This is a genomic window from Roseivivax isoporae LMG 25204, assembly GCF_000521865.1.
GTDB classification, from domain to species: domain Bacteria; phylum Pseudomonadota; class Alphaproteobacteria; order Rhodobacterales; family Rhodobacteraceae; genus Roseivivax; species Roseivivax isoporae.
Genome location: NZ_JAME01000029.1, coordinates 1 through 54,919 on the forward strand (window position 1 = coordinate 1; position 54,919 = coordinate 54,919).

Annotated in this window: 58 protein-coding genes (1 of these 58 cut by a window edge); 33 read left to right on the forward strand and 25 right to left on the reverse strand. The window is 70.7% G+C overall.

Annotated features, from left to right (window positions below; genetic code table 11):
• From RISW2_RS25070 to RISW2_RS16780, 3 genes are all read left to right on the forward strand, one after another.
• Window positions 1-1,040: murein hydrolase activator EnvC family protein (locus RISW2_RS25070; protein WP_043773382.1), on the forward strand; the 1,040-nt coding region annotated here is incomplete at its 5' end.
• 7 nt (window positions 1,041-1,047) lie between these two features.
• Window positions 1,048-2,427 (forward strand): S41 family peptidase, encoded by a 1,380-nt coding sequence (locus RISW2_RS16775; protein WP_043773383.1) that lies wholly within the window; start codon window positions 1,048-1,050, stop codon window positions 2,425-2,427.
• Window positions 2,428-2,571: 144 nt separating this feature from the next.
• Window positions 2,572-3,054 (forward strand): RNA pyrophosphohydrolase, encoded by a 483-nt coding sequence (locus RISW2_RS16780; protein ID WP_043773455.1) that lies wholly within the window; start codon window positions 2,572-2,574, stop codon window positions 3,052-3,054.
• Window positions 3,055-3,060: 6 nt separating this feature from the next.
• On the opposite strand, the gene RISW2_RS16785 is transcribed toward RISW2_RS16780, so the two are convergent.
• The 7 genes from RISW2_RS16785 to dapD form a co-directional block, all read right to left on the reverse strand.
• Complete coding sequence (locus tag RISW2_RS16785) at window positions 3,061-4,410, reverse strand: lytic murein transglycosylase (protein ID WP_043773384.1); 1,350 nt, start codon at window positions 4,408-4,410, stop codon at window positions 3,061-3,063.
• 107 nt (window positions 4,411-4,517) lie between these two features.
• Window positions 4,518-6,830, reverse strand: coding sequence for a ribonuclease R (gene rnr, locus RISW2_RS16790; protein ID WP_043773385.1), 2,313 nt, complete (start codon window positions 6,828-6,830; stop codon window positions 4,518-4,520).
• Between the two features lie 59 nt (window positions 6,831-6,889).
• A complete protein-coding gene (gene dapE / locus RISW2_RS16795; protein ID WP_043773386.1) occupies window positions 6,890-8,032 on the reverse strand; it encodes a succinyl-diaminopimelate desuccinylase in 1,143 nt (380 codons plus the stop codon).
• Between the two features lie 69 nt (window positions 8,033-8,101).
• Window positions 8,102-8,431, reverse strand: coding sequence for a hypothetical protein (locus RISW2_RS16800; protein WP_043773387.1), 330 nt, complete (start codon window positions 8,429-8,431; stop codon window positions 8,102-8,104).
• 91 nt (window positions 8,432-8,522) lie between these two features.
• On the reverse strand, window positions 8,523-8,771 hold the full coding sequence (locus RISW2_RS16805) for a GlsB/YeaQ/YmgE family stress response membrane protein (protein WP_043773388.1): 249 nt from the start codon (window positions 8,769-8,771) through the stop codon (window positions 8,523-8,525).
• Between the two features lie 31 nt (window positions 8,772-8,802).
• Window positions 8,803-9,831 carry a sodium:calcium antiporter gene (locus RISW2_RS16810; RefSeq protein WP_043773389.1) on the reverse strand — a complete coding sequence of 343 codons (1,029 nt, stop codon included), beginning with the start codon at window positions 9,829-9,831 and terminating at the stop codon, window positions 8,803-8,805.
• A gap of 89 nt (window positions 9,832-9,920) precedes the next feature.
• Window positions 9,921-10,748 carry a 2,3,4,5-tetrahydropyridine-2,6-dicarboxylate N-succinyltransferase gene (gene dapD / locus RISW2_RS16815; protein ID WP_043773390.1) on the reverse strand — a complete coding sequence of 276 codons (828 nt, stop codon included), beginning with the start codon at window positions 10,746-10,748 and terminating at the stop codon, window positions 9,921-9,923.
• Between the two features lie 142 nt (window positions 10,749-10,890).
• Here dapD and RISW2_RS16820 point away from each other — a divergent pair, with 142 nt between their 5' ends.
• Window positions 10,891-11,727, forward strand: a complete 837-nt coding sequence (locus tag RISW2_RS16820) for an LOG family protein (protein WP_043773391.1) — start codon at window positions 10,891-10,893, stop codon at window positions 11,725-11,727.
• An 18-nt stretch (window positions 11,728-11,745) separates the two neighbouring features.
• On the opposite strand, the gene RISW2_RS16825 is transcribed toward RISW2_RS16820, so the two are convergent.
• Entirely contained in the window at window positions 11,746-13,641 is a 1,896-nt protein-coding gene (locus RISW2_RS16825; RefSeq protein ID WP_425277795.1) for a polysaccharide biosynthesis protein, read from the reverse strand.
• 380 nt (window positions 13,642-14,021) lie between these two features.
• Between RISW2_RS16825 and RISW2_RS16830 the strand changes: the two genes are divergently transcribed.
• Window positions 14,022-15,044: an aspartate-semialdehyde dehydrogenase gene (locus RISW2_RS16830; protein WP_043773392.1), complete on the forward strand. Its 1,023-nt coding sequence runs from the start codon at window positions 14,022-14,024 to the stop codon at window positions 15,042-15,044.
• Window positions 15,045-15,351: 307 nt separating this feature from the next.
• Complete coding sequence (locus RISW2_RS16835) at window positions 15,352-15,672, forward strand: hypothetical protein (RefSeq protein ID WP_043773393.1); 321 nt, start codon at window positions 15,352-15,354, stop codon at window positions 15,670-15,672.
• A gap of 17 nt (window positions 15,673-15,689) precedes the next feature.
• Here RISW2_RS16835 and RISW2_RS16840 read toward each other — a convergent pair whose 3' ends face one another.
• Window positions 15,690-16,340 (reverse strand): carbonic anhydrase, encoded by a 651-nt coding sequence (locus tag RISW2_RS16840; RefSeq protein ID WP_043773394.1) that lies wholly within the window; start codon window positions 16,338-16,340, stop codon window positions 15,690-15,692.
• Between the two features lie 144 nt (window positions 16,341-16,484).
• Here RISW2_RS16840 and RISW2_RS16845 point away from each other — a divergent pair, with 144 nt between their 5' ends.
• The 3 genes from RISW2_RS16845 to RISW2_RS16855 all read left to right on the forward strand — a co-directional run bounded on the left by RISW2_RS16845 (window position 16,485) and on the right by RISW2_RS16855 (window position 19,174).
• Entirely contained in the window at window positions 16,485-16,865 is a 381-nt protein-coding gene (locus tag RISW2_RS16845; RefSeq protein ID WP_043773395.1) for a hypothetical protein, read from the forward strand.
• Between the two features lie 78 nt (window positions 16,866-16,943).
• A complete protein-coding gene (locus RISW2_RS16850; RefSeq protein ID WP_043773396.1) occupies window positions 16,944-18,335 on the forward strand; it encodes a leucyl aminopeptidase family protein in 1,392 nt (463 codons plus the stop codon).
• Window positions 18,332-19,174: a C40 family peptidase gene (locus RISW2_RS16855; protein WP_043773397.1), complete on the forward strand. Its 843-nt coding sequence runs from the start codon at window positions 18,332-18,334 to the stop codon at window positions 19,172-19,174. Before RISW2_RS16850 ends, RISW2_RS16855 begins: the two co-directional genes overlap by 4 nt.
• Here the strand turns inward: RISW2_RS16855 and RISW2_RS16860 are convergent.
• From RISW2_RS16860 to RISW2_RS16875, 4 genes are all read right to left on the reverse strand, one after another.
• The gene (locus RISW2_RS16860) at window positions 19,155-19,496 is read right to left on the reverse strand and encodes a DUF2794 domain-containing protein (protein WP_043773398.1); all 342 of its coding nucleotides are present in this window, start codon (window positions 19,494-19,496) and stop codon (window positions 19,155-19,157) included. The genes RISW2_RS16855 and RISW2_RS16860 overlap by 20 nt on opposite strands.
• Window positions 19,497-19,568: 72 nt before the next feature.
• A complete protein-coding gene (locus tag RISW2_RS16865; RefSeq protein ID WP_043773458.1) occupies window positions 19,569-21,221 on the reverse strand; it encodes a Y-family DNA polymerase in 1,653 nt (550 codons plus the stop codon).
• 91 nt (window positions 21,222-21,312) lie between these two features.
• Window positions 21,313-22,257: an agmatinase gene (speB, locus tag RISW2_RS16870; protein WP_043773399.1), complete on the reverse strand. Its 945-nt coding sequence runs from the start codon at window positions 22,255-22,257 to the stop codon at window positions 21,313-21,315.
• Window positions 22,254-22,892 carry a TetR/AcrR family transcriptional regulator gene (locus RISW2_RS16875; protein ID WP_043773400.1) on the reverse strand — a complete coding sequence of 213 codons (639 nt, stop codon included), beginning with the start codon at window positions 22,890-22,892 and terminating at the stop codon, window positions 22,254-22,256. Before RISW2_RS16875 ends, speB begins: the two co-directional genes overlap by 4 nt.
• Before the next feature lie 99 nt (window positions 22,893-22,991).
• Here RISW2_RS16875 and RISW2_RS16880 point away from each other — a divergent pair, with 99 nt between their 5' ends.
• Genes RISW2_RS16880 through RISW2_RS16900 form a run of 5 tightly spaced genes read left to right on the forward strand, consistent with a single transcriptional unit; the run spans window position 22,992 to window position 27,412 of the window.
• On the forward strand, window positions 22,992-24,038 hold the full coding sequence (locus RISW2_RS16880; protein ID WP_043773401.1) for an extracellular solute-binding protein: 1,047 nt from the start codon (window positions 22,992-22,994) through the stop codon (window positions 24,036-24,038).
• A complete protein-coding gene (locus RISW2_RS16885; protein ID WP_043773402.1) occupies window positions 24,035-24,877 on the forward strand; it encodes an ABC transporter permease in 843 nt (280 codons plus the stop codon). Before RISW2_RS16880 ends, RISW2_RS16885 begins: the two co-directional genes overlap by 4 nt.
• Window positions 24,874-25,644, forward strand: coding sequence for an ABC transporter permease (locus RISW2_RS16890; RefSeq protein ID WP_043773403.1), 771 nt, complete (start codon window positions 24,874-24,876; stop codon window positions 25,642-25,644). The genes RISW2_RS16885 and RISW2_RS16890 overlap by 4 nt, the downstream gene beginning before the upstream one ends.
• Window positions 25,641-26,675, forward strand: coding sequence for an ABC transporter ATP-binding protein (locus RISW2_RS25920; RefSeq protein ID WP_043773404.1), 1,035 nt, complete (start codon window positions 25,641-25,643; stop codon window positions 26,673-26,675). The genes RISW2_RS16890 and RISW2_RS25920 overlap by 4 nt, the downstream gene beginning before the upstream one ends.
• Before the next feature lie 5 nt (window positions 26,676-26,680).
• Window positions 26,681-27,412, forward strand: a complete 732-nt coding sequence (locus RISW2_RS16900; protein WP_043773406.1) for an MBL fold metallo-hydrolase — start codon at window positions 26,681-26,683, stop codon at window positions 27,410-27,412.
• Between the two features lie 66 nt (window positions 27,413-27,478).
• Here the strand turns inward: RISW2_RS16900 and RISW2_RS16905 are convergent, their stop codons facing one another.
• Window positions 27,479-27,673: a hypothetical protein gene (locus RISW2_RS16905; protein WP_043773408.1), complete on the reverse strand. Its 195-nt coding sequence runs from the start codon at window positions 27,671-27,673 to the stop codon at window positions 27,479-27,481.
• A 147-nt stretch (window positions 27,674-27,820) separates the two neighbouring features.
• On the reverse strand, window positions 27,821-28,426 hold the full coding sequence (locus RISW2_RS16910; RefSeq protein ID WP_043773409.1) for a L,D-transpeptidase: 606 nt from the start codon (window positions 28,424-28,426) through the stop codon (window positions 27,821-27,823).
• Between the two features lie 165 nt (window positions 28,427-28,591).
• Between RISW2_RS16910 and dalA the strand changes: the two genes are divergently transcribed.
• Window positions 28,592-29,152 (forward strand): divisome-associated lipoprotein DalA, encoded by a 561-nt coding sequence (dalA, locus tag RISW2_RS16915; RefSeq protein ID WP_043773410.1) that lies wholly within the window; start codon window positions 28,592-28,594, stop codon window positions 29,150-29,152.
• A gap of 21 nt (window positions 29,153-29,173) precedes the next feature.
• Here dalA and RISW2_RS16920 read toward each other — a convergent pair whose 3' ends face one another.
• Window positions 29,174-30,187: an NAD-dependent epimerase/dehydratase family protein gene (locus RISW2_RS16920; RefSeq protein WP_043773412.1), complete on the reverse strand. Its 1,014-nt coding sequence runs from the start codon at window positions 30,185-30,187 to the stop codon at window positions 29,174-29,176.
• A 132-nt stretch (window positions 30,188-30,319) separates the two neighbouring features.
• Between RISW2_RS16920 and RISW2_RS16925 the strand changes: the two genes are divergently transcribed.
• The 4 genes from RISW2_RS16925 to RISW2_RS16940 all read left to right on the forward strand — a co-directional run bounded on the left by RISW2_RS16925 (window position 30,320) and on the right by RISW2_RS16940 (window position 34,713).
• A complete protein-coding gene (locus RISW2_RS16925) occupies window positions 30,320-31,741 on the forward strand; it encodes a homospermidine synthase (protein WP_043773413.1) in 1,422 nt (473 codons plus the stop codon).
• 79 nt (window positions 31,742-31,820) lie between these two features.
• Entirely contained in the window at window positions 31,821-32,906 is a 1,086-nt protein-coding gene (gene hisC, locus RISW2_RS16930) for a histidinol-phosphate transaminase (protein WP_043773415.1), read from the forward strand.
• Window positions 32,903-33,829, forward strand: a complete 927-nt coding sequence (locus RISW2_RS16935) for a prephenate/arogenate dehydrogenase family protein (protein WP_043773416.1) — start codon at window positions 32,903-32,905, stop codon at window positions 33,827-33,829. Before hisC ends, RISW2_RS16935 begins: the two co-directional genes overlap by 4 nt.
• Window positions 33,826-34,713: an extensin-like domain-containing protein gene (locus RISW2_RS16940; protein WP_244437614.1), complete on the forward strand. Its 888-nt coding sequence runs from the start codon at window positions 33,826-33,828 to the stop codon at window positions 34,711-34,713. The genes RISW2_RS16935 and RISW2_RS16940 overlap by 4 nt, the downstream gene beginning before the upstream one ends.
• A 46-nt stretch (window positions 34,714-34,759) precedes the next feature.
• Here the strand turns inward: RISW2_RS16940 and RISW2_RS16945 are convergent, their stop codons facing one another.
• From RISW2_RS16945 to RISW2_RS16955, 3 genes are all read right to left on the reverse strand, one after another.
• Window positions 34,760-35,683 carry a sterol desaturase family protein gene (locus tag RISW2_RS16945; protein WP_043773418.1) on the reverse strand — a complete coding sequence of 308 codons (924 nt, stop codon included), beginning with the start codon at window positions 35,681-35,683 and terminating at the stop codon, window positions 34,760-34,762.
• Complete coding sequence (locus RISW2_RS16950) at window positions 35,680-36,072, reverse strand: hypothetical protein (protein ID WP_043773420.1); 393 nt, start codon at window positions 36,070-36,072, stop codon at window positions 35,680-35,682. The genes RISW2_RS16945 and RISW2_RS16950 overlap by 4 nt, the downstream gene beginning before the upstream one ends.
• Before the next feature lie 87 nt (window positions 36,073-36,159).
• Window positions 36,160-36,717, reverse strand: coding sequence for a TlpA family protein disulfide reductase (locus RISW2_RS16955; protein WP_043773421.1), 558 nt, complete (start codon window positions 36,715-36,717; stop codon window positions 36,160-36,162).
• Between the two features lie 24 nt (window positions 36,718-36,741).
• Between RISW2_RS16955 and argH the strand changes: the two genes are divergently transcribed.
• The 11 genes from argH to RISW2_RS17010 all read left to right on the forward strand — a co-directional run bounded on the left by argH (window position 36,742) and on the right by RISW2_RS17010 (window position 47,478).
• Complete coding sequence (gene argH, locus RISW2_RS16960) at window positions 36,742-38,133, forward strand: argininosuccinate lyase (protein WP_043773422.1); 1,392 nt, start codon at window positions 36,742-36,744, stop codon at window positions 38,131-38,133.
• Window positions 38,134-38,138: 5 nt separating this feature from the next.
• Window positions 38,139-38,294: a hypothetical protein gene (locus tag RISW2_RS16965; protein ID WP_043773423.1), complete on the forward strand. Its 156-nt coding sequence runs from the start codon at window positions 38,139-38,141 to the stop codon at window positions 38,292-38,294.
• Window positions 38,291-38,503 (forward strand): hypothetical protein, encoded by a 213-nt coding sequence (locus RISW2_RS16970; protein ID WP_043773425.1) that lies wholly within the window; start codon window positions 38,291-38,293, stop codon window positions 38,501-38,503. The genes RISW2_RS16965 and RISW2_RS16970 overlap by 4 nt, the downstream gene beginning before the upstream one ends.
• Window positions 38,500-38,814 (forward strand): DUF2834 domain-containing protein, encoded by a 315-nt coding sequence (locus RISW2_RS16975; protein WP_043773427.1) that lies wholly within the window; start codon window positions 38,500-38,502, stop codon window positions 38,812-38,814. Before RISW2_RS16970 ends, RISW2_RS16975 begins: the two co-directional genes overlap by 4 nt.
• A gap of 136 nt (window positions 38,815-38,950) precedes the next feature.
• Complete coding sequence (lysA, locus tag RISW2_RS16980; RefSeq protein WP_043773429.1) at window positions 38,951-40,216, forward strand: diaminopimelate decarboxylase; 1,266 nt, start codon at window positions 38,951-38,953, stop codon at window positions 40,214-40,216.
• A gap of 36 nt (window positions 40,217-40,252) precedes the next feature.
• Window positions 40,253-42,862 (forward strand): TIGR02302 family protein, encoded by a 2,610-nt coding sequence (locus RISW2_RS16985; RefSeq protein WP_043773430.1) that lies wholly within the window; start codon window positions 40,253-40,255, stop codon window positions 42,860-42,862.
• Between the two features lie 205 nt (window positions 42,863-43,067).
• Window positions 43,068-44,099: a TRAP transporter substrate-binding protein gene (locus RISW2_RS16990; protein WP_043773431.1), complete on the forward strand. Its 1,032-nt coding sequence runs from the start codon at window positions 43,068-43,070 to the stop codon at window positions 44,097-44,099.
• A gap of 67 nt (window positions 44,100-44,166) precedes the next feature.
• Window positions 44,167-44,751 carry a TRAP transporter small permease gene (locus RISW2_RS16995; protein WP_043773432.1) on the forward strand — a complete coding sequence of 195 codons (585 nt, stop codon included), beginning with the start codon at window positions 44,167-44,169 and terminating at the stop codon, window positions 44,749-44,751.
• On the forward strand, window positions 44,748-46,061 hold the full coding sequence (locus RISW2_RS17000) for a TRAP transporter large permease (protein WP_043773433.1): 1,314 nt from the start codon (window positions 44,748-44,750) through the stop codon (window positions 46,059-46,061). Before RISW2_RS16995 ends, RISW2_RS17000 begins: the two co-directional genes overlap by 4 nt.
• A 96-nt stretch (window positions 46,062-46,157) precedes the next feature.
• Window positions 46,158-46,922 (forward strand): SDR family NAD(P)-dependent oxidoreductase, encoded by a 765-nt coding sequence (locus RISW2_RS17005; protein WP_043773434.1) that lies wholly within the window; start codon window positions 46,158-46,160, stop codon window positions 46,920-46,922.
• 76 nt (window positions 46,923-46,998) lie between these two features.
• Complete coding sequence (locus tag RISW2_RS17010) at window positions 46,999-47,478, forward strand: MarR family winged helix-turn-helix transcriptional regulator (protein ID WP_051492116.1); 480 nt, start codon at window positions 46,999-47,001, stop codon at window positions 47,476-47,478.
• Here RISW2_RS17010 and arfB read toward each other — a convergent pair.
• Window positions 47,475-47,894 (reverse strand): alternative ribosome rescue aminoacyl-tRNA hydrolase ArfB, encoded by a 420-nt coding sequence (gene arfB / locus RISW2_RS17015; RefSeq protein WP_043773436.1) that lies wholly within the window; start codon window positions 47,892-47,894, stop codon window positions 47,475-47,477. The genes RISW2_RS17010 and arfB overlap by 4 nt on opposite strands.
• Window positions 47,895-48,234: 340 nt before the next feature.
• Here arfB and RISW2_RS23605 point away from each other — a divergent pair, with 340 nt between their 5' ends.
• The gene (locus RISW2_RS23605; RefSeq protein ID WP_051492117.1) at window positions 48,235-49,179 is read left to right on the forward strand and encodes a Gfo/Idh/MocA family protein; all 945 of its coding nucleotides are present in this window, start codon (window positions 48,235-48,237) and stop codon (window positions 49,177-49,179) included.
• Here RISW2_RS23605 and RISW2_RS17025 read toward each other — a convergent pair.
• The 5 genes from RISW2_RS17025 to RISW2_RS17045 form a co-directional block, all read right to left on the reverse strand.
• Window positions 49,176-49,805, reverse strand: a complete 630-nt coding sequence (locus tag RISW2_RS17025; RefSeq protein WP_043773437.1) for a queuosine precursor transporter — start codon at window positions 49,803-49,805, stop codon at window positions 49,176-49,178. The genes RISW2_RS23605 and RISW2_RS17025 overlap by 4 nt on opposite strands.
• A gap of 98 nt (window positions 49,806-49,903) precedes the next feature.
• Entirely contained in the window at window positions 49,904-50,791 is an 888-nt protein-coding gene (locus RISW2_RS17030) for an esterase-like activity of phytase family protein (RefSeq protein WP_043773438.1), read from the reverse strand.
• Entirely contained in the window at window positions 50,764-51,699 is a 936-nt protein-coding gene (gene mepA, locus RISW2_RS17035; protein ID WP_043773440.1) for a penicillin-insensitive murein endopeptidase, read from the reverse strand. Before mepA ends, RISW2_RS17030 begins: the two co-directional genes overlap by 28 nt.
• Complete coding sequence (locus RISW2_RS17040) at window positions 51,669-53,030, reverse strand: MFS transporter (RefSeq protein WP_043773441.1); 1,362 nt, start codon at window positions 53,028-53,030, stop codon at window positions 51,669-51,671. Before RISW2_RS17040 ends, mepA begins: the two co-directional genes overlap by 31 nt.
• A gap of 118 nt (window positions 53,031-53,148) precedes the next feature.
• Window positions 53,149-53,685, reverse strand: coding sequence for an acyl-CoA thioesterase (locus RISW2_RS17045; RefSeq protein WP_043773444.1), 537 nt, complete (start codon window positions 53,683-53,685; stop codon window positions 53,149-53,151).
• 146 nt (window positions 53,686-53,831) lie between these two features.
• On the opposite strand from RISW2_RS17045, the gene RISW2_RS17050 reads away from it, so the two are divergent.
• Window positions 53,832-54,125 (forward strand): YggT family protein, encoded by a 294-nt coding sequence (locus tag RISW2_RS17050; protein ID WP_043773445.1) that lies wholly within the window; start codon window positions 53,832-53,834, stop codon window positions 54,123-54,125.
• A gap of 116 nt (window positions 54,126-54,241) precedes the next feature.
• On the forward strand, window positions 54,242-54,919 hold the 5' end (the start) of the coding sequence (gene recQ / locus RISW2_RS17055) for a DNA helicase RecQ (protein WP_043773446.1). The gene runs 1,383 nt beyond the window's last position; 678 of the gene's 2,061 nt are visible here — the first part of the coding sequence; the start codon lies at window positions 54,242-54,244; its stop codon lies off the right edge, out of view.

The window sequence follows — 54,919 nt, forward strand, 5'->3', positions numbered from 1 at the left end:
GGCTCGACGCGGCGGCCCGGCAGCTCGACGCGGCCGAGGCGGCGCGCGACCGGGTGGCGGCGCTGACCGCCACCATCCGCGCCTTCGAGGAGGGGCTCGCGGCGATGCGCGCGGGCCTGCGCGAGGCGGCGATCCGGGAGGCGCAGATCGACCGCGACCTCGCGGCCCGGGACGCCGAGCTGGGCGAGCTTCTCGGCGTGCTGCAGGCGCTTGGCCGGGCGGAGCCCGCGCAGCAGCTCCTGCATCCCGAGGGGCCGCTCGGCGCGGCGCGGGCGGGCATGCTGGTCGCGTCGGTGACGCCCGCGCTCGCGGGCGCCGCGGACCGGCTGCGCGCCGATCTCGAGGAGGTCGCGACCCTGCGCCGGCTGCAGCAGGACGCGGCGGGCACGCTGCAGGAGGGGCTCGCGCAGCTGCAGGAGGCGCGCGCGGGCCTGTCGCAGGCCATCGCCGACCGCGGACCGCTGCCGCGGAAGTTCACCGAGGACGCGGTGCGCACGGCGATCCTGATCGCGGCGTCCGAGACGCTCGAGGGGTTCGCGAGCGGGCTGTCGGAGATCGCGGCGAACGGCGTCGAGGGCGACCCGCTGCCGCGCGTGGACGACCGCAAGGGCGCGCTGCCGCTGCCGGTGGCGGGCGAGGTGCTGCGCCGGGCGGGCGAGACCGACGCGGCGGGCGTCACCCGGCCGGGCATCGTGGTCGCGACGCGCCCGCGCGCGCTGGTGTCGACGCCGGTGCCGGCGACGTTGCGCTATCGCGGGCCGCTCCTCGATTACGGGATCGTGGCGATCCTCGAGCCGCAGCCGGACCTGCTGGTCGTGCTCGCGGGGCTCGACGTGGTCTACGGCGAGACCGGCGAGGTCCTGCCGGAGGGCGCGCCGGTCGGGCTGATGCCGGGCGAGGGACCGGACGGCGACGGCGGCATCCTGTCACCTTCGAGTGAAAGGGGTTTAACTCGCCGGTCCGAAACGCTCTATATTGAGGTCAGAGAGGGCAATCGCCCCGTGGACCCGCTGACGTGGTTCGCAACCGACAAGGGATGAGATCAGCATGAACAAGTTCGTCATGGCCGCCCTCGGCGGCACGCTGGCCGGGGCGGTCGCGACCACCCAGTTCGTCGGCCCGCTTCTGGCGCAGGAAAGCGAGAAGACCGTGTCGATCTACGAGCAGCTCGACCTGTTCGGCGACATCTTCGAGCGCATCCGGGCCCAGTACGTCGAGGACGTGGAAGAGGACGAGCTGATCGAGGCGGCCATCAACGGCATGCTGACCTCGCTCGATCCGCATTCGAGCTACCTGTCGCCCGACGACGCGCAGGCGATGCGCGTGCAGACCCGCGGGGAATTCGGCGGGCTCGGGATCGAGGTCACGCAGGAAGAGGGCTTCGTCAAGGTCGTCTCGCCCATCGACGGCACGCCCGCGGCCGAGGCCGGGATCGAGGCCGGGGACTTCATCACCCATGTCGACGGCGAATCCGTGCTGGGCCTGACGCTCGACGAGGCGGTGGACCTGATGCGGGGGCCGGTCGGATCGGAGATCGTCATCACCGTGGTGCGCGAGGGCGAGGACGAGCCCTTCGACATCGAGATCGTGCGCGACACGATCACGCTCACCGCGGTGCGCGCGCGCACCCAGGGCGACTCGGTCGTGCTGCGGATTACCACGTTCAACGACCAGACCTATCCGAACCTCGAGGCGGGCCTGCAGGAGCAGGTCGAGGCCGCCGGCGGCATGGACAACGTCAACGGCATCGTGCTCGACCTGCGCAACAACCCGGGCGGCCTGCTGAACCAGGCGATCAAGGTCTCGGACGCGTTCCTCGATGCGGGCGAGATCGTGTCGACGCGGGGACGCAACCCGGCCGACGGCGACCGCTACAACGCGACCGAGGGCGACCTCGTCGAGGGCAAGCCGATCGTGGTGCTGATCAATGGCGGCTCGGCCTCGGCGTCCGAGATCGTGGCGGGTGCGCTGCAGGATCACCGCCGCGCGATCGTCGTGGGTACCAAGAGCTTCGGCAAGGGGTCGGTGCAGACGGTGATGCCGCTGCGCGGCGACGGCGCCATGCGGCTGACCACGGCGCGCTACTACACGCCCTCGGGCCGGTCGATCCAGGCGCTGGGCGTGTCGCCCGACATCATCGTGGCGCAGCCCTCGCGCGACCCGGTGGACGAGGAGGCCCAGGAGAACGCCTCGGGTCTGCCGACCCGGTCCGAGGCCGACCTGCGCGGCGCTCTGAACAACGATTCGCTGTCCGAGGACGAGCTGCGCCAGATCGAGGAGGACCGCCAGCGGGCCGAGGATGCCGCGGCGCTGCGCGAGGAGGATTACCAGCTCGCCTACGCCATCGACATCCTGAAGGGCCTGTCGGCGCTCGGCCCCGAGGCCATGTCGGCGCTGCAGAAGGCCGAGGTCCAGACCGAGGACTAGACGCCGGCGCGACCGGCGCGAGACCAGGCGCCCCGTCCGGGACATTCCCGGGCGGGGCGTCCGTCGTTCCGGGGGGCTGGATCCGCGGCGCGCCAGCGGCTAGGCCCCGCGGCAGGTCCAGCCGAGCGGAGCGCCCCCATGACCCTGACCCCCAACGAGATCGCGAACCTGCCCTACCGCCCCTGCGTCGGCGTGATGCTGGCCAATCCCGCGGGCGAGGTGTTCGTCGGGCAGCGGCGGGACAGCGACGTGCCGGCCTGGCAGATGCCGCAGGGCGGGATCGATCCGGGCGAGGGACCGCGCGCCGCGGCGCTGCGCGAACTCGTGGAGGAGACCGGCGTGGGCGCGCACCTCGTCACCGTCGAAGCGGAGACGCCGGGATGGGTGCGCTACGACCTGCCACCCGAGCTGGTCGGCAAGGTGTGGAAGGGGCGCTTTCGCGGGCAGGAGCAGAAATGGTTCCTGCTGCGCTTTCACGGCAGCGATGCGGACATCGTCATCGAGACCGAGCATCCCGAATTCTCGGAATGGCGCTGGCTGCCGGCGGACGAGCTCGTCTCGAACATCGTGCCGTTCAAGCGCACGGTCTACGAGGAGGTGGTCGCGGCCTTCCGCGACCGCCTCTGAGCCGCGTCAGCGCAGCCGGTCGAGCACGCTGAGCGAGGCGTAGCCGTCAGGTTTCAGCCCCGCGGCGCGCTGGAAGCCGCGCAGCGCCGCGAGCGTGTTGGGCCCGATCCGGCCGTCGACCCCGCCGGTGTCGTAGCCTGCCGCGGTCAGGCGGCGCTGCAGCTCCTGCCGCTCGTCGAAGGTCAGCGCGCGCTCGTCCGCAGGCCAGCCGCCCCGGAAGGGGCCCGAGCCGCGCAGGCGGTCCGACAGGTGGCCCACCCCGATCACATAGGCATCGGCGGCGTTATAGCGCTCGATCGCGCGGAAGTTCCGCGAGATCAGGAACGCCACGCCGTCCGCGCCGGCGGGCAGCAGCAGCGATGCCGACCCGAAATCGCGCACCGGCGCCCCGTCCACGCCGCGCACCCCGAGCCGCGCCCAGTCCGACGGCATCTTCTCGATCGAGCGGTCGGCGAGGCTGTAGTCGAAATCCGCGGGCAGCTGCACCTCGACGCCCCAGGGCATGCCGAGGGTCCAGCCATGCTCGGCGAGGTAGTGCGCCGTCGACGCCAGCGCGTCGGTCGGGTCGTCCGACCAGATGTCGCGCCGGCCGTCGCCGGTGAAGTCGACCGCGAGCGCCTCGTAGGAGGTCGGGATGAACTGCGTGTGGCCCATGGCGCCGGCCCAGCTGCCGGTCATGGTCTCGGGGCCCGTGTCGCCGTTCTGCAGGATGCGCAGCGCCGCGATCAGCTGGTCCTCGAAGAACGCCGCGCGCCGGCCCTCGAAGGCGAGCGTGGCGAGCGAGCCCACGATGGGCTTCGTGCCGCGGAAGCTGCCATAGGCGCTTTCCATGCCCCAGATCGCCGCGACGACCTCCTTGTCGACGCCATAGGCCTCCTCGATCCGCTGCAGGACCGCACCATGCTCGGCGAGCGCCGCGCGGCCGTTGGCGATGCGCGTGTCGGACACGGCGCTGTCGAGGTATTGCCAGAGGGTCTTGGTGAACTCGGCCTGCGTCCGGTCGCGGGCGATCACGTCCGGGTCGTAGCGCGCGCCGGCGAAGGCCCGGTCGAAGGTGCCCGCGTCGATGCCCGCGGCGAGCGCGCGGGGCCGGAACTCGCGCACCCAGCCGGCAAAGCCCGCATGCTCCGCCCCGGCCTGCGGCGCCGCGGGGGTGGCGGCCGGCGTGGCTTCCGCCGGCCGGCGGGCGGGGCGCAGCGCCTCCTGCGGGGCCACGGTGGCCGCGGCGAGCGTCACCATCCGGACGCCGGCCGCGGGCCGTTCTGCGGGGCGCAGGGAGCGCTGGACGGGATCTGCGGACACCGCGCCGCAGATGAGCGAAAGGGCGGCCGCAAGGGCGGCTGGGCGCGCGTTCATCGGGATGTTCCTGCTGCTCGGGTTGTTTTCCCGAAGGATACACCAGAACGGCGGATTTCCAAAGCGCGGGCTCGGGCCGGGCGCCGGGCCGCCGACCGGCGGGGTGGTCAGCGCCGTGCGTCGCGGCGGCGCTTCACCTTGGCCTTGTCGTCCTTCTTCTTGGCGCGGACGAGCTTGCGGCGCGGAGGCGGGCCGCCGCCGGGCTTGCCGCCCGGGCGGCCGCGGGTGCCTCCGGGCTTGCCGCCCGGGCGCCGGCGCACGGGGCCGCGGGGCATGTCCGTCTCCTCGAGCGACAGGAGCTCGAGCCCGATGCCGCCGGTCACGGGCGCGGCCTCGACCAGACGCACGGTGACGCGCTGACCCGCGTGGATCAGCGTGCCGGTATCGGCCCCCATCAGCGTGCCGGCCTCGCGGTCGAAGTGGAAGAACTCGTTGCCGAGGCTCCGGATCGGCACCAGCCCGTCCGCGCCGGTCTCGTCGAGCTTGACGAAGACGCCGAACTTGGCGACCCCGCTGATCCGGCCGGTGAAGTCCGCCCCGATCCGGTCCGAGAGGAACGCGGCGAGGTAGCGGTCGGTGGTGTCGCGTTCGGCCACCATCGAGCGCCGCTCGGTTTCCGAGATGTGCGTCGCGGTCTGGTCGAGCCGGTCGAGCTCCTCCTCGGTCAGGCCGTCCTCGCCCCAGCCATGCGCCGAGACCAGCGCGCGGTGCACGATGAGGTCGGAATAGCGCCGGATCGGCGAGGTGAAATGCGCGTAATTGGCCAGCGCGAGACCGAAATGGCCGAAGTTCTTGGGGCTGTAATAGGCCTGCGTCATCGCGCGCAGCGTCGAGATGTTGATGAGCTCGGCCTCGTCGCGCCCCGCGGCCTGCGCCAGCAGCCGGTTCAGATGCGCGGTGGTCAGCACCTGTCCCTTGGCGAGGCTAAGGCCCGCGGCCTCGGCGGTGTCGCGCAGGGTCTCGAGCTTGTCCTCGGGCGGCTCCTCGTGGACGCGGAACAGCAGCGGGGTCTTGCGGCGGATCAGGGTCTCGGCGGCGGCGACGTTCGCCAGCACCATGAATTCCTCGATCATCCGGTGGGCGTCGAGCCGGTCGGTGAAGTTGACCGACAGGACCTTGCCCTCGGGCGAGAGGCGGATGCGCCGCTCGGGAAGGTCGAGGTCCAGCGGCTGGCGGCGTTCGCGCGCCGCGCGCAGGGCCGCGAAGGCCGCGTAGAGCGGGCGGATCACCTCGTCGAGCAGCGGTTCGGTGCGGTCGTCTGGCGCGCCGTCCATGGCGGCCTGCACCTGCTGGTAGGTCAGCGAGCGTGGCGATTTCATCAGCCCGCGGTGGAAGTCGTGGCGCAGCTTGTTGCCGGCCTCGTCGAGCACCATGCGCACCGCGATGCAGGCGCGCGGCACGCCCTCGTGCAGCGAGCAGAGGTCGCCCGACAGCCGGTCGGGCAGCATCGGCACCACGCGGTCGGGGAAGTAGCTGGAATTGCCGCGCTTGCGCGCCTCGCGGTCGAGCGCCGAGCCCGAGCGGACATAATGCGCCACGTCGGCGATCGCGACCCACAGGACGTGGCCGCCCGGGTTCTTCGGATCGTCGTCGGGTGCGGCGCAGACCGCGTCGTCGTGATCGCGCGCGTCCTCGGGGTCGATGGTGACGAGCGGCAGGTCGCGCAGGTCCTCGCGCCCCTTGAGGCCCGCGGGTTTCATCCGGTCGGCCTCGGCCAGGACGTCCTCGGGAAAGTCGTCCGGGATGCCGTGCTGGTGGATCGCGATCAGCGAGACCGCGCGCGGTTCGGACGGATCGCCGAGCCGCCCGGTGACGCGCGCCCTCGGCAGGCCCATGCGGCCCTTGGGTCCGGCCTGTTCTGCCTCGACCAGCTCGCCGTCGCGGGCGCCCGCGGTGGCGTCCGTGGCGACCATCCATTCGAGGTCCGCACCCTTGTCGATGGGCACGATGCGGCCGCCCTCGGTCCCCTTGCGGAAGATGCCGACGATGCGGCGGGGGCTTGCGCCGATGCGCCGGATCAGGCGCGCCTCGTAGTCGACGCCCTCGGTCGCCACCTCGGTCAGCCGCGCGAGGATGCGGTCGCCCTCGCCGAGCGCGGGGTCCGCGGCACGCGGGATCAGCAGCACGACGGGTTCCTTGCCCTCCCCGTGCCATTCGAGTGGCTGGGCATAGAGGTCGCCGTCGACCGAAGGCGCGCGCACCTGGAGGACCGAGACCGGAGGCAGCCGGTCGGGGTCGCGGTAGGTCTTCTTGCGCTTCTCGAGATGGCCCTCGGCCTCGAGCTCCTTCAGGAGGCGCTTGAGGTCGATGCGCTGTGCCCCCTTCACGCCGAAGGCCTTCGCGATGTCGCGCTTGGCGGTCTGGGTCGGGTTCTCGGAGATCCAGTCGAGGATCTGCGCCTTGGTCGGGATCTGGCTCATGGTTTCGCAGGTAGCACGCGGGCCGGGCGTCGTCATCCGGGAAGACGACGGGGCCCGGTTCAGGCGAAGTAGTCGCGCAGGATGCGGCCGTAGATCGCCTTGAGCGCGTGCACGTCGCCCACCGCCACGCGCTCGTCGACCGCGTGCATGGTGCGTCCCACGAGCCCGAACTCGACCACCGGGCAGTGGTCCTTTACGAAACGGGCGTCCGAGGTGCCGCCCGAGGTCGACAGGACCGGCGTCACGCCGCATTCGGCGGCGACCGCGGCCGACACGAGGTCGGTGAGCGGCCCGGGAGGGGTCAGGAAGCTTTCGCCCGACACGGTCACCGCGACCTCGGTGCGCGTGCCGAAGGCCGCGTCGGTCTCGGCCGCCTCGGTGCCGAGCCAGTCGGTCAGCGCGGCGCCGCTATGGGAGTCGTTGAAGCGGATGTTGAGCGTTGCGCGCGCCTCGGCCGGGATCACGTTGGTCGCGGGGTTGCCGGTGTCGATGGTGACGATGGCGAGCGTCGAGGGGTCGAAATGGTCGGTGCCGTGGTCGAGCGGGTGGCTGGCCAGCCGGTCGCAGAGCCGCACGAGCGCGTGCAGCGGGTTCACGGCGCGGTGCGGATAGGCGGAATGACCCTGCACGCCGCGCACCGTCAGCTGCGCATTGAGCGAGCCGCGGCGGCCGATCTTCATCATCTCGCCCATGCGGTCGGGGCAGGTCGGTTCGCCCACGAGGCAGACCGCCATGCGTTCGCCGCGCGTGTCCATCCAGTCGAGCAGCGCCCGCGTGCCGTCGACCGACGCGCCCTCCTCGTCGCCGGTGATGGCGAGGATCACCGCGCCGTCGGGCGGCGTCTCGGTCACGAAGTCCACGGCCGCGGCAACGAAGGCCGCGACGCCCGACTTCATGTCGGTGGTGCCGCGTCCCCAGACATGGCCGTCGCGTTCCTCGGCACCGAAAGGATCGGTCGACCACGACGCCGGATCGCCCACGGGCACGACATCGGTGTGCCCGTTGAAACCGAAGCTGCGCGCGTGCCCTTTCGCCCCCCAGCGGGCATAGAGGTTGTCGATGCCGCCCCGCGGCACCCGGTGGCACTCGAAGCCCGCGGCGGCGAGGGCCGCCTCCACGTGGCCGAGCGCACCCGCGTCGGCGGGCGTGACGGAGGGGCAGCGGACCAGGTCCTTGAGCAGGCTGACGGGATCGAGCGGCATGGGGCGTTTTCCTTCGCGCGGGCGGGCGCCGCCAGAGCTATCGCGAAGACGCGCTCTGCGCAAACACGCCTAGTCCTTGTCGAAGAAGGGGGTGACCTGCGCCACGATGACGGCGTTTTCGGCGAGCGCGCGGGCCATGAGCTCAGCCTCGTCCGCCTCGATCTCGTGGCCTTCGGCGAGGCGCTCGGCCTCGGTGCCGTAGCCGGTGACGTCGAGGGGGGCCATGTCGGCGGCCTTCAGGATCGCGACGGTCTCGCGTACTGCCTCGGCCTCGTCCACACCGGAGGCGTAGCACATGAGCGCCGCGCCGGTCGCGCCGTCGGGCAGGCCGTCGCCGGCCTTGCGGCCGACCTCGACCACGAGCGTGTAGACATCCTGTTTGCGCCGGTCCTTCGCCATGGGGGCGGCATGGGGCCACCCGCGGCGTTTGTCAACGCGTCGCGGGTGGCAGGGGGCCGCGTCGCGGCCCCCGCCCCGGTCGTGCGTGGCGCTAGCGCCGGATGGCGCGCCAGGCGCCGATGAGGATGCACGCGCCCGCGGCGCCCACGACGAGCTGGCCGATCCAGCCCCCGAGCGTCGACCCGGTCAGCGTGATGAGGATCCAGTTCAGCACCACCGCCCCGAGGATCCCGAGAATGATGTTCGTGAGCAGGCCGTGGTCCGCCTTCATGATCTTTTCGGCGATCCAGCCGGCGATCCCGCCCACGATGATTGCCGCAAGCCACCCTAATCCGGTCATGTCTGTCTCCTAGTTTGCCGGTTTGTGGAGGTCACGACGTCACCTCGACGGTGAGCGCCGTAAGATAGATGCCCATCATCAGCACGCTTTCGATGCCGATGCGCGCCGGCCCCTCGCGCTGGCGCAGGATCAGCCCGGCCAGGAGGACCGCCGTCATCAGGAGGCCGGTGCCGAGCCAGTAGATGTCGTTCGCCTCGATCGCGTGATAGATCGAGCCTTCGCGGTAGGCGGCGTCGCCCGCCACGAGGAAGAGCGTGTCGAAGGTGTTGCCGCCGATGATGCCGCCCACGGCGAGCTGCAGCGCGCCCCGGCGCACGGCGACAAGCGTGGTGACGAATTCCGGCAGCGAGGTCACGACCGCGGTGATGAGCGAGCCGACGAGGCTCGACGACAGGCCGAACCGGTCGATGAACTGCCCGCCGGCCTGCGCGATCACGAGCCCGCCCGCGCCCATGACGGCCACGAGCCCGACGAAGCGCAACGCGACGCCGCGCACCGGGCGGTCCGCCTCGTCCGGATCCTCGGGCGTGTCGCGGCGCGTGTCGGTCGTGCGCACGGGGCGCCACATCGGCTGTTCCTTGACGTCGCCCGCGAGGCGCACGCCGGCGATGTAGGCGAGGAAGAGGACGATCGAGACGGGGTGCACGCCGAGATAGGACACGTCGGGCCCGGCCACCGCGCAGAGCGGCAGGCTCAGCAGGATGATGAGAAGCACCGCCTGGAACAGGTTCGCGGGCTCCGCCGCCGAATGTTCGAGGTTCGCGCGCCGGTGCAGCAGGTCGGCGATGGCGAGGAACAGCGTCTGCGCGGCGATCCCGCCCACCGCGTTCGAGAAGGCGTAGCTCGCATCGCCCGAGAAGGCCGCGCTGACGGACACGACCACGCCCGAGAGCGAGGTCGCGGCGCCGAGGATGAGCCCGCCGGCCATGGCCTCGCCCATCCGGGTGCGGTCGGCGATGGCGTCGGCGAGGCCCGTCGCGCGGATCGACGCCGCGACGACAGCCGCGCCGGCGACCGCGAAGATGGCCAGAAGAAAGGGTAGTGGAAGGTTGTTCAGCATGTCCCGCGCCGCAAGAGGTCATCCTCCAACGACGCGGAACGCATTTGGTTTCACGCAAGTGTGCGCCGACCCCGTGAAAAGGCGGCTGATCAGTCGCGCAGAAGCTCGTTGATGCCCACCTTGGCACGGGTCTTCTCGTCCACGCGCTTGACGATCACGGCGCAGTAGAGGTTCACGCCGCCCGAGGACGGCATCGAGCCCGACACCACCACGGAATAGGGCGGCACCTCGCCATAGGTGACCTCGCCCGTGGCGCGGTCGACGATCTTGGTCGACTTGCCGATGTAGACGCCCATGCCGAGGACCGCGCCCTCGCGCACGATGCAGCCCTCGACCACCTCGGACCGCGCGCCGATGAAGCAGTTGTCCTCGATGATGGTGGGGTCGGCCTGCAGCGGCTCGAGCACGCCGCCGATGCCGACGCCGCCCGACAGGTGGACGTTCTTGCCGATCTGCGCGCAGGACCCGACGGTGGCCCAGGTGTCCACCATGGTGCCCTCGTCCACGTAGGCGCCGAGGTTCACGAAGGAGGGCATGAGCACCACGCCCTTGCCGATGAACGCCGAGTGACGGACGACGCAGTTCGGCACCGCGCGGAAGCCCGCTTCCTTCCAGTCCTTCTTCTTCCAGCCCTCGAACTTGCTGTCGACCTTGTCCCACCAGCCGCCGCCCTGCGGGCCGCCGGAATGCTTTTCCATGTCCTTGATGCGGAAGCCCAGCAGCACGGCCTTCTTGGCCCACTGGTTGACCTTCCAGGCGCCGTCCGCCTGCCGCTCGGCCACGCGGAGCGTGCCGCTGTCGAGCGCCGCGAGGGTCTCCTCGATGGCCTCGCGCGTGTCGCCCTTGGTGTCGGGCGTGATCGTGTCGCGCGCCTCCCAGGCGGCGTCGATGGCGGATTCCAGTTGCGCGATGTCCATGGGCGAGCTCCCTCCGGTGCTGTGTGCGGCGATGTCATAGCGCCGGGCCGGCCGCGAGGAAAGCCCGCTGGCGCGACCCGCCGTCGCTGGCGCGTCCGGCGGATCCGCGCTAGGCATGGGGCGATCCGATCCGAGGACCTCCATGAAAGACGACCGCAAGAGCCCCTTCCGCGATGCCGGCCGCGACCGCCGCACCGCGCGGGAGGTTCCCGATACGCCCCAGACCCGTTCGCCGTCCTACCGCCTGGCCTTTGCCGACGACGATTTCCTGTGCCGCCGCGAACTGCGTCCGGTGCGCCTGCAGCTCGAGCTCCTGAAGCCCGAGATGCTGCTCGACGAGCAGGGCATCACGTCGACCATCGTGCTGTTCGGCGGCGCCCGCATCCCGTCCGAGGCGATCCATGCCCGGACCGAGGCGCTGGGCAGCATGTCGCGCTACTACGAGGAGGCGCGCGCCTTCGCCATGCGCATGACCGAGAAGTCGCTCGAGACCGGGGGCTCCGAATACGTGATCGTCACCGGCGGCGGCCCGGGCGTGATGGAGGCCGGAAACCGCGGCGCGCAGGAGGCGGGCGGGCGGTCCATCGGGCTCAACATCGTGCTGCCGCACGAGCAGGCGCCCAACCCTTACGTGACGCCGGAGCTGGCCTTCAACTTCCACTACTTCGCGATCCGCAAGATGCATTTCCTGATGCGGGCGCGGGCGGTCTGCGTGTTCCCGGGCGGCTTCGGCACCATGGACGAGCTGTTCGAGACGCTGACGCTGATCCAGACGGGCCGCATGTGGCGGGTGCCGGTCCTGCTGTTCGGCAAGGAGTTCTGGGAGGGCGTGGTGAACTGGGAGGCGCTGGCCGAGGCCGGCACGATCAGCCGCGAGGACCTCGACCTCTTCCGCTACGTCGACAACGCCGAGGAGGCGACGGCGCTGATCGAGAACTGGACGCCCGAACCGCCGCGCGACGGCGTGCCGGGGCGCTGACCCGCGCCCCGAACCCGGTCAGGACAGGGCGGTGCCGCGCTCGGGCTGCACGGTCTCTTCCTTGGCGCGTTCGACCCAGCGCAGGATCACCTGCCGCGCCAGGTCCTCGTCCATCGTGGCGATGGCGCGCTTGAGGTCCTTCATGGCGTTCGCCATCTCGATCTCGGACAGGTAGCCTTCCTGCGCGCGCAGGATCTTGCTGTGCGGCGTGGTCAGCATGTCGGACGAGATCAGCAGTTCCTCGTGCAGCTTTTCGCCGGGGCGCAGGCCGGTGATGCGGATCTCGATGTCGCCGTCGGGATTCTCGGCGTCCTTCACCGTGTGGCCGGCACCCTCGATCATCTGGCGGGCGAGCTTCCGGATCGGGACGGGGTCGCCCATGTCGAGCACGAAGAGGTCGCCGCCCCGCGCGAAGGACCCCGCGAGCAGCACGAGGCGCGCCGCCTCGGAGATCGTCATGAAGTAGCGCGTGACGTTGGGATCGGTCAGGGTGACCGGTCCGCCGCGTTCGATCTGTTCCTCGAAGAGAGGGATCACCGATCCCGAGGACCCGAGCACGTTGCCGAAGCGCACCATCGAGAATCGCGTCTCGGTCGAGCGGGTGGCGAGGTCCTGGATCACGAGTTCTGCCAGCCGCTTCGACGCGCCCATCACGTTGGTCGGGCGCACGGCCTTGTCCGAGGAGACGAGGATGAACCGCTCGACGCCCGCGTCGCGCGCCGCGTCGCCCAGCACCTTGGTGCCGATGACGTTGTTGCGCAGGCCGTTCAGGACGTTGCACTCGACGAGCGGCACGTGCTTGTAGGCGGCCGCGTGCAGCACGACGTCAATGTCGTGATCGCCGATCACCCGGCGCACCAGCTGGTCGTCGAGGACGGAGCCCAGGATCGGCACGACGTTCATGGTGCCGCCGATCTCGCGCAGTTCCTTCTCGATCGTGTAGAGCGAGAGTTCAGAATGGTCGAGCAGCACCACGCAGTGCGGCCGGCAGGCGATCAGCTGGCGGCAGAGTTCCGACCCGATGGAGCCGCCCGCGCCGGTCACGAGGATGCGGCGGCCGGAATAGGCGTGGCTGACGCCGGGCAGCTCGGATTCGAGCCGGTTGCGGCCGAGGAGGTCGTCGAGTGCCACCGCGGCGGACCTGCGGCGCATGTCGCCGTGGCCCACGAGTTCGGCGAAGGACGGCAGCGCGTGCACCTCGCAGCCGATCTTGCGCAGGCCGTGCGCGATGCGCGCCTGCCGCGGCTGGCTGATCGAGGGCATGGCGAGCACGACGCGGTCGATGCGGTTCTCGGCAACGAGCGTCTTGATCTTGGAGGGCGCGTAGACGGGAAGGCCCGAGATGCGCAGGGTCTGCAGCGTCGGGTTGTCGTCTACGAAGGCCACGGGATGCGCGGCATAGTCGCTTTTCAGCGCCGCGACGAGCTGCTGGCCGGTATGGCCGGCGCCGTAGATAAGCACCCGGATGTGCTGGTGGCCGCGGCGGTAGATCTCGATCAGCCACTGCCGCAGCAGGATCCGCCAGCCGGCGCCGAAGACGAGGAAGAGGAACGCGAAGATCACGAAGACCGCGACCGGTAGCGGATGCCCGGCGGCGGCGTTCAGCAGTGCACCGCTCGCCCCGACCGCGACGGCGAAGATGCCGGTCAGGACGATGCCGCGCGTCTCGTAGGCGTTGAGCTTGATCTTGGGCAGGCCCATGGCGAGCGACACGCCGATGCCGACGAAGCACATGGCGACCGCGAGCGGTGCGAGCGCCGCGAGCGTGGGAATGTCGAGCCGTGTCTGGCCATTGAGGGCAAGCGCGAGGCCCACCGTCACGAACGACATCGCCGCGTCCATCAGCAGGAAGGCCAGTTCCTTCTGCTTGCGGCTCATGGCGGTCACGAGGCGGTAGAGCATGGCATCATCCATTGGGCGCAAGTCTTTGAAAAAGGTCATGGGCCTAAGCGTGATCGAGCGTGCTGAGCCGAATGGTACCCTGCCACCCAATTCATGAACATGAACGTTGCCAACCCAAAATTCCGCTGAGGGGCGCTCAACATATACGCCTTCGCCGTTTCTTTGGACAAGCGCGCCATGCTGCAATTGCAAAATGGCGGGGAGTGTTCGGCGGATTCCCGCCGAAATTGTGTGCATCCGCCGCGGATCCGTGCCGCGATTCGCGCCGCGCGACCGCGGGCATTCCTCCCTTTCCGATGCCGCGACGCTCATGTAAACGGCTCTGGACCGGGGCGGACCGCGCGCGGGACGTCGTTTCGCGCCGCCGCCCCCGCAGAACAAGGGAGCCGATCATGGGTTACAAGGTTGTCGTCGCGGGTGCCACCGGAAACGTGGGCCGCGAAATGCTGAACATCCTCGCCGAGCGCGAGTTTCCGGTCGACGAGATCGCGGTGCTCGCGTCGCGGCGGTCGCTGGGAACCGAGGTGAGCTACGGGGACCGCACGCTCAAGACGCAGGACCTCGACACGTTCGACTTCACCGGCTGGGACATGGCGCTGTTCGCGATCGGCTCGGATGCGACCAAGACCTATGCGCCCAAGGCCGCCGCGGCGGGCTGCGTCGTGATCGACAACTCGTCGCTCTATCGCTACGACCCGGACGTGCCGCTGGTGGTGCCCGAGGTGAACCCCGAAGCGGTCGAGGGTTACGCCAAGAAGAACATCATCGCGAACCCCAACTGCTCGACCGCGCAGATGGTCGTGGCGCTGAAGCCGCTGCATGACCGCGCCCGGATCAAGCGCGTCGTTGTGTCCACCTACCAGTCGGTGTCGGGCGCCGGGAAGGCGGGCATGGACGAGCTCTGGGACCAGACCAAGGCCGTCTACAACCCCACCGCTGACGTGAAGCCGTCGAAATTCCAGAAGCAGATCGCCTTCAACGTGATCCCGCATATCGACGTCTTCATGGAGGACGGATCCACCAAGGAAGAGTGGAAGATGGTGGCCGAGACGAAGAAGATCGTCGATCCCTCCATCCGGCTCACCGCGACCTGCGTGCGCGTGCCCGTCTTCGTCGGCCATGCCGAGGCGATCAACATCGAGTTCGAGGAATTCCTCGACGAGGACGAGGCACGCGACATCCTGCGCGAGGCCCCGGGCATCATGGTGATCGACAAGCGCGAGGACGGCGGCTACGTCACCCCGATCGAATGCGTGGGCGACTTCGCGACCTTCATCAGCCGCATCCGGCAGGATTCCACCATCGAGAACGGGCTGAACCTCTGGTGCGTGTCGGACAACCTGCGCAAGGGCGCGGCGCTCAACGCCGTGCAGATCGCCGAGACGCTGGGCAACCGGGTGCTCAAGAAGGGCTGATCGCGGGCGAATCGTCCAAGGAAATCCGGGAAGGCGCGTCGCCGCGGGCGGCGCGCCTTCTGCGTTCCTGCAGTTGGGGGTTGCACCGCGATACTGCCCGGCACGCAGCCCGCGTGGCGTCGTCCGCGCGCCGCCCGCAGGGCCCGGGGGATTGTGTCGCCGCGGCCACGAAATCCTGCGCCTGCGCGGCCTTTTTTCAAGGTCGGCGGATCCTGACTTTGAAAGGGTCCGGTCCGGACATATTCTGGGCGGATAGATTGCTAATGCATTGAATCAGGACATTTGAACGGTGCTCAGGGTGATCGGAATGGCACAACACACGAAACCGAACGATGCGGATGCGGGGCTGCCCCATCCGCTGGACCACGAAAGCCGCGCGCTGCTGGTGCGCTGCCTCGCGCCGATCCTGTCGGCGGCCAGCGACTGGGCGGGACTGTCCGCGCGGCTCGCCGCAAAGGGCTATCGGCTGCATTTCCGCGCCGGGCGGCTCGTGATCGTGGACACCATGTCCGAGCAGCCGGTCTGCACCGGCGCCGACATCGGCGTGCCGATGCAGACGCTGGTCGGGCGGCTCGGCCGTCCGGTGATCCGCGCCGGCCGCGACGGGACGTCGGGCAGCCTCGCCTGAGCCGGCGCGGTCCGGGGTCAGACCGGCACGAAGCGCCGCTCGACGGCGTCGAAATATTCGAGTTCCCCGGCGCCGATCTCGGTCCAGAGGCCATGCAGGCTCAGCGTGCGCGCCTCGACCGCGCTGCGCACGAACGGGAACGTCATCAGGTTCTCGAGGCTGACCAGCACCGCCTCCTTCTCGAGCGCACGCGCCTGGTCGGCCTCGGGCACGATGTCCTTCACGCGGGCATAGCCCGGACGCAGAAGGTCCATCCAGCGGCCGACGAAGCTCGATTGCTCCTCGAGTTCGGGCGCGCGGCCCGCGCACATGTCGAGGCAGCCCTGCACGCCCCCGCAGCGCGAATGGCCGAGCACGATCAGGTGCGACACCTCGAGCGCCGTCACCGCGTATTCGAGCGCCGCCGAGGTGCCGTGCTGCGCGCCGTCCGGCTGGTGCGGCGGCACCAGGTTCGCGATGTTGCGGTGGATGAAGAACTCGCCTGAATCCGCGCCGAAGATCGAGGTCACGTGCACGCGGCTGTCGCAGCAGGAGATCACCATCGACCGTGGACGCTGGCCCTCTGACGCGAGCCTGCGGTACCAGCTGCTGTTCTCGGCAAAGGTCGTTGCCTTCCATCCGTGGTAACGCTGGACCAGCAGGCTTGGCAGGGGCTTGGCGTGCTGCATTCTGGTCTCCGTGACTGGCTCGGGGGATCCGATACGACCGATTTGGGCCGATTTCGAGGGAAAAGGCATGTGCGCATCAACGTTTCGGGAAGCGTGATGCGCCAGTCTGCGTTCCGGGTGCGGGGTGCGTGGAGGGTATTCGGAATGGAGGTCGTGACGTTTCCGGCGCCGGATGAGGCCGTCCGTCTGGACGCCGAGCGGCTGCGCCGCCTCTGCCGGCGCGAGGACCCGCGCCACGCGGAGGAGATCGTGTGCCGCATGATGGAGGAGGTCGCGCTGCTCCTCGCCGAGATCGAGCGCCGCTGGCAGGACGAGGACTGGATGGGCATGCACCTGCGGCTCCTCGAACTGGACGCGCGGGCGGAAACGCTGGGCATGGTGGCCCTGTCGCGGACCGGCACGGCGGTCCGCACCTGCCTCGCGGGCGGCGACGCGGTTGCCTTGTCCGCCACGCTCGCGCGGCTGCTGCGGGTCGGGGAACGCTCGCTGATGGCGGTGTGGGATCGGCAGGACCTGATGCCCTGAGAGGGGCACGGGGGCTCCCCTTGCAGCCGGCGGCGCGGCGCGTAGGGTGGCCGCGACAGCCGGCACGAGGAGACCCCGATGACACCGACCTTTGCCGCGGCGGATGCCGAGGCGCTTCCGCTGCACGTGATCGAACAGGGCGGCGTGGACGCCTGGGCCGAGGCGCAGCCCGAGCCGGTCCGTGCCTGGGTCGCGGCGTCGGGGTTCACCGGGGCGCTGAACACCGCGCTCGCCATCCCGGGCGAGGGTGGCGCACCCGCCATGGCGCTCGCGGGCTACGGCACGCCCGCGCAGCGTGCGCGGACGCGGTTCGCACTGGCGGGCGCGCTGCCCGCACTGCCGCCGGGCACATGGCGCATCGCGTCGGGCCTGCCCGAGGCCGACGCCCCGCGCGAGGCGCTGGGCTGGCTGCTCGCGGGATACCGGTTCGACCGCTACAAGGCGCAGGATGCCCGGCATCCGGGGCTCGTCGCGCCCGAGGGGCTCGATGCGGCGCGGATCGAGATCCTCGCCGCGGCCGAGACGCTGACCCGCGACCTCGTGAACACGCCCGCCGCGGACATGGGGCCGGCCGAACTGCAGGCCGCCTGCGAGAGGCTCGCGGCCGATCATGGCGCGCGGGTCGAGACGGTGACCGGCGAGGCGCTGCTCGAGCGGAACTTTCCGATGATCCACGCGGTCGGCCGGGCGGCGGCCGCGCATGCCGCGCCGCGGCTCATGGACCTGCGCTGGGGGGACGCGGGCCCGCGGCTCACGCTGGTCGGCAAGGGCGTCTGCTTCGACACCGGGGGGCTCAACCTCAAGCCCGGCGCCTCGATGGGACTGATGAAGAAGGACATGGGCGGGGCCGCGAACGTGCTGGGGCTCGCGCAGGCGATCATGGCGCTGGGGCTGAAGGTGCGGCTGCGCGTCCTGATCCCGGCGGTCGAGAATGCGGTGTCCGGCGCGAGCTTCCGTCCCGGCGATATCCTGACCTCGCGCAAGGGCCTGAGCGTGGAGATCAACAACACGGACGCGGAGGGGCGGCTCGTGCTCGCCGACGCGCTGGCCTTCGCCGACGAGGAGATGCCGGACCTGATCGTGTCGATGGCGACGCTGACCGGGGCGGCGCGCGTGGCGGTCGGTCCCGACCTCGCGCCGTTCTACGCCACCGAGGACCGGCTTGCCGAGGCGCTGCAGGCGGCCGCGGGGCCTGCCGCCGATCCGGTCTGGCGCATGCCCTTCCACGAGCCCTACGAGGCGATGATCGAGCCCGGCATCGCCGATCTCGACAACGCGCCCTCGGGCGGCTTCGCCGGGTCGATCACGGCGGCGCTGTTCCTGCGCCGCTTCGTGACCGCGACGCCGGCCTATGCCCATTTCGACATCTATTCCTGGCAGCCCGCGGCGGCGCCGGGGCGCCCCAAGGGCGGGCTCGGGCAGGGGCCGCGCGCGATCCTGGGCGCGCTGCCGGGGATCCTGGGGCTGTGACCGACCGCCGGCGCCTTGCCGCGAACGGCCGCGTGGCCGCGGCGCATCTCGAGGGCACCGTACCGTCCGAAGCCTATGTCGAGGGCACGCCCCAGGTGGTGACGGCAGGCGTCGCGGACCTGATGCGCGCGCCGGAGGGGCCGCGGGACCGGCAGCTTCTGGCGGGGGCCGAGGTCACAGTCTACGAGCGGCGCGACGGCTGGGCCTTCGTCGCGGCGCGGGCGGACGGCTATGTGGGCTACGTGCGCGAGACCGCGCTGGGCACGCCCGGCCTGCCGGCGACGCATCGGGTGGCGGTGCGGGCCACGCATGTCTACCCGGCGCCCGACTTCAAGCGGCAGGAGGTGGCGACGCTCAGCCTGAACGCGCGGCTCGCGGTGACGGGCGGTGGCGGGCGGTTTCTCGAGACGCCGGCGGGCCACGTTCCGGCGGCGCATCTCGCGCCGCTCGATGCGCCCGAGGCCGACCCGGTCGCGGTGGCGGAACGGCTGATCGGCACGCCCTATCTTTGGGGCGGGAACTCCGCCTTCGGGATCGACTGTTCGGGGCTCGTGCAGGCGGGGCTGTCCGCGTGCGGGATCGCCTGCCCGGGCGACAGCGACCAGCAGGAGGCCGAACTGGGCGAGAGCCTGGCGGAGGACGTGCCGCTGCGGCGCGGGGACCTCCTGTTCTGGGCGGGGCACGTCGCGTGGGTGGCGGGGCCGGATCTGATCCTGCATGCCAACGCCCATGCCATGGCGGTGTCGTTCGAGCCGATGGCCGCGGCGCTGGCGCGGATCGAAGGGCAGGGCGACGGGCCGGTGACGCGCCGCGCGCGGGTCATTCCACCGCGCGGATGAGCTTGCGTTCGAGGACCCGCAGCACGGTGCGCAGCTCGTGCCCGCGCTTGAGGATCTGCCCGTCCATGCCGACGACGGCGTACTGGCCCTGTTTCGCGCGCAGGCGGGGGCGTTTCTCGATCCGGTAGAGCGGCTGTTCCGCGGTGCGCCGGAAGATCGAGAAGATCGCGGCGTCGCGCAGGGACGAGATGCCGTAGTCGCGCCACTCGCCGGCGGCCACCATGCGCCCGTAGAGGGCGAGGATCTCGTTCAGCTCCTGTCGCTGGAACATGACCGTCTCGGGGCGGGACGGCCCGGCGGGGAAGGCGGAGATCTGGTTCATTCCGGAAAAGTGCGCGCCGCGGGCCGCGAAATCAAGCCTGACGGGCCGGGGAGCGCACCGCGCGGCGACCGGTCAGGCGAAGGCGCCCTGGCAGAACCAGCCCGGCGAAAGCGACGCGCCGTGCGCGTAGAAGAGCCAAAGGCGGTCGCCGCGGTCGGTGTCCACGCGCCAGTAGTCGCGCTGGCCGCTGCGCCATTCGGGATCGTCGAGCCACCATTCCGGGGCGATGCGTTCGGGGCCCTCGGCGCCGGTCGCAGTGAAATCGCGCCCGCGCCAGCGGAACCGGCCGGGCGGCTCGGGGGTGTCGGGGCCCGCAACGGGTTCGGGCCGCCAGAGAAGGAGCGGCCGCCGCCGCCGCTCCGGCCAGTCGTCCGCGGGGTCGGACCAGGCGGCGGCGAGGGTCAGCGCCGCCTTTTCCGGGATGTGGCTTTCGGCCGGGTGGCGGCGGGTGATCGCCTCGAGCCCCACGCGCGCGCCGAGCCGGCCCACGAGGTCGTCGAAGGCGGTGTTCGACGACAGCCGTGCCGCCACCGCGCGCCCGGCCTCGAGATGGCCGACCTTCTCGCGGGCGTGCACGGGTTCGTGGGCGACCGCCTCGAGCCGCAGCATGTCGATGCCGAAGCCCGCGTCGATCTCGGCCACCTTCATGGCGAGGAGCGGGCGCAGCCGGTCGGGATCGTGCGCGGGACGCGCAAGCCCCACCTCGCGCCATTCCATGCCCTGGTCGGCGCGCCACGCCTCGAGCCGGACGAGCCGCGCGCCGCGCCCGCGCCGTTCGAGCCGCTCGCAGAGCCGGGGCAGCATCCGGTCGAGCGCCGCCATCACGTCGGCCTCGAACCCGATCGGATCGGGCAGGCTCATCCGGACGGCGAAGCGTTCGGGCGCGGCCACGGGAGAGACGGGTTCCGGCGCCGCCCCGAGCGCCTGGTCGAGCCGGCGCACGAGGCCGGTGCCGAACCGCCGGGCGAGGCCCGCGCGCGGCTGGCCGATCAGGTCGCCCACCCGGCGCAGGCCGAGCCGCGCGAGCTGTGCCACCATGTCTGCGTCGAGGCGCAGCGCGGCCACGGGCAGGGGGGCCAGCGCGCCGTGGGCCTGCCCGGGCGGCGCGATGCAGAGCGCTGGGGCCTGGTCCGCGGGCGCCGGCGGGGCCGCGCCGCCGCGTTCCCAGTGCCGCCGCTTGACCGCCCGCGACCGCGTCGCCCGCGCCTCCTGGTCGATGGCGTCGCCCGAACGCGCGCTGGCCGCGCTGCGGCCCGCATGCCGGGCGAGCGCCCAGGCCGCGCCCAGCGTGTCGGCGATGCCGGCGCGCACGCTGAGGCCCAGGTCGTCGCAATCCTGCCGGACCTGCGCGATCAGGGCCTCCTCGCCACCAAAGAGGTGCGCGCAGCCGGTCAGGTCGATCACCAGGGCGTCGGGCGGCTCCTGCGCGACCCAGGGCGAGAACTTGCCCGCCCAGCGATGCAGCGCGGCGAGGAACGCCGCCTCGCGGTGGGGCGCCTCGATCCGGGTCAGGAGATCCGCGCAGGCCGCATGGGCGTCGCGCAGGGGCTGGCCGCGCCGAAGCCCCGCCCGCGAGGCGGCGACCGACAGCGACGCGAGGACCTGCATGTTGCCGCTCTCGCGGACCAGGGCAAAGGGCACGCGGCCGAGCGTGGGGTCGCGGCGGATCAGCCGTTCGGCCCCGAGGCGCGGAAACCACAGGGAGAGGATGCGACGGTGGGACATGGCGGGCAGCACAGGATGTTCGCCATTTGTTCTAGCTGCCGCACCCCGGCGAGTCGAGTCCCGCGGGCGCCCCGCGGGACCTGTCCGGGCGTCAGCCGCGCGCCTTGGGCAGCACGCAGAGCATCTCGTAGAGCAGGTTCGCGCCGATCAGCGCGGTGTTGCCCGAGGGATCGTAGGGCGGCGACACCTCGACGAGGTCGCAGCCCACGAGGTTGAGGCCCGCGGCGCCGCGCACGATCTCGAGCGCCTGCCACGTGGTCAGCCCGCCCGGCTCCACCGTTCCCGTGCCGGGCGCGAAGGCCGGGTCGAGGCTGTCGATGTCGAAGGAGAGATAGCAGGGCGCGTCGCCGACCGTGGCGCGCACCCGCTCCATCAGCGGCGCGAGGGAGCGGTACCAGCACTCCTCGGCCTGCACCACGGTCCAGCCCTGGGACCGGCCCCAGTCGAAATCATCGGCCGCGTAGCCCGTGCCGCGCAGCCCGATCTGCACCACCCGGTCGTTCTGCAGGCAGCCTTCCTCCCAGGCGCGGCGGAAGGGGCAGCCGTGGGCGGCGGTCTCTCCGAACATGGCCTCGTTGATGTCGGCATGGGCGTCCACGTGGATCAGCGCCACCGGGCCGTGCCGCTCCTTCATCGCGCGCAGGATCGGCCAGGTCAGCGTGTGGTCGCCGCCGAGCGTCAGCGGCACCGCGCCGTGGTCCAGCACCTCGCGGTAGAACGCGGCGATGATGTCCACGGATTTCTTCAGGTCGAAGGTGTTGATCGGCACGTCGCCGATATCGGCCACCTGCATCCGGTCGAAGGGCGCGGCGCCCGTCGCCATGTTGTAGGGCCGCAGCATCCGGCTCTCGTCGCGGATCTGGCGGGGGCCGAGCCGGGTGCCGGGGCGGTTCGACGTGCCGATGTCCATGGGGATGCCTACGAAACAGGCGTCGAGCCCCGCCGCCGAACTGGCGGAGGGCAGCCGCATCATCGTCGCGGGCCCCCCGAAGCGGGGCATGTCGTTGCCGCCGAGCGGCTGGTTGAAACCTGTCATGGCGCGTCTCCTTGTCCGGTCCGGGTCGCGATCAGCCGGGCGACGGGACGGGTCTGCCGCGCCACCGCCGCGTGCAGGTCCTGCAGGGTCATGCCGTCGTCCTTCACGAATTCGAGGAACATCATGTTGAGATTGTTGAACAGGACCTGCCCGACGGCGCGCGCGTCCACTTCGGCGCGCACCTCGCCCCGCTCCTGCAGCCGCAGCAGGAGGTCCGTCACCTGTGCCGCCAGCGCGGCGTCGAGCGCGGCGTAGCGCCGGCCGTTCGGCGTGTCCGGCGCCTCGATCGCCAGCGCCATGGCGGTGCGCCACATCTCCTTGGAAAGGTATTCGAGCGAGTGGTCGTAATAGCCGCCGATCAGCCGCAGGATCGCGTCGGCCACCCCCGGCGGCGGCGCGTCGAGGATCGCGGCGCCCTGCGCCAGCACCTCCTCGACCTCCATGGCGACGGTGGCGATCAGGATGTCGCCCTTGGTCCGGTAGTAGTTGTAGACCGTGCCGACCGATACCTCGGCCGCCTCGGCGAGGTCCTCGATTCGCACCGCGCGGTAGCCGTCGGCCCGGAACCGGGTCGCCGCCGCGCGCAGGATGCGCGTTTCGCGGTCGGCCTTCTGTCGTTCCCTCAGGCCCGCCACGTCTTTCCCCGCCCCATTCGCGCCCGCATCGAAAATTGATGTTGACTGCAAAAATGAACCCATTCAACTTTTTTCGCAACAGCAACGGGGAGAGACAGAATGATCCTGAGGACGATCCTTGGCGGCACGGCACTGGCCTGCATCGCCGGCGCGGGTGCCGCGCAGGAGCTGAACGCGCTCGTCTGGTGCGACCACACCGACGACGCGCTGATCGAACCCTTCGAGCAGGAACACGGCGTCACCGTGAACCTGCGCGAATACGAGGGCACGGGCGCGGCGCTGGCGCTGCTCGACCAGTCGCGTCCGGGCGACTGGGACGTGATGGTGATCGACGGCATCGACGTGTTCCGCGCGGTCGAGGCGGGCTACCTGGCCGAGCTTCCGGTGGACGAGCTGCCGACCGGCGACTTCTTCCCCGAGGTGGTGATGGAGGCCAACAACGTGGTCGACGGCAAGACCTACGCCGTGACCGAGAAGTTCGGCTACAACACGATCTCGTTCAACTCGGACAAGGTCGATCCGGCCGACATGGACGACCTCGCCGCCGTCTGGTCCGAGAAGTACGACGGCCGGCTGTCGATCTACGACTATTACCTGCCGGTCATGGGCCTTGCCGCCATCGCCGAGGGCATCCCCACCGCCGAAATCGGCGCGGACAACCTCGAGACGATCGGTGGCACGCTGTCGGACATGCGCGCGCGGGCGGCCTCGGTCGCGGGTGTCGTCGCGGCGCAGACGGCGCTCGCCACGGGCGAGGTCGACATCGTGGTGGGCGGCGGCGAATGGCTGACCGCCGTCCTGGCCGAGGAGCGGCCGGAGCTGACCTGGACCATCCCCGAGCAGGGCGCGGTGCGCTGGGCGCAGTCGATCGGCGTGGTCGAGGGCAGCGAGAACCCGGATCTCGCGCTCGAGTTCGTCAAGTACATCGTCAGCCCCGAGGGACAGGCGCGGCTCGCCACATCGTCCTGCTTCTGGGGGATGCCGGCCAATGCCCGCGCGGGCGAGATCCTGACCGACGAGCAGAAGGCGGTCCTGCGCTGGGACGACCAGCCCGACTACCTATCCCGGACGCAACTCTACCCCGCGCCCGACGCCGATCTCGACATCGAGATGCAGGACCTCTGGCTCGAGACCCTGCAGCAGTGACGGGCACGCGGGCGGGCTGGGGCTTCGTCGCCCCGGCCCTCATCTGGACGCTGGCCTTCTTCGTCCTGCCCTTCGCGGTCATGGGCGCGATGAGCCTCGCGACGCTCGACGGCCGCACGCTTGTCTGGGGGCTGAGCCTGTCGAACTACGCCGAGCTGGCGGAAAAGGCCTATCTCTGGCGCGCCGTCGTCGTCTCGCTGGAGATCACGCTGACGGTCACGGCGCTGTCGGTGCTGCTGGCCTATCCGCTCGCCTGGATCATCGCCTACCGCGTGCCCGAACGCTGGCAGCGGCTGGCACTCCTGCTGGCGATCCTGCCGTTCTGGACGTCCTACGTGGTGCGGTCTTATGCGTGGCTCCTCGTCCTGTCGCGCGAGGGCGTGGTGAACCAGGCGCTGATCGGGCTCGGGCTGACCGCGGAGCCCGTGACGCTCGCCAACACGCGGCTCGCGACGGTCACCGGCTTCGTGCACTTCTTCGTCATGCTGCTGACGCTCACGATCTACGCGAACCTGCGGCAGCTCTCGCCGAACTACCGCCGGGCGGCGATGGATCTCGGCGCGAACGCGGTGCAGACCTTCCGTCACGTGATCCTGCCGCTGACCCTGCCCGGCATCGTCACCGGGGCCTTCCTGACGTTCGTCCTGTGCATCGGCGACTACATCACGCCGCAGATCCTCGGCGGCAACACGGAACTGACGGTGCCGCAGGTCATCATGGTGCAGCTCGGCCGGCGTGCCGATTTCCCGCTCGCCTCGGCGCTGGCGCTGGTGCTGATGGCGCTGGTGACGCTCGCCTACCTCGCGGGCGCGCGCTGGCTCAGGGTGGACCGGCTGTGAGCCGCGCGATCCCCTGGGCCTATCTCGCCCTCATGTTCGGCTTCATCTACCTGCCGGTGGGCGCACTGGTGCTGTTCTCGTTCCAGGACGGAACGCTGCCGGTGCCGCCCTTCGAGGGGCCGTCGCTGCGCTGGTACGCGGACGTCCTCGGGGACGAGGACCTCACCGCGGCGCTGCTGAACTCGCTGCTGGTGGCGGTGGGCTCGAGCGCGGTGGCGGTGACGCTCGGCTTCCTAGCGGCCTACGGGCTCGCGCGGTTCGTGCTGCCGGGAGCGGCGCTGCTGCGCGCGCTCCTGATCGCGCCGATGACTGTGAGCTACCTGATCGTGGGCCTCGGGCTCCTGATCGTGATCCAGCGCATCGGGCTGCCGCTGTCGCTGCTCACCGCCGGGATCGGGCACGCGGTCATCAACCTGCCGCTCGCCTTCGCCATCATCTACGCCTCGATGGGCGGGCAGCAGCAGAATGCCGAGCGCGCGGCGCGCGATCTCGGCGCGGGCGAGATCGCGGTGCTGCGGCTCGTCACCGTGCCGATGCTGGCGCCCGCGATCCTCGCCGCGTTCTTCCTCTCGGTCACGCTCAGCTGGGACGAGTTCATCGTGGCCTTCCTCCTGACCCGGTTCGATGTGACGCTGCCCGTCGAGATCTGGTCGATGCTGCGCTCTGGCCTGTCGCCGCGGCTCAATGCCATCGGCTCGGTCGTGTTCCTGATCTCGGTCGCCGCCGTCGTGCTGGCCGAACTTCTCGTCTTCCGGAGGCGCCGATGACCGCACCCGTCACCATCGAGGCCGTGACTCACCGCTTCGGCGACTTCACCGCGCTCTGCGACATCCGGCTCGACATCGCGGCGGGCGAATACGTCACGCTGCTCGGGCCGTCGGGCTGCGGCAAGACCACGCTTCTGTCGGTTCTGGGCGGCTTCGTCGCGCCGACCGAGGGGCGCGTCCTGATCGGCGGCGCGGACGTGACGCGCCTGCCGCCCGCGCGCCGGCCGACGACGACGGTCTTCCAAGACTACGCGCTCTTCCCGCACATGTCGCTGCTCGACAACGTGGGCTTCGGGCTGCGCATGGCGGGGCAGGACCGGCGCCGCCGCGACGCCACCGCGCGCGAGATGCTGGAGCTCGTCGGGCTCGCCCACGCAGCGCGGAAACGCCCGCACGAGCTGTCGGGCGGCCAGCGCCAGCGGGTGGCTCTGGCGCGCGCGCTGGCCGTGGGCCCGGACGTGCTGCTGCTCGACGAGCCGCTGGGTGCGCTCGACCTCGCGCTCCGGCGGGCGATGCAGGACGAGCTGAAGTCGATCCAGCGGCAGGTCGGCACGACCTTCGTGCACGTGACGCACGACCAGGAGGAGGCGATGGCAATCGCCGACCGCATCGTGGTGATGAATGCCGGCCGGATCGAGGACGAGGGCACGCCCGCCCGCATCTGGCGCGCGCCGCGCACCCTGTTCGCCGCGGGATTCATGGGCGAGACGAACCGCATCCCGGCGCGCGCCGGCGGGGCGGGCCTCGAGACGCCGTTCGGGACCGTGCCGTGGGACGGGCCGCGGGGGGACGCGGTCCTGTGCCTGCGCCCCGACGCCGTCGGCACCGGGCCGGGCGCGCTCGCCATCGGGCCCGCGCGCGTGCGCGACGCGGCGTTCTTCGGCACGCATACCCGCGCGCACCTCGTGCCCGAGGCCGCGCCCGACCTCGTCCTCGTGGCGCACCTGGCGCCGACCGAGCTTCCCGAACCGGGGGCGGTGCTGACCCTCAGCGCCGCGACCGACCCGCTGACCGCCTTTCCGACGGAGTGAGCCCCATGCAGCGCGCGAAACCCGAGGACTGGTACGCCGTCGAGACCAGGGGCGACGGCGTCACCCTGATCTCCGAGCCGTTCATCAAGGAATTCTATCGCTGCAATTGCTGGCACGTGCGCGGCCGAGACCGCGACATGCTGGTCGACAGCGGCATGGGGGTGCTGTCGCTCAGGACATGGGTGCCGCTGGTAACCGAACGGGCGCTGACCGCGGTGGCGAGCCACACCCATTTCGACCATGTGGGCTGCCACCACGAGTTTGCCGACCGCGTGGTGCACGAGGCCGAGGCCGACATCCTCGCGCGGCCGACGAACGCCGCGACGCTGGCCGATCCCTATGTCACCGACGACATCTTCGACCTGCTGCCGCCCGAGCCCTACGCCTCGGCAACCTACGCGGTCACGGCGGCGCCCGCGACGCGCACGGTCCGGGACGGCGACGTCGTGGACCTGGGAGACCGGCAGTTCGAGGTGATCCACACGCCCGGCCATTCGCCCGGCGGCATCGCGCTCTGGGAGGCGGCGAGCGGCATCCTGTTCTCGGGAGACATCGTCTACGACGGCCCGCTGATCGAGGACACCTACCACGCGGACGCCGCCGACTATCACGCGTCGATGGTGCGGCTCCACGACCTGCCGGTGCGGGTCGTGCATGGCGGGCATTTCCCGAGCTACGGCGCCGAGCGGCACCGCGCGATCATCCGCGACTGGCTCGACGCCCGCGAGCGCGGCTGAGGTCCCGCAAAAGAGAAAGGGCGGCGCCGCGGCACCGCCCTTTCGCAAAGCGTGCGTGCGCGCCGATCAGTCGGCTGCGACAGCCGCAGCAACCAGGGCCAGCAGCAGCAGGGGGATCAGGATCCCGGCCGACGAGGACTGCTGTTCGGTTTCTTCGACGACGACGACGGGTTCCATGACCACGTCATCCTTGGCGTAGGAACCGGCCATTGCCGAGGTGCCAGCGGCGGCGAAGGCAGCGGCGAGAGCGATTTTCTTCATGTTGACCTCCAGTATTGGGTCGAGGCGCCGTGCAAAGTGCCCGACAATATCGTCCCAAGGGCTTGAAACGTGAGTCGTTCTAACCAGCAAACCGCTCTTTGTGCAATTTCACTTGTAGCCGCTTGACACGCACATTTGGCGGCGTCGTCAAATTAGCAACACCTGCGTGCCGACCTTGGCGAGCTGGTAAAGCTCTTCGATATGCTCGTTGTAGAGGCCGATGCAGCCGTTCGACGACCGGCGCCCGATCTTGCGCGTGTCGTGGGTGCCATGGATGCGGTAGTACTGCCACGAGAGGTGCAGCGCCCGGGTGCCGAGCGGGTTGTCCGGGCCCGGCGGCACGTAGTCCGGCCATTCGGGATTGCGCTTCTTCATCGAGGGGGTCGGGCGCCAGTCGGGCTCGGGATCCTTGAGCGTGACCGAGGTGCGACCGCGGCGGGTCAGGTCGTCGGTAAGCGGCACAGAGGTCGGGTAGAGCTTGTAGACCGACCGGTCCTCGGACCAGTAGTGCAGCGCGCGCGAGCGGATGTCGACGAGGATCGCGCCGTTTCTCAGGTTCGAGAAGTAGGGCTGCCAGTCGAGCATCCGGAAGCTCGACACGTTGCGGCGCGTCATGTTGCTGATGTCGCGCTCCATCTCCACGGTGCCGGCACCGTTCACATCCTGCGCGATGGCGGGTCCGGCCGCGACGGCGGCCGCGGTGCCCGCGAGGAACGTCCGGCGGCTCGGGCCGCTCTTCACATTCTTGGTCATGACGTGGTCTCCGTTCATGTCGAATCGTCACCGCAATATGGCGCGAAAGTCTCAGTCGCAAATCAAACGCCCGTCACCGCAAGCCTTCACGGCGATGTGGGTTTGATCCGCCACGTTGCAAAAGATAAGCCAACGTGGACGCAAAACAAAGACGGGTGACAGGCCATGACGCGCATCTTCCTAGTTCTCGCGGCGGTTGTACTGGGTCTGGCGGCCTGTGCGCCCGTGCCGTCCACGACCACGCCGCGTCTGGGTCCCGACGGCCAGCCGTTGCCGACGGTCTACCGCATCGGCCCCGGCGACAAGAGCCGGATCGAGTTCCGCATGCTGGACGCGGTCAACGCGCTGCGCACCGACGCGGGCCTGTCCGAGGTCAGCTTCGACTCGCGCCTGAACGCCGCGGCCACCACCCATTCGCGCGACATGTCGGTCCAGCAGCGCCCGTGGCTCTTCGGCTCCGACGGCTCCTCGCCGGTCGACCGGCTGCAGCGCGTGGGCTATCAGGGCCAGCTCGTGGGCGAGGTGATCTCGGAAAGCTACGAGACGGAGCTGCAGACGCTCGCCGCGTGGATGGCCGACGCGCCGAGCCGCGAGATCCTGCTGGCCCCCGAGGCGCGCGACATGGGCTTCGCCTGGTTCCAGGAGAACGGCGGCAAGCTCTGGTGGTCGCTCGTCATGGGCGCGCCGGGCAGTGCCCCGTCGAACGACCTGGTCGCCGGTCTCTGACCGGCCGCCGCGGGCCCGCGTTCAGACGCGGTAGTAGTCGCGGTACCAGTCGACGAAGCGGCGGATGCCCGTGGCGACGTCCGTCTCGGGCGCGTAGCCCGTCAGCCGCCTGAGAAGCGTCGCGTCGGCCCAGGTCGCCGGCACGTCGCCCTTCTGCATCTCCATCAGGTTCCGCCGGGCGGTCCGGCCGAGCGCGCGTTCGATCTCGTCCACGAAGTCGGTGAGCCGCACGGTGCGGCTGTTGCCGATGTTGACGACGCGCCAGGGCGCCACGGGCGAGAGCGTGTCGCCCTCCGCGATCTCGGTCGGGTCCGCGGGCCGCACGGGCGTCGCGTCGATCAGCAGCCGGATCGCGCGCACCAGGTCCTCCACGTAGGTGAAGTCGCGGAACATCTCGCCATGATTGTAGACGTCGATGGGACGGTCCTCGAGGATCGCCGAGACGAACTTGAAGAGCGCCATGTCCGGCCGGCCCCACGGCCCGTAGACGGTGAAGAAGCGGAACATCGTCGTCGGCAGTTCGTAGAGATGGGCGTAGGAATGGCCCATCGCCTCGTTCGCCTTCTTCGTCGCCGCGTAGATCGTCATCGGGTGGTCGGCCTTGTGATCCTCCCGGTAGGGCATCTCGGTGTTCGCGCCGTAGACCGACGAGGTCGACGCCATCAGGAGGTGCCGCACCTCCGCCGCGCGCGCGGCCTCCATCACGTTGAAGGTGCCGACGAGGTTCGCGTCCACGTAGGCCCGCGGGTTCTCGAGGCTGTAGCGGACGCCGGCCTGCGCGGCGAGGTGCACGATCACCTCCGGCCGCGCGGCGCGTGCCGCCGCCATCACCGCCTCCGCGTCCTCGATCATCGCTTCGGTGGCCACGAAGCCGGGGCTCTGGTTCAGGATGGCATGCCGGCGCCGTTTCAACGCGACGTCATAATAATCCGTCATGCCGTCGAGGCCGTGCACCTCCCACCCCTCGTCGAGCAGGAGTTTCGCAAGATGGAAGCCGATGAACCCTGCGGTTCCGGTGATGAAGGCGCGGGGCATCTGGGACTCCGTTCAGCGGGACACGGCCTTTCTGCCCGGTGGCGCAGGCAGGTGCAATCGCTGCACGGATCGGGCGTTTCCCTCGTCCCGCCGCTGCGCTAGGTAGCCGCGCGACGCTTCAGGAGGTCAGGAATGGCAGAACAACATCCGGTCTATCACCGCATCGACGGCCCGATCGTGCTGATCGGCTTCGGATCCATCGGCAAGGGCACGTGGCCGCTGATCGAGCGCCATTTCGACTACGACGCCGACAAGTTCACGGTGATCGAACCGGATGCGCGGCAGGCGAACTTCCTGCGCCAGCACAAGCTGAACCACCTGCAGGTGGCGCTGACGCCCGACAATTACCGCGAGGTGCTGGGCGGGCTCTTCGAGCGCGGCAAGGGCTTCTGCGTGAACCTGTCGGTGGACACGGATTCGCTCGACCTCATGAAGTTCTGCCGCGAGATGGGCGTGCCCTACATCGACACGGTGGTCGAGCCGTGGGAGGGCTTCTACTTCGGCACCACCAACAACGCCGAGCGCACGAACTACCGCCTGCGCCAGAAGGTGCGCGACGAGAAGGCGCGCACCCCCGGCGGCACCACCGCGGTCAGCTGCTGCGGCGCGAATCCCGGCATGGTCAGCTGGTTTGTCAAGGATGCGCTGATGACGCTCGCCCGCGACACCGGCCGCGACGTCGCGCAGCCCGCGGACCGCGACGGCTGGGCCCGGCTCATGCGCGATCTCGGCGTCAAGGGCGTGCACATCGCCGAGCGGGACACGCAGGCGCGTCGCAAGCCGCGCCCGCGCGGCGTCTTCGTGAACACCTGGTCGGTCGAGGGCTTCATCGCCGAGGGGTTCCAGCCGGCGGAACTCGGCTGGGGCACCCACGAGACGTGGTTCCCCGAGAACGGCCACCGCCACGAGGAGGGCTGCCAGGCGGGCATCTGGCTGGAACGGCCAGGCGCCATCACCCGGGTGCACACCTGGTGCCCGACGCCGGGGCCGCAGTTCGGCTTTCTCGTGACCCACAACGAGGCGATCTCGATCGCGGACTACTACACCGTGGGCGAGGGGGCAGACCCCGAGTACCGGCCGACCTGCCACTATGCCTACCACCCCTCGGACGACGCGGTACTGTCGCTGCACGAGATGTTCGGATCGGGCCGCCAGCAGGAGCGCCACGAGATCCTCGAGCCCGACGAGATCGTCGAGGGCATCGACGAGCTGGGCGTGCTGCTCTACGGGCACGAGAAGAACGCGTTCTGGTACGGCTCGCGGCTGTCGAACGCCGAGACGCTGGACCTTGCGCCCTACCAGAACGCGACCGGGCTGCAGGTGTCCTCCGCGGTGCTCGCGGGCATGGTATGGGCGCTCGAGAACCCCGAGGCCGGTATCGTCGAGACCGACGAGATGGATCACGTGCGCTGCCTCGAGGTGCAGAAGCCCTATCTCGGCCCGGTGGAGGCACATTACACCGACTGGACGCCGCTGCAGGACCGCTGGGAGCATTTCCCGGAGGACATCGACGACAGCGATCCCTGGCTCTTCCGCAACGTGCTGGCGTCCTGAGGCCGGCCGGACCCGCGCCCTATTGCCGCTTTTCTCGCGCCCGGGCTGCGGTTAAGGAGGGCCGCGAGGAGACAATCCGATGACACAGATCGCGCCGCAGCCCGGCATCATGGAGATCGCGCTCTACGAGGGGGGCAAGGCCTCGGTCGCGGGCGTCGAGAACGTCGTGAAGCTCAGCTCGAACGAGAACCCGTTCGGGCCGAGCCCGGCCGCGCAGGAGGCCGTGCGCCGCGTGCTGCACGAGATGCACCGCTATCCCTCGACCGATCACGGGCCGCTGCGCCGCGCCATCGCAGAGGTGCACGGGCTCGATGCCGAGCGGATCATCTGCGGCGTGGGCTCGGACGAGGTGATCCACTTCCTCTGCCAGGCCTACGCGGGGCCGGGCGACGAGGTGGTGCACACCGAGCACGGCTTTGCCATGTACAAGATCAGCGCGCGTGCCGCGGGTGCGACGCCGGTCGAGGTGCCCGAGCGCGAGCGCGTCACGGACGTGGACGCGATCCTCGCCGGCTGCACCGAGCGCACGCGGCTCGTCTTCATCGCGAACCCCAACAATCCCACCGGAACGATGATCGGCGCGGCCGAGGTCGAGCGGCTGGCAGAGGGATTGCCGCCGCAGGCGCTGCTGGTGCTCGACGGGGCCTACGCGGAATTCGTCGAGGGCTACGACGGCGGCGCGCAGCTGGTGGAAGCGCGGCAGAACGTGGTGATGACGCGCACCTTCTCCAAGCTCTACGGGCTCGGCGGCATGCGCGTCGGCTGGGGGTACGGGCCGAAGGCGGTGATCGACGTGCTGAACCGCATCCGCGGGCCGTTCAACCTGTCGGCGCCGGCGCTCGCCGCGGCCGAGGCGGCGATCCGCGACACCGCCTACGTGGAACGCTGCCGGTCCGAGAACGCGCGGCTGCGCACCTGGCTCGCCGAGGCGCTGATGGAGCACGGCGTGCCGTCCGACACCTCGTGCGCGAACTTCGTGCTGGCGCGCTTCGCCGACCGGACCGAGGCCGAGGCCTGCGACCTCTTCCTGCAGAAGGAGGGGCTGATCGTGCGGCGCGTGGCCGGCTACGGCCTGCCCGCCGCGCTGCGCATCACCGTGGGCGACGAGGCGTCCTGCCGGCGCGTCGCGCACACGATCGGGCTCTTCAAGGCCGGGGCGCGATGAGCGACGGACCGGTCTACGACAAGGTCGCGCTGATCGGCCTCGGCCTCATCGCGTCGTCGATGTTCTGGGCGGGCCGGCGGGCGGGGCTCGCGGGCCACGTCTCGGGCTACGCGCGCACGCAGGCGACCCGCGACACCGCGCGCGAGATCGGTCTCTGCGACAGCGTCTGCGACAGCGCGGCCGCGGCGGTGGCAGATGCCGATCTCGTGGTGCTCGCGGTGCCGGTCGGCGCCATGGGCGCGGTCGCGGCCGAGATCGCGCCGCACCTGAAGCCCGGCGCGACGGTCACCGACGTGGGGTCCGTCAAGCGCCGGGTGATCGAGGACGTGGGCCCGCACCTGCCGGACCACGTGCATTTCGTGCCGGGCCATCCGCTGGCGGGGACGGAACATTCGGGACCGGAATCGGGCTTCGCCACGCTGTTCCGCAACCGCTGGTGCCTGCTCGTGCCGGCGCCCGGCACCAGTCCCGACGCCGTCCTGCGCCTGCGCCGCTACTGGGAGGGCATGGGCGCGCAGGTCGACGAGATGGAGGCGGACCACCACGACCTCGTCCTTGCGGTCACCAGCCACACGCCGCACCTCATCGCCTACACCATGGTCGGGGTGGCCGACGACATGCGCCGGGTGACCGACAGCGAGGTCATCAAGTATTCCGCCGCGGGCTTCCGCGACTTCACGCGCATCGCGGCGTCGGACCCCACCATGTGGCGCGACGTGTTCCTGACCAACAAGGACGCGACGCTCGAGGTGCTCGGCCGTTTCACCGAGGAACTGTTCGCGCTGCAGCGGGCGATCCGCACGGGCGACGGCGCGCTCCTGCACGACTACTTCACCCGGACCCGCGCGATCCGGCGGGGGATCATCGAGGCCGGGCAGGACACGGACGCGCCGGATTTCGGCCGCGCGAAGGTGGAGAGATGATGCGGACCCTGACCCTTCTCCTGGCGCTCTGGACGGGCGCCGCCGCCGCGGCACCCGACGCGTCGATGCGCCCCGTGGCGCGCGGCGGCAGCGAGACCGCGCAGGCCGTCGCGCCCGAGGCGCGGCCCATGGCGCGGCCCGAGGTCTTCGAGGCGGCCATCGCCGCGCGGCTCCTGCGCCGCTGGGAGGGGATGGAGCCCGTGCCGCGCGCCGAACCGCTCGACCGGTTCCCCGGCTTCGCCGGCGACGTGCGCGCCTTCGCCTCGGCGACGCCGCAGGCGGTGGCGCAGACGTTGCGGCCGCTCCGCCGCTCGCAGGAGCTGGTGCAGAAGGCCATGGCACGGCAGCGCGAACGCGCGCGCGGCCAGATCTGCGGCGATCCGGGCCTGCAGGGCGAGGTCGTGGGCTACGTCCCCGGCCGCATCCCGGCCTGCGGCATCGACGAGGCGGTGAACGTGCGCTCGGTCTCCGGTATTCCGCTGAGCCAGGAAGCGCTGGTCGACTGCCCCACCGCGATCGCGCTGCGCCGCTGGGTCGACGGCGGGCTGAAGCCCGCGGTGGGCCGCGCGGGCGGCGGCGTCGCCGAGATCCGCATCGCGGCGCACTACATCTGCCGGACCCGCAACCACCAGCCGGGGGCCGAGGTGTCCGAGCACGGCAAGGGCCGCGCGGTCGACGTGTCGGCGGTGCGCCTGCGCGACGGCACGACGATGAGCGTTCAGGGCGGCTATTATTCCGACAACCAGGGCCCGATCCTGCAGCGCGCGTACCGCGCGGCCTGCGGCATCTTCGGCACGACGCTCGGCCCGGATTCGGACCGGTTCCACCAGGATCACTTCCACTTCGACACCGCGCGCTACCGCAGCGGCAGCTACTGCCGCTGACCGCGGTCGCGGTCGCCGGGCCGCGCGCCCGCCGCTCGCCGCGCGCTCACTCCGCCGGCATGCCCGGATCGCGGCCGGCCTCCGCCCGGTGACGCGCCTTGATCGCCTCCGAGGTCTCGCGGCTGCCGTCATGGCTCCATCCCGGCGGCGCGACGGCGTAGAGGAGCCTCTGGCGCAGGGTCAGGCCGGGCTGGGTCACGTCGCGCAGGATCGCGAGCCATTCGTGGAAGGCGACGCGCAGCGGGTTGAAGGTGCCGAGATTGCGGACGAGGCCGTAATCGACCGGGTCGTCGGCGCGTTCGGCCACGAAGGTCCCGAAGAGCCGGTCCCAGATGATGAACACGCCGGCATAGTTGGCGTCGAGGTAGCGCGGGTTCCGGCCATGGTGCACCCGGTGGTGCGAGGGCGTGTTCATCACCGCCTCGACCCAGCGCGGCATCCGGCCGATCGCCTCGGTATGGATCCAGAACTGGTAGATCAGGTTCAGCCCGCCGCAGAACAGCACCATCGCCGGGTGGAAGCCGAGCAGGATCAGCGGCGCGCGCACCACGATCATGAAGGTGAAGGCGCCGGTCCATGTCTGCCGCAGCGCCGTCGTCAGGTTGTAGTGCTGGCTCGAATGGTGGTTCACGTGGCTCGCCCAGACCCAGCGGATGCGGTGGCCGAAGCGGTGCACCCAGTAGTAGCGCAGGTCGTCGAGCACGAAGCAGAGCGCGACCACTGCCCACGACGTGCCGAGATCGAGCGGCGTGATCGCCCAGAGCGTCATGAAAAACCCCCAGCCGACGAAGCCGAGGAGGATGCCCGAGGCGACGTTGCCCGCCCCCATGACGAGCGAGGTGAGCGCGTCGCGCGTCTCGTAGCGGCCGCCGCGCCCGCGGATCACGATCCAGGCAAGCTCGGCCAGGATCAGCGCGATGAAGACGGGCACGGCAAGCTGTACCACGTCGGGATAGATCGGATCGGTCATGCGGCATTCCCCAGGGAACGGGTCCAGGCATCGGTCTCCTCCGCGGAGAGGTCGAGCACGATGCGCGGGGCGGTGAAGTCGGGCAGGCGGATGTCGAGGCCGCGCGCGCAGCGCCGGACGCGGGCGCCGGTCAGAAGCCGCGCGGTGCTGTCGGCGCCGAAGCGCCAGACGACGCCCGGGCCCCCGGCCGTGACGATGAGCGCCGACCGGCCGTCGCGGGACATCACGACGTCCGCGGGCGCGAGCGCGGGATATTCCCGCAGCCAGGCGGCGCGCGCCGCGGCCGTGTCGGGGAAGGGGGCCCGCGCCGAGAGGCCGAGCGCATGGGTGAGGACCGCGATGCCCGCGATCCCGCACATGACCAGCGCGATCAGCACGCCGAACGGCATGGACGTCCTCCCCTGACGACGCCGAGCGTGCGCCGTGCCGGGGGCGGCCGTCAAATCCGCCGTAGCGTCAGCTGCGCCGGAGGCCCGTCAGCCCGCGGCGCCGAGAAGCGCGGAGATCACCGCCTTGGCGCTGTCCGACGACCAGTCGGCATCGCCCTGGAGCCGCGCGACCTCCTGCCCGTCCGGGTTGAGGAGGACCGTGATCGGCAGGCCCAGCACGGACATCTCGCGCGCCAGCCCCGATTTCGGGTCGCGCAGGAGCGGCAGGTTGTCCACGCCGATCTCGTCGAAGAAGGCGCGCATGGCGGGCTTGGGGTTGCGGCCGGTGGCGATGGTCACGACCTCGAAATCGGCACCGCCGAGATCGCGCTGGAGGTCCGAGAGCATCGGCATCTCCTCGCGGCAGGGCGCGCACCAGGTGGCCCAGAAGTTCACCAGCACCCACTTGCCGGCATAGTCGCCGAGCGACGCGGTCTCGCCGTCATAGGTCTCGATCGCCGTGGTGCCGGCCGCCTTGGGCTCGGAATGGAAGGCGAGCTTCTTCATGTCGCCCTCCCGCAGGGCCGCCGCGGCCTCGACATCGGCGAGCGCCGGATTTGCAAGCAGGACAAGCGCGGTATAGAGCGCGACGAAAGCCCGTTTCATTTTGCCTCCGAAGAGTGACAGGACATGGCCGAGACGACCTCGAACCGGATGTGGGGCGGCCGCTTCGCCGCCGGACCCGACGCCATCATGGAGGCGATCAACGCGTCCATCGGCTTCGACAAGCGGCTTGCGGACCAGGACATCCGGGGCTCGAGGGCCCACGCAGCCATGCTGGCCGCGACAGGCATCGTCAAGGCTAGCGATGCCGAGGCGATGCGGGAAGGCTTGCTCACGGTGTTGTCAGAGATCGAGGCCGGCACGTTCCAGTTCTCGACCGCGCTCGAGGACATCCACATGAACGTGGAGGCGCGGCTGAAGGAGATCGTGGGCCCCGCCGCCGGCCGTCTGCACACCGCGCGCTCGCGCAACGACCAGGTGGCGACGGATTTCCGGCTGTGGGTGCGCGACCAGCTCGACGCGGCCGAGGCGGGGCTCGAGGCGCTGATGCGCGCGCTGCTGACGCAGGCCGAGGCGGGCGCCGACTGGGTGATGCCGGGATTCACCCATCTGCAGACCGCGCAGCCGGTGACCTGGGGCCACCACATGATGGCCTATGTGGAGATGTTCGGCCGCGACCTCGGCCGCGTGCGGGACGCGCGGGCGCGCATGAACGAATGCCCGCTCGGCGCCGCGGCGCTGGCAGGCACGTCCTTTCCCATCGACCGCGAGATGACGGCGCGCGAGCTGGGGTTCGACCGGCCCTGCGCCAACTCGCTCGACGCGGTGAGCGACCGCGACTTCGCGCTCGAGTTCCTGTCGGCCGCCTCGATCAGCGCCATGCACTTGTCGCGCCTCGCCGAGGAGCTGGTGATCTGGTCCTCGGCGCAGTTCCGCTTCGTCGCCCTGTCCGACCGGTTCTCGACCGGCTCGTCGATCATGCCGCAGAAGAAGAACCCCGACGCGGCCGAGCTCATCCGCGCCAAGATCGGGCGGATCTTCGGCGCGCATGTCGCGCTCATGACCGTGATGAAGGGGCTGCCCTTGGCCTATTCCAAGGACATGCAGGAGGACAAGGAACAGGTCTTCGACGCCGCCGACACCTGGATGCTGGCGCTCGCCGCGATGGAGGGCATGGTGCGCGACATGGCGGCGAACGTGCCCGCGCTCGAGGCGGCGGCGTCGAGCGGCTTCTCGACCGCGACGGACCTCGCCGACTGGCTGGTGCGCGCGCTCGACCTGCCGTTCCGCGACGCGCACCACGTCACCGGATCGCTGGTGGCGCTCGCCGAGCGCAAGGGCTGCGACCTGCCGGACCTGACGCTCGAGGACATGCGCTCCGTTCACGAAGACATCACCGGGGCTGTTTTCGACGTCCTGGGCGTGCACAATTCGGTGGCGAGTCGCACGAGCTTCGGGGGGACCGCCCCGGTGCGGGTGCGCGAGCAGATCAGGGCGTGGTCCGAGAGGCTGGGGTGAGCGGAATGAAGAGATGCGTCGCGATTCTGGGGCTTGCCCTGCTGGCCGCCTGCGGCGCCGACGGCGAGCCGGTGCCCCCCGAGCCGCGCGAGACGCCGCCGGGACCCGGCATGCGCTTCGACGTCACGGGCAGCGCCGAGATCGGGGTGGCGAAGCGGTGAGGGCGCTCGCGCTCGCGGCGCTCACGGCGCTATCCGCCTGCGGCGGCGCGCCCGAGCACGAGCGGCCGGCGGAGGCGCCAGCGGCGCGGAGCCCGGGCGAGATAGAGACCACCGGCTACGCCGAGATGGGCATCAGCAACGAGGGCCTCGTGGGCGGCGGCGGCTTTGCCATGCGGCGGGGCAACTTCACGCTGGGTTTCGAGCTGTGAGCGGCCTGCGCCCGGTCTGGCTGGCGCTGGCGCTCTGGGGCGCCGTGCACCCGATGTACTGGTTCGTGACCTATCTCGCGCAGAACGACTGGTCGTTCGGGGCGTTGATCGACGCGTGGTACGTGAACGCCTCGACCACCGGGCTGACCTGGGACCTGACCATCGCCGCGGTCACGCTGACGGTCTGGATCGTCGCCGAGGTCGCGGTGCGGCGGAACTGGATCGCGCTCCTCGCGATTCCCGCGACGTTCTGCATCGGGGTCAGCTGCGGGCTGCCGCTCTACCTCTGGTTCCGCTCCCGGCCGGTCTGAGGCGACGCGCCTTCCGGCGCGTGCGAGAGCGCCGCTCTCGCGCTCTCGGGATATTTTTCCAAGAAGAAGCAGGGGGTGGCGCGGCGGGGCGGTTCCGGCTAGATCCCGCGCCGTAACGGAGCTTCCGGGCGGCGCCATGGACCATTTTCTCTATCGCAACGGCGTGCTGCACGCCGAGGACGTGTCGCTCGCCGAGATCGCGGCCGAGATCGGCACGCCGGCCTACGTCTATTCGAGCGCCACGCTGACGCGGCACTTCCGGCTTTTCGACGAGGCGCTCGGGGACATGCCGCACCTCGTCTGCTACGCCATGAAGGCCGCGTCGAACCAAGCGATCCTGAAGACCCTCGCGGGCCTCGGCGCCGGCATGGACGTGGTGTCGGGCGGCGAATACGCGCGGGCCCGCGCCGCGGGCGTGGCGCCCGACCGGATCGTCTTTGCCGGCGTCGGCAAGACGCGCGCGGAGATCCGCGCGGCGCTCGAGGGCGGCGTGCGCCAGTTCAACGTCGAGAGCGAGCCCGAGCTGCAGGCGATCTCGGAGGTCGCGGTCGCGCTCGGCACGACGGCGCCGGTGACGCTGCGGGTGAACCCCGACGTCGACGCGAAGACCCACGCCAAGATCGCCACCGGCAAGTCGGAGAACAAGTTCGGCGTGCCCATCGCGCGGGCGCGCGAGGTCTACGCCGAGGCGGCGCGGCTGCCCGGGATCGCCGTCGTGGGCATCGACGTGCACATCGGCTCGCAGCTGACCGAGCTCGCGCCGTTCGAGGGTGCGTTCCGCAAGGTCGCGGAGCTGACCGAAACCCTGCGCGCCGACGGCCACGACATCACGCGGCTCGACCTCGGCGGCGGGCTCGGCATTCCCTACCGCAACTCGAACGCGGCGCCGCCGCTGCCCTTCGACTACGGCGCGCTGATCCGGCGCACGGTCGGGCACCTGGGCTGCGAGATCGAGATCGAGCCCGGGCGGCTCATCGCGGGCAATGCGGGGATCCTGCTGGCGCGGGTGATCTACGTGAAGGAGGGCGAGGGGCGGCGGTTCCTCATCCTCGACGCGGCGATGAACGACCTGATCCGCCCGGCGATGTACGACGCGTGGCACGACATCGTGCCGGTGACGGAGCCCGCGCCGGGCCACGAGCGCAGCGTTTACGATATCGTAGGCCCGGTATGCGAGAGCGGGGACACCTTCGCCCGCGCGCGCGAGATGCCGGAGGTGGCGGCGGGCGACCTCGTGGCGTTCCGGTCGGCGGGCGCCTACGGCGCGGTGATGGCGAGCGAGTACAACACGCGACCGCTGGTGCCCGAGGTGCTGGTGAAGGGCGATCACCATGCCGTCATCAGGGCAAGGCCGTCCTTTGACGACATCATCTCGCGCGATACCATTCCGCACTGGCTGTGAGCGCGCGCTCCCGGCCGAATCCGACCGGGAGAGCCCATGGCAGAGCCGCAGACACCGCCCTCGGACATCCTCCGGACCGTCCGACGCCCGCTGGCGCTGACCCGGGCCGGCATGGTGGCCGAACGGCTGGTCAGGGGCTTCTGGCCGCTGTGGTCGGTGCTCTTCGTCACCCTTGCCGCGCTGATGCTGGGCCTGCAGGACCTCGTGCCCGTGGAGGCGGTCTGGGCCGCGGCGGTGCTCCTGGGGCTCGCCGCGCTCTGGGCGCTCTGGCGCGGCCTGCGGCGGTTCTCCTGGCCGTCTCGGACGGCGGCGCTGGCGCGGCTCGACGCGACGATGCCGGGTCACCCGATCTCGGCGTTTCTCGACCGGCAGGCGATCGGCGACCGCGACGGGGCGTCCTCGGCGCTCTGGGCGGCGCACCAGGCGCGCATGCGCGCGCGGATGTCGGAGGCGCGGGCGCCGGATCCGGACCTGAGGGTGGCCGCGGCCGACCCCTTCGCGCTGCGCTACGTGGCGGCGCTGGCGCTGGTGACGGCGCTGCTCTTCGGATCGGTGCTGCGGGTGCAGTCCGTGACCGGCATGGCGCCCGGCGGCGGCGGGCAGGTCGCCTCCGGCCCGACCTGGGAAGGCTGGATCGAGCCGCCGGCCTACACGCGGCTGCCCTCGCTCTACCTGGGCGACATCACCGCGGCCGAGGTCACGGTGCCCGAAGGGGCGCGGGTGACGCTGCGCATGTACGGCGAGGCGGGCGCGCTGTCGGTGACAGAAACCGTGTCGGGCCGGCCGTTCGAGACCGAGGCGGCGCAGGAGACGGCGCAGGACTTCGCCGTCGCGCGGTCGGGCCGGATCGCGGTCGAGGGGCCGGGCGGGCGCGCCTGGGACGTGTTGATGACCGCCGATTCCGCGCCGCAGGTGACCCGCACCGGCCCGTTCGAGACCACGTGGGACGGCGAGACCTCGCTGCCCTTCGAGGCCTCGGACGATTACGGCGTGGTCGCGGGCACCGCGCGCATCTCGCTGGCGCTCGAGGAGGTCGACCGTCGCCACGCGCTGGAACGCGCACCGGAGCCGCGCGCGCCCATCGAGGTGGCGCTGCCCATGCCCATCGCCGGGGACCGCACGACCTTCGAGGAGGCGCTCGTCGACAACTTCTCCCAACATCCCTGGGCGAACCTGCCGGTTCGGGTCGAGCTCATGGTCGAGGATGCCGCGGCGCAGACCGGGCAGAGCGCGCCCGAGGTGCTGACGCTCCCGGGGCGGCGGTTCTTCGACCCGCTGGCCGCCGCGGTGGTGGAACAGCGCCGCGCGCTCCTGTGGAACCGCGAGGCTGCGGATGACGTCGCGATGATCCTGCGCGCGGTCAGCCACCGGCCGGACGACGTCTTCCGCGAGGCCAAGCATTTCCTGCGCATGCGGACGATCCGCACCAATCTGGAGGCCTATGCCGAGGACGGGCTCACGGGCGAGGAACGTGACGAGATCGCGGAGGCGCTCTGGGACTTCGCGGTGCTGCTCGAGGACGGCGACCTCGAGGACGCGCGCGAGCGGCTGGCACGGGCGCAGGAGCGGCTGAACGAGGCGATGCGCAACGGCGCCTCGGAGCAGGAGATCGCGGAGCTGATGCAGGAGCTGCGCGAGGCCACCAACGACTACATGCGGCAGCTCGCCCAGCAGGCGCAGCGCGAGTCCGAGGAAAACCCGGACATGTCGCAGAACCCGGCCGAGAACATGATGCAGATGACCCAGAACGATCTGCAGGAGATGATGGACCGGATCCAGGAACTGATGGAGCAGGGCCGCATGGCCGAGGCGCAGCAGGCGCTCGAGGAACTGCAGCAGCTTATGGAGAACATGCGCGTCACCCAGGGGCAGGGCCAGCAATCGCCGGGCGAGCAGGCGATGGAGGGTCTCGCCGAGACGCTGCGCGAGCAGCAGGAGCTGTCCGACCAGGCCTTCCGCGATTTCCAGGAGCAGTTCGACCCCGGCCAGCAGCGGCAGGGCCAGCAGGGTGAGCAGGGCCAGCAGGGCCAGCCGCAGGGACAGCAGCAGGGCCGTGGCCAGGGACAGGCGCAGGGCCAGGGCCAGGGACAATCGGAGCAGCAGCCCGGCCAGCAGGGCGAGGGCGGCCAGCAGCAATCGCTCGAGGACAGCCTCGCCGACCGGCAGGGCGCGCTGCGCAATGAACTGAACCGGCAGCGCCAGAACCTGCCCGGCGCGGGGTCCGAGGCAGGCGACCGCGCGGCCGAGGCGCTCGACCGCGCCGAGGGGGCGATGGACGGGGCCGAGGACGCGCTGCGCGAGAACGACCTCGCCGGGGCGATCGACCGGCAGTCCGAGGCGATGGAGGCGCTCCGCGAGGGCATGCGCAACCTGGGCGAGTCGATGGCGCAGGAGCAGGGCCAGCAGCCCGGCCAGCAGGGCCAGCAGGGCACGGCGCAGGGGCAGGATCCCGGCCAGCAGCGCGATCCGCTGGGCCGCAACCTCGGCTCGAACGGCCAGGTCGGCACCAACGAATCCATGCTGCAGGGCGAAGACGTCTACCGCCGCGCGCGCGAGCTTCTCGACGAGATCCGCCGCCGCACCGGCGAGGGCGAGCGCCCCGACGAGGAGCTCGAATATCTCGAGCGGCTGCTCGAGCGGTTCTGATTCCGCGGCGGGGTGCGGGGGCGAATTTCCGACCGCTCGGTCGGCGAATTTCCCTTGCGCTGCGCCGGACAATCGGCATCCTCTGGACATCCGCCGCGCGCCGGGAGGCGCCGCGCGGCCGGAACGCGGCCACAGCACCGCGGGGAGAGACAATCAGGACGCCCGTCGCGATCCCGTCGCCCGGAGCGGACAAGGGGAGGACATCATGAAGATCACGCGCAGAACCCTGGTGGGCGCGGCGCTGGCGCTCGGGCTCGGGTCCGGGGCAGCATCGGCGCAGGAGGTCACCCTGCGGATGCACCAGTTCCTGCCGCTGCAGGCGAACGTGCCGACGCACGTGCTCGAGGTGTGGAAGCAGCGGGTGGAGGAGCAGTCCGAGGGCCGCATCGCCGTCCAGCACTTTCCCTCGATGCAGCTGGGCGGCACGCCGCCGCAGCTCGTCGACCAGGTGATCGACGGGGTGGCCGACGTCATCTGGACCGTCGCGGGCTACACGCCCGGCCGCTTCCCGCGCGCCGAGGTCTTCGAGCTGCCGTTCACCGTGAGCGACGCTGAACCCGCGAGCCGCGCCTACTGGACGCTCGCCGAGGAGACGATGTTCGACGCGGACTTCAAGGATTTCAAGGTGCTCGCGGTCTGGGTGCACGGGCCCGGCGTCATCCATTCGAAGGAGCCGATCGTCGAGGTGGCGGACCTCAACGGCGTGAAGCTGCGCGCGCCCACGCGCACCACCAACATGATGTTCGAACGCCTCGGCGCGACGCCCGTGGGCATGCCGGTCCCGGCGATCCCGGAATCGCTGTCCAAGGGCGTGGTCGACGGCGCGGTCATCCCGTGGGAGGTGACGAGCGCGCTGCGCATCCCCGAGCTCGTGCAGAACCACACCGAGTTCGGGCCCGAGATGCTCTACACAACCTCGTTCATCTTCGCGATGAACCGGGCCAAGTACGACTCGCTGCCCGACGACCTGAAAAAGGTCATCGACGACAATTCCGGCATCGAGTTCTCGGCCTTCGCGGGAAAGACGATGCAGTCCTACGACACCCCGGCGCGCGATGCCGCGGTCGAGGCGGGCAACAACATCATCACGCTCGACGAGGCGCAGGTCGCCGCGTGGAAGGAGGCGGCCGCCCCCACCATCGACGCCTGGATCGAGGAGATGGACGGCCGTGACCTGGACGGCACCGGGCTCTACGACCGCGCGGTGTCGCTGATCGAGGAATACAGCGCCGAGTGACGCTGTCCGGCCGGCGCGGGATCCGACCCCGCGCCGGCCTTTTTCGTGCGCGCAGAGGGGAGGCGGCATGGCTGGTCTGGCAGAACGGGTCGCCCGGGTCATGGCGATCCTGGGCGGCGTGGTGCTGACCGCGCTGGTGGCGCTGACCTGCCTCAGCGTGCTCGGGCGCGGGCTCAACACGCTCGGGCATTCCGACGTCCTGACCACCATCGCGCCGGGCCTCGCCTCGGCGCTGATCGGTACCGGCGTCGGCCCGATCACCGGCGATTTCGAGCTGGTGGAGGCGGGCGTCGCCTTCGCGATCTTCGCCTTCCTGCCCATCTGCCAGCTCTATTCCGCGCATGCGACGGTGGACGTCTTCACCGGGATGATGCCCGCGCGGCTCAACCGCGGCATCGTCGCCTTCTGGGACGTGGTGCTGGCCGCGGTGCTTGTGCTGATCGCCTGGCGGCTCTGGTTCGGGATGACGGACAAGCTGCGCTACGGCGAGACCACGTTCCTGTTGCAGTTCCCGGTCTGGTGGGCCTACGCGGTGAGCCTCGTCGGCGCGGTCGTGGCGGCGCTCGTGGGTCTCTGGTGCGCATGGGCGCGCATCGCGGGCATCCTCACCGGCCGGCGGATCATGCCCGACGAACGGGAGGCCGACCATTGAGCGGTCTCGAGCTCGGGTTCTGGTCCTTTCCCGTCCTGCTCCTGATGATCTTTCTCAGGGCGCCGATCGGGCTTGCCATGATGCTGTGCGGGATCGGCGGGCTGTGGCTCGCCATCGGCTCGCCCGCGATGTTCATGTCCAAGCTCAAGTCCGAGACCTACACCACGTTTTCCAGCTACTCGCTGACCATCATCCCGATGTTCCTGCTGATGGGGCAGTTCGCGACGCTGTCGGGCATGTCGCAATCGCTGTTCAAGGCCGCGGAAAGCTGGCTCGGGCACCGCAAGGGCGGCGTCGCCATGGCCGCGGTGGGCGCCTGCGCGGGCTTCGGGGCGATCTGCGGCTCCTCGCTCGCCACCGCGGCCACGATGGGCCGGGTCGCCCTGCCCGAGATGCGGCGCTACGGCTATTCCGGCGGGTTCTCGACCGCGACGCTCGCCGCGGGCGGAACGCTCGGCATCCTGATCCCGCCTTCGGTCATCCTCGTGATCTACGCGATCCTGACCGAGCAGAACATCGCCAAGCTGTTCCTCGCGGCGTTCGTGCCGGGGGTGCTGGCGGCGCTCGGCTACATCATCGCGATCTCGATCTACGTCCGGGTCAACCCGGGCAGCGCGGGCACGCGGCCGCCGGTGCCCCATGCCGAGCGCTGGCGGGCGCTGATCGACGTCTGGCCGGTGCTCATCGTCTTCTTCCTCGTGGTGGGCGGCATCTACCTCGGTTGGTTCACCCCGACCGAGGGCGCGGCGGTCGGCGCCGCCGGCACCGGGATCGCGGCGCTCCTGTCGGGGAACCTGACCTGGCGGGTGTTCAAGGAAAGCATCGTCGCCACCGCGACCGCCACCGCGATGATCTTCTTCATCGTGCTTGGCGCGGCGTTCTACAACTCGTTCCTCGCCCTCAGCCAAGTCCCGCAGGAGCTGTCGGCCTGGGTCGTGGGACAGGGCTTCGCGCCGATGACGGTGCTGGTGATGATCCTCGCCTTCTACCTCGTCTTCGGCTGCCTGATGGACAGCCTCTCGATGATCCTGCTGACCATCCCGATCTTCTTTCCGGTGATCTCGGTGCTCGATTTCGGGATGCCGGCGGACCAGATGGCGATCTGGTTCGGCATCCTCGTGCTGATCGTGGTCGAGGTCGGGCTGATCACGCCGCCCGTCGGCATGAACCTTTTCATCATCAACGCCATGGACCGCCAGACCCCGATGGCCGAGACGTACCGCGCGGTCCTGTGGTTCGTCGGCTCGGACATCGTGCGGGTCGCGATTCTCGTCGCCTTCCCCGCGATCACCCTCTTTCTGATCCGGTAAAGCCGCTTTTGCGGGATCGGCATGCAGGCTTCTGCCGGGGGCAGTTGTCCGCACCGTCCGGTCCGGCATAAATTCCAGCCGGAAAGGAGCGTCCGCATGCAGGTGAACGGCGCAATGGCCCTCGTGTCGGGGGGCGGCAGCGGCCTTGGCGCGGCGACGGCGCGGCAATTCGCGCGGCTGGGCGCCCGCGTCGCCGTGCTCGACCGCAACGCGGAGGCGGCGCAGGCCGTGGCCGACGAGATCGAGGGCGTCGCGCTTCCTGTCGACGTCACCGACGCGGCCGCCGTGGGCACCGCCGTCGACGGCGCCGTCGACGCGCTGGGCGGCCCGCTGCGGATAGCCGTCAACTGCGCGGGCATCGCGCCCGCGGCGCGCGTGATCGGCCGCGAGGGCGCCCTGGCGACCGACCTCTTCCGTCAGGTGGTCGAGGTGAACCTGATCGGCAGCTACAACGTCATGAGCCACGCGGTGCGCCACATGGCGGTGGCCGAGGCGCTGGAGGACGGCGAGCGCGGGATCGTGGTCAACACCGCCTCCATCGCGTGGGAGGACGGGCAGGTGGGGCAGAGCGCCTATGCCGCGTCGAAGGGCGGCATCGCCGCGCTGAGCCTGCCGGCGGCGCGCGACCTCGCCCGGCACGGCGTGCGCGTCGTGGCGATCGCGCCCGGCCTCTTCCACACGCCGATGATGGAGGGGCTGCCCCGCGAAACCTCGGAAGCCATCGTGGCCAACATCCCCTTTCCACAGCGGCTGGGCGATCCGGCCGACTTTGCGCGCCTTGTCGTGCACGCCGTCGAGAACATTTACCTCAATGGCACGACGATCCGCCTCGATGCCGCGGTGCGGCTGCCCCAGAGATGAGGCGGATGCAGGGCTGGTGGCGCGGGTCTGGGCGCCGGCACCCACGGCCACGGGCCCGCGACGCAGCATGAGTGACATGGACAATATCAGTCAAAGCATCGGCGGCCCGCCTGACGGGGCCGAGGCCACCGGCACGGTGCTGGACGAGTTCGTGAGCTACGGCCTGCGTCGGGCATCGAACGCGGTGCAGTCGGACCTCGCACGCGCGCTGCGCGACATCGACCTCCGGCTCGTCACCATGTCCGTCCTCGTCGTGATCGCCGAGAATCCGGGCCTGCGACAGTCGCAGCTGTCGGACATCCTGTCGATCGAGCGGCCGAACCTCGTGTCGATCCTCGACGAGCTGGAGAGCCGCAGCCTGATGTCGCGCACCCGCGTTCCGACCGACCGGCGGGCCTACGCGCTCAGCGTGACGGAGGAGGGCCAGGCCTTGGCCGACCGGGCGCTCGAGGTCACCCGCGAACACGAGGAACGCGTGTTCGGCGGCCTCGACGCGGCCACGCGGCGCCTGCTGCGCACGGCGATCCTGCAGGTGCGCTTCGCCGCCGGGGGCTAGTCCGGGTCGACGCGGCCGCGCAGCGCCTTGACCGCCCCGCGCGCCTTCTTGGTCTCGATGCGGCGCCGCTTCTGCCCGAGCGAGGGCTTCGTCGGGATGCGCGGCTTGGGGCGCTCGAGCGCCTGCGCGACGAGCCGGGCCAGCCGGTCGCGCGCGATCTCGCGGTTGCGCGCCTGGCTGCGGGTCTCGTCCACCTGGATCACCAGCGCGCCGTCCTTGGTCCAGCGCCGCCCGGCGAGCCGGCGGAGCCGCGCCTTGACCGGTGGCGGGAGGTTCGGCGAGCGGTCCGCCTCGAACCGCAGTTCGACGGCGCTCGACACCTTGTTGACGTTCTGGCCTCCGGGGCCCGAGGCGCGGATGAACTGCTCGGTCATCTCCCAGTCCTCGAGGGCGATCCGATCGCTGATCCTGAGCATGGCTGTCGTCCTGTCCGGTCTTCTGCACGTGCGTGCCGTCAACGTAAAAGGGCCGCCCGGAGCATGGGCGACCCTTCGAGAACTAGGAGGCGGGGGTCGGTTAGACACTCGCCAATGCGGACCATCTTCCGCCAGGGGCTGCCCTAGGCGGCGATCCTCCGCACTGTTCCGATCCCTCTCTCCAATGCTTCTCTCGACACTGGATCACCTCCTTTCTGATGTTGAAACCGTAAGGGCAAGGTGGCATGTCGCGCCGATTTGTCCAAACAAAATCCTATGCCTGCGCGCGGGAGCGTGATCTCTGCCCGGAACATGTGCACGATCGCCATGTTTGCGTGGCATGGAACGCACACTCATCGTGACGGGCGCCGCCCATGTCCACCTTCCCGATCACCTGCGCGTGGCGCGCGAGGCCGGCTGGCGCATCGCCGGCGTGTGCGACCGCGATCCCGCGCGCGCCGAGGCCTGCGCCGCCGCGCTGTCGGTCCCCGTCGTGGAGGGCCCGGGCGCGGTCGAGGCGCGGGCTGCCCTCGTCTGTTCCGAGACGGTGCATCACGTCGAGGATTGCCTCGCCGCCTTCGACGCGGGGCTCGACGTCTTCTGCGAGAAGCCGCTCGGCGGCAGCGCGGATGCCGCGCGGCGCATCGCCGACGCCGCCGAAGCGCAGGGCAGGCTCCTGCAGACCGGGTACTTCATGCGCACCATCGCCCCGCTGCGCGAGCTGCGCGCGCGGATCGCGGGCGGCGCGATCGGCCGGGTGACGGCGGCGCGGCTGCGCTTCTCGCATGACGGCGGATATGCCGACTGGCTCGATCTCGACTGCTGGATGACCGATCCGGGCCTCGCCTGCTACGGCGGTTTCGTGGACGAGGCGGTGCACGGGATCGACGCCCTGCGCTGGATGCTCGGGCCGGTGGCGCGGGGCCACGCGGTGACCGGCAACGTGCTCGGCTGGCCGGTCGACGACCACGGCGCGGCGATCCTGACATTCGAGAGCGGCGCGACCGCGGTGGTCGAGGCCGGATGGACCGACACGCGCATGCGGCTCGAGCTGGACCTGATCGGTGCAGCGGGCGGCGCCGACCTGCGCGACGGCGTGGCGCGGCTCTGGACCCGCGACGGGGTGCCCGAGGAACTGCCGGACCGCGCCGTGCTCGACGCGGGCGACGGGATCCGGCCTTTCCTGCGCCGGCTCGACGGCGAGGAGGCGCCGGGGCTCGTTCCGCCGCACGAGGCGGCGGAGGTCAATGCCCTGATCGACGCGATGGGCCTCGCGCGGGCCTAGGCCGCGAGCGTGCGCCCCGACAGGCGCGCCACGATCATCCGGAAGGGGACAAGCGCGAGGATCGCCAGCGACAGCTTGACCAGCCAGTCCGCGATGCCGAGCGACACCCAGAGCGGCACGACCGGGCCGATGCCGAGGAGCGGCAGCGCCTCGTTCGCCCAGGACACGTCGTTCGCGGGCTCGATCACGCTGAGGGCGCCCGAGAACGCCACGGTGAAGAAGATCGCGGTGTCGAGCGTCGATCCCACGAGCGTCGAGGCGAGCGGGGCACGCCACCAGCGTCCGCCGCGCAACCGGTCGAAGATCGCCACGTCCGTCAGCTGCGCCGCGAGGAACGCCGCGCCCGAGGCGATGGCGATGCGGACCGTGACGAGGGGGCCGAACTCGCCCTGGATCTGCGTGCCGACGAGCGAGCAGATCACGCCCACGACGAAGCCCGCGACCACCACGCGCCGGGCGGGACCGGGGCCGTAGACGCGGTTCATCACGTCGGTGACGAGAAAGGCCAGGGGATAGGTGAAGGCGCCCCAGGTCAGCCACTGGCCGAAAAGGAACTGCACGAGGATGTTCGAGGCGACGACGACGGCCGCCATGGCAAGGATGCCGGGAAGATGCGCGCGGGTCATGGATCTGTCTTTCCCGTTTTGAGCAAGGTTGCGGGGACTTGGTCCCGGCCAGCCCGGGACAGCGCGCGCCATAAACGCTCCGTCCGCGTCGGGCAAGGTCAATCGGGGACGCGGTACTCGACGAACTCGGTCTGCTGGAAGAACTGCATGTTGTCGTCGGACAGCATGGTCAACCGGATCGTGCCGCCGGCATCGCGCCACACCGACAGCCCCTCGAGGTTGTCGTGGCGGCGCGTCGCGGTCTCGAGCAGCGTCGTGCCGTTGCGGAACCCGGTGCGGTCATGGTCGAAGCGGCGCACGCGGGTGCGGAAGCCGATGCCGGTGAACGCGCGCTCCAGCAGGTAGAACCGCCCGTCCGGGCCGAAATCCGCGCCCACGACGAGGAAGCCGCCGCTGCGGGGCAGCTCGCCCGCCTGCCGCCAGGCGCCGCCGGCGAAACGCCAGACCGGGAACGGACGGTTCTGCGCGCCCGAGCGTTCGGGAATGGCGTAGAGCAGGCCGTTCGCGTCCGCGGCCAGAGCCTCGAGCCCCGAATTGGCCTGCAGACGGGCAAAGGAGCGCGGCCGGTCGAGCGGGTGCGTCCGCCCGGACGGATCGAGCGCGGCGACCCGGTGCCGGCCCTCGAAGGACACGTAGAGCTGCCCGCGCGGGGTTCGCGCGAGCCCCTCCGCGTCGTGGGACTTCGCGTCCAGCGGTGCGCCCTGCGGACCCCGGAGCGGCAGGATGTCGCCCCGTGCCACCGACACGATGCGCCCCTCCTCCCGCCGGAAGGTCCCCTGCACGACGCGGCCCCGGTCGCCGATCGCGACGAAGCTCGCCCCGTCGGGCGAGACCTCGAGCCCGGAGAAGCCTCCGAAGGCCGGGTGGTCTGAGGTCCAGCGGAAACTGCCGACGAACGCCGCCTGGCCGGGATGCCCGGCCGGGGACGAAAGCGCGAGAATCGCCGCCAGCCCCGCGCCTAGCGCGAGGCCAGGACGCCGGAGCATTGCGCGGGCAGGTCAGCGAGGGTCAGGTCGGGCCGCGGCGGCGGCGGCACGTAGGTCGGATCGGGCGGCGGCGGGTTCAGGATGTTGTTCACCCATTGCTGCGCTTCGGCGCAGCCGTCGCCCGGGGGCGGGGCCTCCTGCTCGACGCAGCTGGTCGCGCCCGCCGGGCAGCCCAGCCGGACGTGGAAATGGTAGTGGTGCCCGCCGATGGGACGCACCTTGCGCAGCCACGACCGGTCGCCGGTCTCGTCGTTGCACATCTGCACCTTGGCGCCGGGGAAGATGAAGATGCGCGCGACGCGCGGATCCTGCGCCGCGGCCTTGATGGTCTCGTGCTGCGCGCGGCTCCAGAGGTTGTTCACGTAGGCGCCGCTGGCACGGCGGAAGGACACCGCAGAGAGATTCTCGCGCTCGGTCGTCGAGAGGTTCAGCCGGTCGGCCTGCATCAGCCAGATGTCGGCGTCGAGGCCGACTTGGTGGCTTGCATGCCCGGTCAGCATCGGCCCGCCCTTGGGCTGGGCCAGGTCGCCGATGTAGAGGCCCGCACCGCCCGGCTGCCGCGCCGCGACCCGGCTCAGGTCCTGCAGGAAGTCGATCAGGATCGGCTGGCCCCAGTTGCGGTTGCGCGAGAGCCGCATCGCCTGCCAGGTGGGACCGGTCTCGGCCAGCTGCACGTTGCCGGCCGCGCAGCCCTTGGAATAGAAGCCGATCGGTTCGGCGCGGTGCGTGGACCCGGTCTGTTCGGACCCGAAGAGCTGCTTGGCGCTGCGGGTGGACAGGACCGCCGAGGTGGCGACGGGCGCGGCGCGCGGGCCGCTCGCCGCCGCCTGCAGGTTCGCGGAACGGTTGTCGCCGCCGCAGGCGGCGAGCGCCAGCGTCAGCGCGGCGAGGATTGGGATTCGGACCATACTGCTCGATCTCCGTCGGGTTTGACCCAAAGTAGCAGACCGAGCCCGACCGCGAAAAGGAGAATGAGGGGAGAAACGCCCATCTGCTGCGATCCGGTCACCCAGGTGACGATCCCGATGAGCGTGGGGGCGAGGAACGAGGTGGCCTTTCCCGCGAGCGCGTAGAGGCCGAACGCCTCGGTCATGCGGTCGGGGCGGGCCTGCCGGACCATCATGGTGCGCGACGCCGATTGCAGCGCCCCGCCCGCCGCGCCGATCAGCGCGCCGATCGCGTAGAAGGCGATGTCGGGCAGGGCCGAGCCCTCGGGCAGCGGCACGAGGAAGAGGCTCTGCCGGCTGACCAGCACGGTCGAGACGGCGGCGAGGGTCAGCAGCAGGATGCAGGCGACGATCACCGGCTTCGGGCCGAAGCGGCTGTCGGCCCGCCCGCCGAGCCAGGAGAAGACCGCGCCCGACACGATGGCGAGGATGCCGAAGATGCCGGTGTCGACCACGCTCCATTCAAGCACGCCCGCCGCGTAGATGCCGCCGAAGGCGTACATGCCGTTCAGGGCGTCGCGGTAGAACATGGACGACCCGAGATAGGCGAAGAGCGACGGGGTCTCGGGCAGACGCGCGAGCGTGCGGCGCAACTCGCCGAGCGCCTTCCGGACCGCGCCCTTCGGCGCGGGCTTGGCCCGCGGGTCGCGCACCCAGAGGAAGAAGGGCACCATGAACACCACGTACCAGAGCGCGGTCAGCGGCCCGACGAACCGCGTGCCCTCGCGTGTCTCGGGGTCGAGCCCGAAGGCCGGCGCGAGGCCCACGAAGGTCGTGCCGGTCGTTCCGCTCTCCGCGAAGAAGAGCAGCATGAGCACGAGCGCGACGAAGCCGCCGGCATAGCCGAACGCCCAGCCGTTGCCCGAGATGCGCCCGATCTCCTCGCGCGGGCCGAGATCGGGCAGCATGGCATTGGTGAAGATGGTCGCGAACTCCATCCCCACGAGGCCCATGGCAAAGAAGAAGAGCGTGGCGAAGAGGTCGAAATCGCCGGGCCGCGCATGCCACAGCATGGCGGACCCGATCACGTAGAGGACCGAGAAGCCCCAGATCCACCGGAGCCGGTTGCCGCCGGTATCCGCGAGCGCGCCCAGCACCGGGGCGAGCACCGCGATCACGATGCCCGCGACGGCGATGCCCGCGGCCCAGGCGGTCTGCGCCGCGCTCCCGTCGTCGAGCAGTTCCTTGACGTAGGGGGCAAAGATGAAGGTGATGAGGAGCGTGTTGTAGGGCTGGCTGGCCCAGTCGAAGAAAAACCAGCCCCAGATCCGCTTTCGCGTTGAACCGCCCATGCCATCCGTCCCGATATCCCCGCGGCGGATCAAAGCGCGGCCTCCGCGCCGCCGCAAGGCCCGCGGCAGGGGTGCGGCGATTTCGCGGGCGCGCTGGCGCCCGCGGGCAACGGCGCCGTCAGTCCCGCATGGGCGGCCAGGGGCGCTCCGCATCCGCCGCGACCCAGGCGGCGATCCAGTCCGGCATGGGCGGCGAGACCGCGTCGAGACCCAGGGCCGCCACCACCTCGGCGGGGGACACGATGCCCTTCGGTCCCGTCACGGCCGAACGCAGCATGGCATGGCTCGCGCACTCGGCCGAGGTCTTCCACATGCTCTGTTCCATGTAGAAGAACCGCGCGTCCCAGCAGACGAGCCGCGAGCGCATCTCGATCCGGTCGAAGGCGCGCACGCGGCGCCGATAGCGCACCGTCGACCCCGCGACGGTGATGCCCCATCCGTTCGCGCGCAGCACTGGGATCAGGCCCGACCGGCCGGCCATGGGGATGCGGCCGAGATCGTAGAGCGTGAGCGTCCGGCCGTTGTTGAGCTCCATCCACGGATCGAGGTCCCAGGGCCAGCAGATGTGGTGCGACACGTGATCCTCGCCCACCGCGAGCGGCGGGGCGTTGCGGTGGACGAGCATTTCCTTGGCGAACCGGACGATCGGGTACATGCGGCATCTCCTTTGCGGCATCGCTCGCGCCCGGCCGCCGCTGCGTCAACCCGCGACCTTGCGGCACTCTTGCCCTCGGCCCGCCACGGTCTTACGTCTTGGGCGCCCGGGCCGGCGGGCGAGACAGGCCAAGGATTTCCGCACCCATGCAATCGCTCTTCCAGATCCTGATGCTGATCCTCGACGTGGTGTGGTTCTTCATCATCGCGCACGTCATCATGTCGTGGCTCATCAACTTCCAGGTGCTGAACCTGCGCCAGCCGCTGGTCGCCCAGATCTGGGACGGATTGAACCGGCTGCTCGAGCCGCTGTACCGGCCGCTGCGGCGGATCCTGCCGCCCATGGGCGGGCTCGACCTCGCGCCGCTGGTGGCGCTGATCGCGATCTACGCGCTGCGCATCATCCTCGCCAACAACGCGGGCTACTTCTACGGCTACTGACGCGCGGGGCGCCGCACATGGCGTCGCAGGCGGCCGCTCGGGGCTTGTTCACCGAATCCTGACGTGAGAACGTGAGGATCAGAGCAGTCCAGAACGATAGCCGCAGGTTCCGCCACATGCCCCGCGACATGGCCGATGCCCCCGCGCTCCTGCGCGACGTGTTCGGATTCGACGATTTCCGTCCCGGCCAGGGCGAGATCGTCGAGGCCGTCGCGAGCGGCGAGAACGTGCTCGCCATCATGCCGACGGGCGGGGGGAAGTCGCTCTGCTTCCAGCTGCCCGCGCTGATGCTGCCGGGCCTCACGGTCGTCATCTCGCCGCTCATCGCGCTGATGCGCGACCAGGTCCGCGGCCTGCGCGAGGCGGGCGTCGCGGCCGGTGCGCTGACCTCGGCCAACACGCCGGACGAGACCGACGCGGTGCTCGACGGCATCCGCGACGGCACGCTCCGGCTGCTCTACCTTGCGCCGGAACGGCTCGCCTCGGGGGGCACCCAGCGGATGCTGGCAGAGGCGGGCGTGTCGCTCGTCGCGGTGGACGAGGCGCACTGCGTCAGCCAGTGGGGCCACGACTTCCGCCCCGACTACCTCCGCATCGGCGTGCTGCGGCGTGCCCTCGGCGTGCCGCTCGCCGCCTTCACCGCCACCGCGGACGCCGAGACGCGGGACGAGATCGTCGCGCGGCTCTTCGACGGGGCCGCGCCGCGCACCTTCCTGCGGGGCTTCGACCGGCCGAACATCCACCTCGCCTTCCAGCCCAAGGACAGTCCGCGCAAGCAGATCCTCGCCTTCGCC

Bases quoted from the DNA above. Each gene is read 5' to 3' on its own strand.
- RISW2_RS16950 (WP_043773420.1), bottom strand. From the start codon at position 36,072: ATGCCGTTCGGCGTGCTGATCGCGCTGGTCATGTGCGGGATCGCGGGC.
- RISW2_RS17010 (WP_051492116.1), top strand. From the start codon at position 46,999: ATGGACAATATCAGTCAAAGCATCGGCGGCCCGCCTGACGGGGCCGAG.
- RISW2_RS17045 (WP_043773444.1), bottom strand. From the start codon at position 53,685: ATGTACCCGATCGTCCGGTTCGCCAAGGAAATGCTCGTCCACCGCAAC.
- RISW2_RS17040 (WP_043773441.1), bottom strand. From the start codon at position 53,030: ATGGGCGGTTCAACGCGAAAGCGGATCTGGGGCTGGTTTTTCTTCGAC.
- RISW2_RS16820 (WP_043773391.1), top strand. From the start codon at position 10,891: ATGAAAGACGACCGCAAGAGCCCCTTCCGCGATGCCGGCCGCGACCGC.
- RISW2_RS16865 (WP_043773458.1), bottom strand. From the start codon at position 21,221: ATGTCCCACCGTCGCATCCTCTCCCTGTGGTTTCCGCGCCTCGGGGCC.
- arfB (WP_043773436.1), bottom strand. From the start codon at position 47,894: ATGCTCAGGATCAGCGATCGGATCGCCCTCGAGGACTGGGAGATGACC.
- RISW2_RS16955 (WP_043773421.1), bottom strand. From the start codon at position 36,717: ATGAAACGGGCTTTCGTCGCGCTCTATACCGCGCTTGTCCTGCTTGCA.
- RISW2_RS17030 (WP_043773438.1), bottom strand. From the start codon at position 50,791: ATGCTCCGGCGTCCTGGCCTCGCGCTAGGCGCGGGGCTGGCGGCGATT.
- RISW2_RS16860 (WP_043773398.1), bottom strand. From the start codon at position 19,496: ATGAACCAGATCTCCGCCTTCCCCGCCGGGCCGTCCCGCCCCGAGACG.
- RISW2_RS16995 (WP_043773432.1), top strand. From the start codon at position 44,167: ATGGCTGGTCTGGCAGAACGGGTCGCCCGGGTCATGGCGATCCTGGGC.
- RISW2_RS16990 (WP_043773431.1), top strand. From the start codon at position 43,068: ATGAAGATCACGCGCAGAACCCTGGTGGGCGCGGCGCTGGCGCTCGGG.
- RISW2_RS16830 (WP_043773392.1), top strand. From the start codon at position 14,022: ATGGGTTACAAGGTTGTCGTCGCGGGTGCCACCGGAAACGTGGGCCGC.
- RISW2_RS16935 (WP_043773416.1), top strand. From the start codon at position 32,903: ATGAGCGACGGACCGGTCTACGACAAGGTCGCGCTGATCGGCCTCGGC.
- RISW2_RS25920 (WP_043773404.1), top strand. From the start codon at position 25,641: ATGACCGCACCCGTCACCATCGAGGCCGTGACTCACCGCTTCGGCGAC.
- RISW2_RS16840 (WP_043773394.1), bottom strand. From the start codon at position 16,340: ATGCAGCACGCCAAGCCCCTGCCAAGCCTGCTGGTCCAGCGTTACCAC.
- argH (WP_043773422.1), top strand. From the start codon at position 36,742: ATGGCCGAGACGACCTCGAACCGGATGTGGGGCGGCCGCTTCGCCGCC.
- RISW2_RS16920 (WP_043773412.1), bottom strand. From the start codon at position 30,187: ATGCCCCGCGCCTTCATCACCGGAACCGCAGGGTTCATCGGCTTCCAT.
- RISW2_RS16940 (WP_244437614.1), top strand. From the start codon at position 33,826: ATGATGCGGACCCTGACCCTTCTCCTGGCGCTCTGGACGGGCGCCGCC.
- RISW2_RS16905 (WP_043773408.1), bottom strand. From the start codon at position 27,673: ATGAAGAAAATCGCTCTCGCCGCTGCCTTCGCCGCCGCTGGCACCTCG.
- lysA (WP_043773429.1), top strand. From the start codon at position 38,951: ATGGACCATTTTCTCTATCGCAACGGCGTGCTGCACGCCGAGGACGTG.
- RISW2_RS17005 (WP_043773434.1), top strand. From the start codon at position 46,158: ATGCAGGTGAACGGCGCAATGGCCCTCGTGTCGGGGGGCGGCAGCGGC.
- RISW2_RS16945 (WP_043773418.1), bottom strand. From the start codon at position 35,683: ATGACCGATCCGATCTATCCCGACGTGGTACAGCTTGCCGTGCCCGTC.
- RISW2_RS16880 (WP_043773401.1), top strand. From the start codon at position 22,992: ATGATCCTGAGGACGATCCTTGGCGGCACGGCACTGGCCTGCATCGCC.
- RISW2_RS17050 (WP_043773445.1), top strand. From the start codon at position 53,832: ATGCAATCGCTCTTCCAGATCCTGATGCTGATCCTCGACGTGGTGTGG.
- RISW2_RS16805 (WP_043773388.1), bottom strand. From the start codon at position 8,771: ATGACCGGATTAGGGTGGCTTGCGGCAATCATCGTGGGCGGGATCGCC.
- RISW2_RS16800 (WP_043773387.1), bottom strand. From the start codon at position 8,431: ATGGCGAAGGACCGGCGCAAACAGGATGTCTACACGCTCGTGGTCGAG.
- RISW2_RS16835 (WP_043773393.1), top strand. From the start codon at position 15,352: ATGGCACAACACACGAAACCGAACGATGCGGATGCGGGGCTGCCCCAT.
- RISW2_RS16900 (WP_043773406.1), top strand. From the start codon at position 26,681: ATGCAGCGCGCGAAACCCGAGGACTGGTACGCCGTCGAGACCAGGGGC.
- RISW2_RS16775 (WP_043773383.1), top strand. From the start codon at position 1,048: ATGAACAAGTTCGTCATGGCCGCCCTCGGCGGCACGCTGGCCGGGGCG.
- RISW2_RS16965 (WP_043773423.1), top strand. From the start codon at position 38,139: ATGAAGAGATGCGTCGCGATTCTGGGGCTTGCCCTGCTGGCCGCCTGC.
- RISW2_RS16810 (WP_043773389.1), bottom strand. From the start codon at position 9,831: ATGCTGAACAACCTTCCACTACCCTTTCTTCTGGCCATCTTCGCGGTC.
- RISW2_RS16925 (WP_043773413.1), top strand. From the start codon at position 30,320: ATGGCAGAACAACATCCGGTCTATCACCGCATCGACGGCCCGATCGTG.
- RISW2_RS16785 (WP_043773384.1), bottom strand. From the start codon at position 4,410: ATGAACGCGCGCCCAGCCGCCCTTGCGGCCGCCCTTTCGCTCATCTGC.
- RISW2_RS23605 (WP_051492117.1), top strand. From the start codon at position 48,235: ATGGAACGCACACTCATCGTGACGGGCGCCGCCCATGTCCACCTTCCC.
- dapD (WP_043773390.1), bottom strand. From the start codon at position 10,748: ATGGACATCGCGCAACTGGAATCCGCCATCGACGCCGCCTGGGAGGCG.
- RISW2_RS16825 (WP_425277795.1), bottom strand. From the start codon at position 13,641: ATGGATGATGCCATGCTCTACCGCCTCGTGACCGCCATGAGCCGCAAG.
- RISW2_RS16845 (WP_043773395.1), top strand. From the start codon at position 16,485: ATGGAGGTCGTGACGTTTCCGGCGCCGGATGAGGCCGTCCGTCTGGAC.
- rnr (WP_043773385.1), bottom strand. From the start codon at position 6,830: ATGAGCCAGATCCCGACCAAGGCGCAGATCCTCGACTGGATCTCCGAG.
- RISW2_RS17025 (WP_043773437.1), bottom strand. From the start codon at position 49,805: ATGACCCGCGCGCATCTTCCCGGCATCCTTGCCATGGCGGCCGTCGTC.
- dalA (WP_043773410.1), top strand. From the start codon at position 28,592: ATGACGCGCATCTTCCTAGTTCTCGCGGCGGTTGTACTGGGTCTGGCG.
- RISW2_RS16850 (WP_043773396.1), top strand. From the start codon at position 16,944: ATGACACCGACCTTTGCCGCGGCGGATGCCGAGGCGCTTCCGCTGCAC.
- RISW2_RS16985 (WP_043773430.1), top strand. From the start codon at position 40,253: ATGGCAGAGCCGCAGACACCGCCCTCGGACATCCTCCGGACCGTCCGA.
- dapE (WP_043773386.1), bottom strand. From the start codon at position 8,032: ATGCCGCTCGATCCCGTCAGCCTGCTCAAGGACCTGGTCCGCTGCCCC.
- RISW2_RS16910 (WP_043773409.1), bottom strand. From the start codon at position 28,426: ATGACCAAGAATGTGAAGAGCGGCCCGAGCCGCCGGACGTTCCTCGCG.
- hisC (WP_043773415.1), top strand. From the start codon at position 31,821: ATGACACAGATCGCGCCGCAGCCCGGCATCATGGAGATCGCGCTCTAC.
- speB (WP_043773399.1), bottom strand. From the start codon at position 22,257: ATGACAGGTTTCAACCAGCCGCTCGGCGGCAACGACATGCCCCGCTTC.
- mepA (WP_043773440.1), bottom strand. From the start codon at position 51,699: ATGGTCCGAATCCCAATCCTCGCCGCGCTGACGCTGGCGCTCGCCGCC.